This is a genomic window from Sphingomonas panacis, assembly GCF_001717955.1.
In the GTDB taxonomy this organism is placed as follows: Bacteria; Pseudomonadota; Alphaproteobacteria; order Sphingomonadales; family Sphingomonadaceae; genus Sphingomonas; species Sphingomonas panacis.
This window is the reverse complement of the sequence record NZ_CP014168.1, coordinates 3,685,172-3,740,426: the sequence shown is the minus strand read 5'-3', so window position 1 is coordinate 3,740,426 and position 55,255 is coordinate 3,685,172. Positions and strand designations below refer to the sequence as shown.

The 55,255-nt window shown below is 66.7% G+C and carries 54 protein-coding genes, 3 tRNA genes, 1 other RNA gene and 1 pseudogene (2 of these 59 cut by a window edge); 45 read left to right on the top strand and 14 right to left on the bottom strand.

The genetic code is table 11. The features are described from left to right. On the top strand, positions 1 to 508 hold the 3' portion of the coding sequence (locus J0A91_RS16960) for a hypothetical protein (protein ID WP_069207431.1). Its footprint begins 122 nt before the window's first position; the window shows 508 of its 630 coding nt (coding positions 123-630); its start codon lies beyond the left edge, outside the window; its stop codon occupies positions 506 to 508. A 273-nt stretch (positions 509 to 781) separates the two neighbouring features. Here J0A91_RS16960 and J0A91_RS16955 read toward each other — a convergent pair whose 3' ends face one another. Then, positions 782 to 988 (bottom strand): hypothetical protein, encoded by a 207-nt coding sequence (locus tag J0A91_RS16955; RefSeq protein ID WP_069205879.1) that lies wholly within the window; start codon positions 986 to 988, stop codon positions 782 to 784. Then, the gene (locus tag J0A91_RS16950) at positions 985 to 1,161 is read right to left on the bottom strand and encodes a hypothetical protein (RefSeq protein WP_169833158.1); all 177 of its coding nucleotides are present in this window, start codon (positions 1,159 to 1,161) and stop codon (positions 985 to 987) included. Before J0A91_RS16950 ends, J0A91_RS16955 begins: the two co-directional genes overlap by 4 nt. A gap of 136 nt (positions 1,162 to 1,297) precedes the next feature. Between J0A91_RS16950 and J0A91_RS16945 the strand changes: the two genes are divergently transcribed. From J0A91_RS16945 to clpX, 5 genes are all read left to right on the top strand, one after another. Next, positions 1,298 to 1,382, top strand: a tRNA-Leu gene (locus tag J0A91_RS16945). Between the two features lie 59 nt (positions 1,383 to 1,441). Continuing rightward, positions 1,442 to 3,085: a trigger factor gene (gene tig, locus J0A91_RS16940; RefSeq protein WP_069205878.1), complete on the top strand. Its 1,644-nt coding sequence runs from the start codon at positions 1,442 to 1,444 to the stop codon at positions 3,083 to 3,085. Between the two features lie 68 nt (positions 3,086 to 3,153). Then, on the top strand, positions 3,154 to 4,095 hold the full coding sequence (locus J0A91_RS16935; protein ID WP_069205877.1) for a glycosyltransferase family 2 protein: 942 nt from the start codon (positions 3,154 to 3,156) through the stop codon (positions 4,093 to 4,095). A gap of 181 nt (positions 4,096 to 4,276) precedes the next feature. Further along, entirely contained in the window at positions 4,277 to 4,996 is a 720-nt protein-coding gene (gene clpP, locus J0A91_RS16930; protein WP_069205876.1) for an ATP-dependent Clp endopeptidase proteolytic subunit ClpP, read from the top strand. A 243-nt stretch (positions 4,997 to 5,239) separates the two neighbouring features. Continuing rightward, positions 5,240 to 6,508 (top strand): ATP-dependent Clp protease ATP-binding subunit ClpX, encoded by a 1,269-nt coding sequence (gene clpX, locus J0A91_RS16925; protein ID WP_069205875.1) that lies wholly within the window; start codon positions 5,240 to 5,242, stop codon positions 6,506 to 6,508. A gap of 15 nt (positions 6,509 to 6,523) precedes the next feature. Here clpX and J0A91_RS16920 read toward each other — a convergent pair whose 3' ends face one another. Next, entirely contained in the window at positions 6,524 to 7,126 is a 603-nt protein-coding gene (locus J0A91_RS16920; protein WP_150126952.1) for a hypothetical protein, read from the bottom strand. A 28-nt stretch (positions 7,127 to 7,154) separates the two neighbouring features. Next, positions 7,155 to 8,861 (bottom strand): M1 family metallopeptidase, encoded by a 1,707-nt coding sequence (locus J0A91_RS16915; RefSeq protein WP_420852803.1) that lies wholly within the window; start codon positions 8,859 to 8,861, stop codon positions 7,155 to 7,157. 100 nt (positions 8,862 to 8,961) lie between these two features. Here J0A91_RS16915 and lon point away from each other — a divergent pair, with 100 nt between their 5' ends. The 16 genes from lon to J0A91_RS16835 all read left to right on the top strand — a co-directional run bounded on the left by lon (position 8,962) and on the right by J0A91_RS16835 (position 23,693). After that, complete coding sequence (lon, locus tag J0A91_RS16910) at positions 8,962 to 11,388, top strand: endopeptidase La (protein ID WP_069205872.1); 2,427 nt, start codon at positions 8,962 to 8,964, stop codon at positions 11,386 to 11,388. Between the two features lie 149 nt (positions 11,389 to 11,537). Continuing rightward, positions 11,538 to 11,810, top strand: a complete 273-nt coding sequence (locus tag J0A91_RS16905; RefSeq protein WP_069205871.1) for an HU family DNA-binding protein — start codon at positions 11,538 to 11,540, stop codon at positions 11,808 to 11,810. Positions 11,811 to 11,947: 137 nt separating this feature from the next. Then, positions 11,948 to 12,022 (top strand) — tRNA-Val (locus J0A91_RS16900). Positions 12,023 to 12,329: 307 nt separating this feature from the next. Beyond that, on the top strand, positions 12,330 to 13,160 hold the full coding sequence (locus J0A91_RS16895; protein ID WP_069205870.1) for a type II secretion system protein N: 831 nt from the start codon (positions 12,330 to 12,332) through the stop codon (positions 13,158 to 13,160). After that, positions 13,157 to 15,367, top strand: a complete 2,211-nt coding sequence (gene gspD / locus J0A91_RS16890; protein ID WP_069205869.1) for a type II secretion system secretin GspD — start codon at positions 13,157 to 13,159, stop codon at positions 15,365 to 15,367. The genes J0A91_RS16895 and gspD overlap by 4 nt, the downstream gene beginning before the upstream one ends. A gap of 2 nt (positions 15,368 to 15,369) precedes the next feature. Then, the gene (locus J0A91_RS16885) at positions 15,370 to 16,926 is read left to right on the top strand and encodes a GspE/PulE family protein (RefSeq protein ID WP_150126951.1); all 1,557 of its coding nucleotides are present in this window, start codon (positions 15,370 to 15,372) and stop codon (positions 16,924 to 16,926) included. A gap of 137 nt (positions 16,927 to 17,063) precedes the next feature. Next, the gene (gene gspF / locus J0A91_RS16880; RefSeq protein ID WP_069205867.1) at positions 17,064 to 18,290 is read left to right on the top strand and encodes a type II secretion system inner membrane protein GspF; all 1,227 of its coding nucleotides are present in this window, start codon (positions 17,064 to 17,066) and stop codon (positions 18,288 to 18,290) included. A gap of 16 nt (positions 18,291 to 18,306) precedes the next feature. Then, positions 18,307 to 18,750 (top strand): type II secretion system major pseudopilin GspG, encoded by a 444-nt coding sequence (gene gspG / locus J0A91_RS16875; RefSeq protein ID WP_169833157.1) that lies wholly within the window; start codon positions 18,307 to 18,309, stop codon positions 18,748 to 18,750. Then, on the top strand, positions 18,725 to 19,234 hold the full coding sequence (locus J0A91_RS16870) for a GspH/FimT family pseudopilin (protein ID WP_083224741.1): 510 nt from the start codon (positions 18,725 to 18,727) through the stop codon (positions 19,232 to 19,234). The genes gspG and J0A91_RS16870 overlap by 26 nt, the downstream gene beginning before the upstream one ends. After that, positions 19,227 to 19,604, top strand: coding sequence for a type II secretion system minor pseudopilin GspI (gspI, locus tag J0A91_RS16865; protein ID WP_069205865.1), 378 nt, complete (start codon positions 19,227 to 19,229; stop codon positions 19,602 to 19,604). Before J0A91_RS16870 ends, gspI begins: the two co-directional genes overlap by 8 nt. After that, entirely contained in the window at positions 19,601 to 20,302 is a 702-nt protein-coding gene (gene gspJ, locus J0A91_RS16860; protein WP_240502053.1) for a type II secretion system minor pseudopilin GspJ, read from the top strand. The genes gspI and gspJ overlap by 4 nt, the downstream gene beginning before the upstream one ends. Next, positions 20,295 to 21,281: a type II secretion system minor pseudopilin GspK gene (gspK, locus tag J0A91_RS16855; RefSeq protein ID WP_069205863.1), complete on the top strand. Its 987-nt coding sequence runs from the start codon at positions 20,295 to 20,297 to the stop codon at positions 21,279 to 21,281. Before gspJ ends, gspK begins: the two co-directional genes overlap by 8 nt. Beyond that, entirely contained in the window at positions 21,278 to 22,372 is a 1,095-nt protein-coding gene (gene gspL, locus J0A91_RS16850; protein ID WP_069205862.1) for a type II secretion system protein GspL, read from the top strand. The genes gspK and gspL overlap by 4 nt, the downstream gene beginning before the upstream one ends. Next, positions 22,369 to 22,845 carry a type II secretion system protein GspM gene (gene gspM / locus J0A91_RS16845; protein WP_069205861.1) on the top strand — a complete coding sequence of 159 codons (477 nt, stop codon included), beginning with the start codon at positions 22,369 to 22,371 and terminating at the stop codon, positions 22,843 to 22,845. Before gspL ends, gspM begins: the two co-directional genes overlap by 4 nt. Continuing rightward, on the top strand, positions 22,842 to 23,567 hold the full coding sequence (gene gspN, locus J0A91_RS16840; protein WP_069205860.1) for a type II secretion system protein N: 726 nt from the start codon (positions 22,842 to 22,844) through the stop codon (positions 23,565 to 23,567). Before gspM ends, gspN begins: the two co-directional genes overlap by 4 nt. 49 nt (positions 23,568 to 23,616) lie before the next feature. Further along, positions 23,617 to 23,693, top strand: a tRNA-His gene (locus J0A91_RS16835). 31 nt (positions 23,694 to 23,724) lie between these two features. On the opposite strand, the gene moaB is transcribed toward J0A91_RS16835, so the two are convergent. The 3 genes from moaB to J0A91_RS16820 all read right to left on the bottom strand — a co-directional run bounded on the left by moaB (position 23,725) and on the right by J0A91_RS16820 (position 26,760). Next, a complete protein-coding gene (gene moaB / locus J0A91_RS16830) occupies positions 23,725 to 24,252 on the bottom strand; it encodes a molybdenum cofactor biosynthesis protein B (RefSeq protein ID WP_069205859.1) in 528 nt (175 codons plus the stop codon). Continuing rightward, positions 24,242 to 25,945, bottom strand: a complete 1,704-nt coding sequence (locus J0A91_RS16825; RefSeq protein WP_083224975.1) for a lytic transglycosylase domain-containing protein — start codon at positions 25,943 to 25,945, stop codon at positions 24,242 to 24,244. Before J0A91_RS16825 ends, moaB begins: the two co-directional genes overlap by 11 nt. Positions 25,946 to 26,016: 71 nt before the next feature. Further along, complete coding sequence (locus J0A91_RS16820) at positions 26,017 to 26,760, bottom strand: uracil-DNA glycosylase family protein (RefSeq protein WP_069205857.1); 744 nt, start codon at positions 26,758 to 26,760, stop codon at positions 26,017 to 26,019. A gap of 114 nt (positions 26,761 to 26,874) precedes the next feature. Here J0A91_RS16820 and J0A91_RS16815 point away from each other — a divergent pair, with 114 nt between their 5' ends. The 6 genes from J0A91_RS16815 (at position 26,875) to J0A91_RS16790 (ending at position 34,464) form a co-directional block, all read left to right on the top strand. Then, positions 26,875 to 28,536, top strand: coding sequence for an electron transfer flavoprotein-ubiquinone oxidoreductase (locus J0A91_RS16815; protein ID WP_069207429.1), 1,662 nt, complete (start codon positions 26,875 to 26,877; stop codon positions 28,534 to 28,536). Between the two features lie 144 nt (positions 28,537 to 28,680). Next, positions 28,681 to 29,514 (top strand): 4-(cytidine 5'-diphospho)-2-C-methyl-D-erythritol kinase, encoded by an 834-nt coding sequence (locus J0A91_RS16810; protein WP_069205856.1) that lies wholly within the window; start codon positions 28,681 to 28,683, stop codon positions 29,512 to 29,514. Between the two features lie 265 nt (positions 29,515 to 29,779). Beyond that, entirely contained in the window at positions 29,780 to 31,501 is a 1,722-nt protein-coding gene (ilvD, locus tag J0A91_RS16805; RefSeq protein WP_069205855.1) for a dihydroxy-acid dehydratase, read from the top strand. Continuing rightward, on the top strand, positions 31,488 to 31,886 hold the full coding sequence (locus J0A91_RS16800) for a hypothetical protein (RefSeq protein WP_338056889.1): 399 nt from the start codon (positions 31,488 to 31,490) through the stop codon (positions 31,884 to 31,886). Before ilvD ends, J0A91_RS16800 begins: the two co-directional genes overlap by 14 nt. Next, on the top strand, positions 31,883 to 33,283 hold the full coding sequence (locus tag J0A91_RS16795) for an NAD(P)H-hydrate dehydratase (protein WP_069205853.1): 1,401 nt from the start codon (positions 31,883 to 31,885) through the stop codon (positions 33,281 to 33,283). Before J0A91_RS16800 ends, J0A91_RS16795 begins: the two co-directional genes overlap by 4 nt. Further along, positions 33,280 to 34,464: a class I SAM-dependent RNA methyltransferase gene (locus J0A91_RS16790; protein ID WP_069205852.1), complete on the top strand. Its 1,185-nt coding sequence runs from the start codon at positions 33,280 to 33,282 to the stop codon at positions 34,462 to 34,464. The genes J0A91_RS16795 and J0A91_RS16790 overlap by 4 nt, the downstream gene beginning before the upstream one ends. Positions 34,465 to 34,467: 3 nt before the next feature. On the opposite strand, the gene truA is transcribed toward J0A91_RS16790, so the two are convergent. Together truA and fmt are read right to left on the bottom strand one after the other, a co-directional pair. Beyond that, entirely contained in the window at positions 34,468 to 35,205 is a 738-nt protein-coding gene (gene truA, locus J0A91_RS16785; RefSeq protein ID WP_069205851.1) for a tRNA pseudouridine(38-40) synthase TruA, read from the bottom strand. Positions 35,206 to 35,233: 28 nt separating this feature from the next. Continuing rightward, positions 35,234 to 36,196 carry a methionyl-tRNA formyltransferase gene (gene fmt / locus J0A91_RS16780; protein WP_069205850.1) on the bottom strand — a complete coding sequence of 321 codons (963 nt, stop codon included), beginning with the start codon at positions 36,194 to 36,196 and terminating at the stop codon, positions 35,234 to 35,236. A 55-nt stretch (positions 36,197 to 36,251) separates the two neighbouring features. On the opposite strand from fmt, the gene recR reads away from it, so the two are divergent. Then, on the top strand, positions 36,252 to 36,848 hold the full coding sequence (gene recR, locus J0A91_RS16775) for a recombination mediator RecR (protein WP_069205849.1): 597 nt from the start codon (positions 36,252 to 36,254) through the stop codon (positions 36,846 to 36,848). A gap of 46 nt (positions 36,849 to 36,894) precedes the next feature. Here recR and J0A91_RS16770 read toward each other — a convergent pair whose 3' ends face one another. The 3 genes from J0A91_RS16770 to J0A91_RS16760 all read right to left on the bottom strand — a co-directional run bounded on the left by J0A91_RS16770 (position 36,895) and on the right by J0A91_RS16760 (position 39,684). Then, positions 36,895 to 37,191: a hypothetical protein gene (locus J0A91_RS16770; protein ID WP_069205848.1), complete on the bottom strand. Its 297-nt coding sequence runs from the start codon at positions 37,189 to 37,191 to the stop codon at positions 36,895 to 36,897. Positions 37,192 to 37,289: 98 nt separating this feature from the next. Beyond that, positions 37,290 to 38,339 carry a 1,9-bis(guanidino)-5-aza-nonane synthase gene (locus tag J0A91_RS16765; protein ID WP_069205847.1) on the bottom strand — a complete coding sequence of 350 codons (1,050 nt, stop codon included), beginning with the start codon at positions 38,337 to 38,339 and terminating at the stop codon, positions 37,290 to 37,292. Between the two features lie 124 nt (positions 38,340 to 38,463). Continuing rightward, positions 38,464 to 39,684 carry a type III PLP-dependent enzyme gene (locus J0A91_RS16760; protein WP_069205846.1) on the bottom strand — a complete coding sequence of 407 codons (1,221 nt, stop codon included), beginning with the start codon at positions 39,682 to 39,684 and terminating at the stop codon, positions 38,464 to 38,466. Between the two features lie 136 nt (positions 39,685 to 39,820). Here J0A91_RS16760 and J0A91_RS16755 point away from each other — a divergent pair, with 136 nt between their 5' ends. Next, positions 39,821 to 40,789 carry a threonine ammonia-lyase gene (locus tag J0A91_RS16755; protein WP_206364919.1) on the top strand — a complete coding sequence of 323 codons (969 nt, stop codon included), beginning with the start codon at positions 39,821 to 39,823 and terminating at the stop codon, positions 40,787 to 40,789. 109 nt (positions 40,790 to 40,898) lie between these two features. Here J0A91_RS16755 and J0A91_RS16750 read toward each other — a convergent pair whose 3' ends face one another. After that, on the bottom strand, positions 40,899 to 41,555 hold the full coding sequence (locus tag J0A91_RS16750; protein ID WP_069205844.1) for an alpha/beta hydrolase: 657 nt from the start codon (positions 41,553 to 41,555) through the stop codon (positions 40,899 to 40,901). 103 nt (positions 41,556 to 41,658) lie between these two features. Here J0A91_RS16750 and J0A91_RS16745 point away from each other — a divergent pair, with 103 nt between their 5' ends. From J0A91_RS16745 to J0A91_RS16695, 12 genes and pseudogenes are all read left to right on the top strand, one after another. Beyond that, positions 41,659 to 42,729: a cysteine desulfurase family protein gene (locus tag J0A91_RS16745; RefSeq protein WP_150126950.1), complete on the top strand. Its 1,071-nt coding sequence runs from the start codon at positions 41,659 to 41,661 to the stop codon at positions 42,727 to 42,729. Continuing rightward, positions 42,726 to 43,820: a cysteine desulfurase family protein gene (locus J0A91_RS16740; protein ID WP_069205843.1), complete on the top strand. Its 1,095-nt coding sequence runs from the start codon at positions 42,726 to 42,728 to the stop codon at positions 43,818 to 43,820. The genes J0A91_RS16745 and J0A91_RS16740 overlap by 4 nt, the downstream gene beginning before the upstream one ends. Next, positions 43,817 to 44,140, top strand: coding sequence for a 2Fe-2S iron-sulfur cluster-binding protein (locus J0A91_RS16735; protein ID WP_069205842.1), 324 nt, complete (start codon positions 43,817 to 43,819; stop codon positions 44,138 to 44,140). The genes J0A91_RS16740 and J0A91_RS16735 overlap by 4 nt, the downstream gene beginning before the upstream one ends. A 44-nt stretch (positions 44,141 to 44,184) precedes the next feature. Continuing rightward, the gene (locus J0A91_RS16730) at positions 44,185 to 44,412 is read left to right on the top strand and encodes a hypothetical protein (RefSeq protein WP_069205841.1); all 228 of its coding nucleotides are present in this window, start codon (positions 44,185 to 44,187) and stop codon (positions 44,410 to 44,412) included. A gap of 88 nt (positions 44,413 to 44,500) precedes the next feature. Further along, an RNA gene (ffs, locus tag J0A91_RS16725) (signal recognition particle sRNA small type) lies at positions 44,501 to 44,595 on the top strand. Between the two features lie 440 nt (positions 44,596 to 45,035). Further along, entirely contained in the window at positions 45,036 to 46,061 is a 1,026-nt protein-coding gene (locus J0A91_RS16720) for a sugar phosphate isomerase/epimerase family protein (protein ID WP_069207427.1), read from the top strand. Positions 46,062 to 46,075: 14 nt separating this feature from the next. Next, positions 46,076 to 46,468, top strand: a complete 393-nt coding sequence (locus J0A91_RS16715; RefSeq protein ID WP_069205840.1) for a C-glycoside deglycosidase beta subunit domain-containing protein — start codon at positions 46,076 to 46,078, stop codon at positions 46,466 to 46,468. A gap of 110 nt (positions 46,469 to 46,578) precedes the next feature. Continuing rightward, on the top strand, positions 46,579 to 47,250 hold the full coding sequence (locus tag J0A91_RS16710) for a TetR/AcrR family transcriptional regulator (RefSeq protein ID WP_069205839.1): 672 nt from the start codon (positions 46,579 to 46,581) through the stop codon (positions 47,248 to 47,250). Between the two features lie 130 nt (positions 47,251 to 47,380). Beyond that, positions 47,381 to 48,037: a 2OG-Fe dioxygenase family protein gene (locus J0A91_RS16705; RefSeq protein ID WP_069207426.1), complete on the top strand. Its 657-nt coding sequence runs from the start codon at positions 47,381 to 47,383 to the stop codon at positions 48,035 to 48,037. 83 nt (positions 48,038 to 48,120) lie between these two features. Then, positions 48,121 to 50,010 (top strand): YhjD/YihY/BrkB family envelope integrity protein, encoded by a 1,890-nt coding sequence (locus tag J0A91_RS16700; protein ID WP_069205838.1) that lies wholly within the window; start codon positions 48,121 to 48,123, stop codon positions 50,008 to 50,010. A 113-nt stretch (positions 50,011 to 50,123) separates the two neighbouring features. Then, positions 50,124 to 50,309, top strand: a pseudogene (locus tag J0A91_RS25245) (MaoC/PaaZ C-terminal domain-containing protein); the annotation flags it as partial. A 171-nt stretch (positions 50,310 to 50,480) separates the two neighbouring features. Further along, complete coding sequence (locus tag J0A91_RS16695) at positions 50,481 to 51,500, top strand: SDR family NAD(P)-dependent oxidoreductase (RefSeq protein ID WP_240502051.1); 1,020 nt, start codon at positions 50,481 to 50,483, stop codon at positions 51,498 to 51,500. Positions 51,501 to 51,504: 4 nt separating this feature from the next. Here the strand turns inward: J0A91_RS16695 and J0A91_RS16690 are convergent, their stop codons facing one another. Continuing rightward, the gene (locus J0A91_RS16690) at positions 51,505 to 52,335 is read right to left on the bottom strand and encodes a hypothetical protein (protein WP_069205836.1); all 831 of its coding nucleotides are present in this window, start codon (positions 52,333 to 52,335) and stop codon (positions 51,505 to 51,507) included. Between the two features lie 179 nt (positions 52,336 to 52,514). Between J0A91_RS16690 and J0A91_RS16685 the strand changes: the two genes are divergently transcribed. The 3 genes in view from J0A91_RS16685 to J0A91_RS16675 are tightly spaced (at most 32 nt apart) and all read left to right on the top strand, a layout consistent with a single transcriptional unit that may run on beyond the window. After that, a complete protein-coding gene (locus tag J0A91_RS16685) occupies positions 52,515 to 54,407 on the top strand; it encodes an HAD-IIIC family phosphatase (RefSeq protein ID WP_069205835.1) in 1,893 nt (630 codons plus the stop codon). Between the two features lie 19 nt (positions 54,408 to 54,426). Then, on the top strand, positions 54,427 to 55,017 hold the full coding sequence (locus J0A91_RS16680; protein ID WP_069205834.1) for an LbetaH domain-containing protein: 591 nt from the start codon (positions 54,427 to 54,429) through the stop codon (positions 55,015 to 55,017). 32 nt (positions 55,018 to 55,049) lie between these two features. Continuing rightward, on the top strand, positions 55,050 to 55,255 hold the 5' portion of the coding sequence (locus J0A91_RS16675) for an acyl carrier protein (RefSeq protein ID WP_069205833.1). It continues 40 nt past the right edge of the window; the window shows 206 of its 246 coding nt (coding positions 1-206); its start codon is at positions 55,050 to 55,052; its stop codon lies off the right edge, out of view.

Sequence of the window (55,255 nt, the reverse complement as noted above, 5' to 3'; positions counted from 1 at the left end):
GCTGACGATCACACCGACCCGCGAATGGAACAAGATGGGCGCGCGGCCGGGCCGCAATTCGGAGACGTGGACGCTCGACGGCGATGGCCTGAACGACGTCACCTTCTACGGCGGGATCGAGACCGACCGCACGCTGTTCCGCGAGGTGAGCAAACGGGCGAAGCCGCTGCCGCGTTTCAGCGCGACGATGCTACTCACCGATATTCCGGCGCTGCTCGAAAACAGCTACCGTATCGCGCTCGCCACGCCCTTGATGACGATCGAGAGCGTCGCGCCCGCCACCTTCGTCGGCGCGAAAGGTGTGACCTTCACCTACAGCTTCACGCGCCCGAACGAGGACGTGCGCCGCAAGGGCGAGGGCTATGCCGCGATCATCGCGGGCAAGCTCTACATGGCGACCTTCGAGGCGCCCGATATCTATTATTACGATCGCGATATCGCCGACTTCCGCGCGCTCGTCGCCGGCGCGCGGATCGGGGCGGTCGGCGCGGCAGTGGCGGCGAAGTAGTGCTCGGCTGGTCCGCGTCGCGTCGACGCATAACTCTTTGAATTCGTTCGTGCTGAGCTTGTCGAAGCACGTGTCGCAGGCGCTGGGTTTCGGGCACGTGCTTCGACAGGCTCAGCACGAACGGGGATGGGAAATGCTTATCCGGCCGCGCCGTGAAAAGTCCTGAACGTCATGCCGTATTCGGTCTGGCATCCACCGTTCCGCAAAAGCAGAGGCTGCGGATTCGCGGAACGGTGGACCCCGAAACGAGTCCGGGGTGACGGCTTTTGACCGTTACTGCGCGTCGTCGTCCTGGTTTTTCACCACGCCGCCGGTGCCGCCGACACCGTCGGCCTCGCCCTGACGCGCGAGTGGATCAGGCTCCGGCCCGCCTTCGCCGCGCTCGACCGCGTCCTTGCGCGCTTCGACGATCTGCTGGAGGTCGCTGCGATCGTCCTTGCGCGGCGGATACGCGTCGGGGGATTCGGGCGCGCCGCTCATGCGAAATCTCCGAGGTCGGTCGGCTGGCCGGGCGCGACCGCGGGGTCGCTGGTCGGCATCGGCGCGGGCACGTCGATGTCCGGCGTGGTCGGCGCGATCTCGGGCGGCGGGGTCTCGGGCGTGGCGGGCTGGCTCGGCTGCGGGGGCAGTTCGGTGGGGGGCGTGCTTGCCATCGGGTTTCTCCTCTGTCCGACACTCAACGAACCGGCCCCTCGCGAAGTTTCACGAAGATTTCACAGCCGTGACTCCGTGGCTTGCCCCGCCGCCGATCCTTGCTATAGACGCCCCCCACACCCGACGGTGTCCTATGCGGGCGTGGCGGAACTGGTAGACGCAGCAGGTTTAGGTCCTGCCATCGCAAGATGTGGGGGTTCGAGTCCCTTCGCCCGCACCAGTCGCCGCCGCGTGCAGGGGCGCCGCGATTCTGATTCGTGAAGAGGCCTGAGAAGACCCATGCAGACTGTCGAGACGCTCAACGAGGGGCTCAAGCGCGCCTACACCCTCACCATCACGGCCGCCGAGATCGATTCGAAGGTCGATGCCGAGCTGAAGCGCGTCGCACCGCAGATCAAAATGCCCGGCTTCCGCCCCGGCAAGGTGCCCGCCAACCTCGTTCGCAAGATGCATGGCCCGGCGCTGACTCAGGACGCGCTCAACTCGGCGATCCAGGAAGGCATCCAGACGCTGATCGCCGAACAGCGGCTGCGCCCGGCGATCCAGCCCTCCGTCGCGCTCGACGAGGGTTTCGAGATCGGCAACGATGCCGAGGTCAAGGTTTCGCTCGAAGTGCTCCCCGAGGTGCCGACGCCCGCGATCGACAGCCTCAAGCTCGAGCGCCTGACGGTTCCGGCCGGCGAAGCCGAAGTCGACGCGCAGGTCGCGAAGTTCGCCGAGCAGCAGAAGAAGTGGGACGACGCCGCCGAGGATCATGAAGCCGCGCAGGGCGATCTCGTCACGGTCGATTTCGTCGGCAAGACCGCCGATGGCGTCGCTTTCGATGGCGGCACCGGCACCGACATGGGCGTCGAGATCGGCGCGGGTCGCCTGATCCCCGGCTTCGAGGACCAGCTCGTCGGCGTGAAGCAGGGCGAGGAGCGCGTGCTCAACGTGACCTTCCCCGCGGACTATCCGGCCGAGAACCTCGCCGGCCAGCCCGCCACCTTCGAGATCACCGCCAAGAAGGTGCAGACCCCCGGCGAAACCGTGATCGACGACACGCTCGCGACGTCGCTCGGCCTCGAAAGCCTCGAACAGCTCAAGGGGCTGCTCAAGGGCCAGATCGAGCAGGAACTCAACGGCCTGACGCGTACCCACATGAAGCGCAAGCTGCTCGATCAGCTCGCCGAGGGTCATGATTTCGAAGTGCCGCCGACGATGGTCGAGGCCGAGTTCGACCAGATCTGGCAGCAGCTCCAGCACGAAGCGACTCATGAGGCCGATCCGGCCGCCGCGCTCGAAGAGATGGAGAAAGAGCGCGACGACTACCGCAAGATCGCCGAGCGGCGCGTCCGCCTCGGCCTGCTCCTGTCGGAGATCGGCCAGGCCAACGGCGTCGAGGTCACCCAGGTCGAGATGAACCGGCTGATCGCGCAGGCCGCGCAGCAGTACAATGCCGAGGATCGTCAGCGTTTCCTCCAGTACATCCAGCAAGAGCCGATGGCCGCAGCCCAGCTCCGCGCGCCGCTGTACGAGGACAAGGTCGTCGATTTCCTGTTCGAAAAGGCCGAGATCACCGATCGCGAAGTGACTCGCGAAGAGCTTCAGGAAGCGATCGAGAGCGAAGACGGCTTCGCCAGCGGCACGCATGTTCATGACCATCATGACCATGACCACGAAGGCCACGATCACGAAGGCCATGATCACGATCACGCCCACGGCGACGATCATGACCATGCCGCTGCGACCGAGCTGAAGGCCGACGATTCGGCCGAGCCGGCCCCCGCCGAAGCGACTGCCGAGGAGCCGGTCAAGAAGGCCGCGACCAAGAAGCCGGCCGCCAAGAAGGCTGCGCCCAAGGCCGAAGCCGAAGCGGGCGAAGCCGCTCCTGAGCCCAAGAAGCCGGCCAAGAAGGCCGCCGCGAAGAAGACCGAGGCCTGAGCCGCACGACCCCGCCGCGTGACCACGCGCGGCGGGGTTGAGCCGCTCTGAGCTATTAGGGGCGGGACTTGTCCGAACCACGCATCGCCGTCCTGCTCCCCTGCTATAACGAGGAAGCCGCGATCGCCGCGACGGTGGCGGGGTTCCGTGCCGCGCTGCCCGGCGCGGACATCTACGTCTACGACAACAACAGCCGCGACCGCACCGTCGAGGTCGCGCGCGCCGCCGGCGCGATCGTCCGCACCGAGCGTATCCAGGGCAAGGGCGCGGTCGTGCGGCGCATGTTCGCCGATGTCGATGCCGACGTCTATGTGATGGCCGACGGCGACGCGACCTACGACGCCGCCTCGGCGCCCGCGATGGTCGCCCGTGTGCTCGACGAGCAGCTCGACATGATCGTCGGTGCGCGCATCACCCAGATCGAGGCCGCCTACCGGCGCGGCCACCGCTTCGGCAACGCAGTGCTGACCGGCATGCTCGCGCGCCTGTTCGGGCGCAGCTTCACCGATATCCTGTCGGGCTACCGCGTCTTCTCGCGCCGCTTCGTCAAGAGCTTCCCGGTGCTGTCGGCGGGGTTCGAGATCGAGACCGAGATCAGCGTCCACGCGCTCGAATTGCGCATGCCCGTGGCCGAGGTGGCGACGCCCTATTACGAGCGCCCGGAAGGGTCCGCCTCCAAGCTCAGCACCTATCGCGACGGCTTCCGCATCCTGCGCACCATCCTCCAGCTCTACCGGATCGAGCGGCCCGTGCTGTTCTTCGGCGCGATCGGCGTGGCGCTGGCGCTGATCGGGGTGCTGCTCGCGGTGCCGCTGGTCATCACCTACATGCACACGCATCTCGTGCCGCGCCTGCCGACAGCGGTGATGGTGACCGGCCTGATGATCCTCGCCGCGCTGTGCCTGTTCGCCGGGCTGATCCTCGACACGGTGGTGCGCGGCCGCCGCGAAATGCGCCGGCTCGCCTATCTCTCGCACCGCGCGCCCGGCGTGGAGCGGCGCGAAGGTTAAAAGTCCACGTACCGTTCGCCCTGAGCGTGTCGAAGGGCGCGCCTGGTAGAGCTGCGTTCGGGACACCTGCTTCGCCAAGCTCGGCACGAACGAACAGGGGATGCGCCCGCCCACACTTGCCAAGTCCCGACGGAGTGCCGATGTAGGCGACCGCAAGGGCATAAAGGACGTACAGAACATCATGCGCAACCCGTTCGACACCGGCGATTTCATGGCTCCCCTCAGCGCGGCCGGACTCGTCGCCCCCGGATATCAGGGGCAGCCGACCCAGGCCGGCCTCGTTCCCATCGTCATCGAGCAGTCCAACCGCGGCGAGCGCAGCTTCGACATCTATTCGCGGCTGCTGCGCGAGCGGATCATCTTCGTGACCGGCGGGGTCGAGGATCACATGGCCTCGGTCATCACCGCCCAGCTTCTGTTCCTTGAGTCGGAAAATCCGAAGAAGGACATCTTCATGTACATCAACTCGCCGGGCGGTGTCGTCACGGCGGGCATGGCGATCCATGACACGATGCAGTACATCCGGCCGCGCGTCGGCACGGTCTGCATCGGTCAGGCGGCATCGATGGGCAGCTTCCTGCTCTCGGCGGGCGAGCCGGGCATGCGTGTCGCGCTCAGCAACTCGCGGATCATGATCCACCAGCCCTCGGGCGGTGCGCAGGGCATGGCCAGCGACATCGAGATCCAGGCGCGCGAAATCCTGCGGATGCGCCATTTCCTCAACTCGCTTTACGCCAAATACACCGGCAAGACGCTTGAGGAGATCGAGAAGTCGATGGACCGCGACAACTTCATGTCGGCGGAAGAGGCGAAGGCGTTCGGCCTGATCGATCAGGTGTTCGACAAGCGCCCGGCGATCTCGGAAGACGGCAGCACCCCGCCGGCGCTTCCCGCCGCCTGAGGCCGTGTTATGGGACGCGCCCCGTCGCCGGCTCGCGGCGGCGGGGCACGTCCTCACCCGGGATGTGAACCGCCCGGACAGGTGGTGCCGCGCCGCTTGTTCCGCCGCAAACTGTGCCCATATCACCTCTTATCAGGCCGTAACCGCCGGGCTAAAGCGATATTCGGCATTGCCCGATAGCCAGAAACGCGCCTAGTCTGTTATGCTTTCGTCCCCACAAGGGGCATTGGGACACGAGATTTTATGACCAAGCTGAGTGGCGGCGATTCGAAAAGCACGCTGTATTGCTCCTTCTGCGGCAAGTCGCAGCACGAAGTGCGCAAGCTGATCGCCGGGCCGACCGTGTTCATCTGCGATGAGTGCGTCGAGCTGTGCAACGATATCATCCGCGAAGAAACCAAGTCGGCTCTGGTCTCGAAGAAGGACGGCGGCGTGCCGACTCCGCAGGAAATCTGCGACGTCCTCGACGATTATGTGATCGGCCAGAAGCGCGCCAAGCGCGTGCTGTCGGTGGCGGTTCACAACCATTACAAGCGCCTCAACCACGGCCAGAAGGGCGCGGATGTCGAGCTTGCCAAGTCGAACATCCTGCTCGTCGGCCCGACCGGTTGCGGCAAGACCCTGCTCGCGCAGACGCTCGCCCGCATCCTCGACGTGCCGTTCACGATGGCTGACGCGACGACGCTGACCGAAGCCGGCTATGTCGGCGAGGATGTGGAGAACATCATCCTCAAGTTGCTCCAGGCGTCGGATTACAACGTCGAGCGCGCGCAGCGCGGCATCGTCTATATCGACGAGATCGACAAGATCAGCCGCAAGGCCGAGAACCCCTCGATCACGCGCGACGTGTCGGGTGAGGGCGTCCAGCAGGCGCTGCTCAAGCTGATGGAAGGCACCACCGCGTCGGTGCCGCCGCAGGGCGGCCGCAAGCATCCGCAGCAGGAGTTCCTCCAGGTCGACACGACCAACATCCTGTTCATCTGCGGCGGCGCGTTCAGCGGCCTCGAAAAGATCATCGGCGACCGCCTGCAGGGCAAGTCGATCGGTTTCGGCGCCTATGTCGCCTCGCCTGAGGAACGCCGCACCGGCGAGACGCTCAAGTCGGTCGAGCCCGAGGATCTGCTCAAGTTCGGCCTGATCCCCGAGTTCGTCGGCCGCCTGCCGGTGATCGCGACGCTCGAGGATCTCGACGTGCCGGCGCTGGTGACGATCCTGACCGAGCCCAAGAACGCTCTCGTCAAACAGTATCAGAAGCTGTTCGACATGGAGACGGTCAAGCTCGGCTTCACCGACGATGCGCTCACGCAGGTCGCCAAGAAGGCGATCGACCGTAAGACCGGCGCACGCGGGCTTCGCTCGATCCTCGAAGGCATCCTGCTCGACACGATGTTCGACCTGCCCGGCATGGACGGCGTCGATGAGGTGATGATCGACAAGGACGTGATCGAAGGCCGCAAAGAACCGATCCGCGTCTATGCGAAGAAGGACAAGGCGGGGGCGGGCGCAGCGTAAACAGCCTTCCCCCCGTCAGTGTGAAAGCGCCTCCGGCCAATGGAGCGCTTTCACCAGAGCCTCGACAGCGGCGGTAGGATTTTCACCTTCGGGCCACGTTACCCGGTAGGAAACAAGCCAGCGTTCTCCGACGTGGCAGAAGAGCGACGCTTGTTCGATTACCCGTTGCTCTCTTCCGTCGAACATTGCCGATCCGCCCGATAAAGTGGCGTGGAGTCCGCGTTTCCGGACGTGAGGCGAAGGTGCAGAAATGTCGCCTTCCGTTAGCACTTTCGCGTCGGGTTCGTGCTTTAGAATATCCTGTTTGATGCCAGCGAACAGATCGCGGCAAGCCTGCTGTCGCGATTGATCCTTACCAAGCGCCGGTTCGGGATAAACGAACATGCTGACATAGCCGATCTTGCGGCCGCTTTGGATCAGTTGATAGCCGACACCCGTGTCCGAACCATCGGTGTTGTACCGCACCACCTCATGACGCTCGAATGGTCCCACTTGAGCAGGAAAGCGCATGCCCGTCTGCGCGTGGATATAGGGATCTGGCGCGTCGGGAACTTCGGTCTGTGCGGTGGCAGAAACTGCGCTGGCGGCGAGGACACAAGCAAGTACCGTCTGTCGCATATCATAGCACTCCCAAGCTGGCGTAACGTCACCGCGCCTTCTGTGCGTCCCGCCACGCCTGATACGCCTCCACCGCCGCCGATCGCCGCAAAACGCGCGCGTTGGGGTCGATCACGACATGCGCGCCCGCCGGCACCGCGATGCGCCCGGTGCCGTCCGTCATCGCCAGCCGCACCGTCCGGCCGGCGATCCGCACCGCCACCGGCATCGGGAAGGCCCGCCCGCCCGGGGCCACCCAGTGCAGGTTCAGCATCCCGCCGCTCCGTTCGCTCAACAGGTCGGGCAGCACGGCCTGGCGCAGATAAACGTCGAAGAACCAGCCATAATCCTTGCCGGTCACGCGCGCGACGATCGCCTGATAATCCGCGCTCGTCAGGAAATGCGGAGTGAAATTGCCCGGCTTCGGATCGCTCCGCCCGTACACCGCCAGCCGCGTCACCTCGCCAAAGGCGCGGTCGCCGATCAGCCAGCGCAGGCTGTGGAGCATCCACGAACCCTTGTAATAAATGTCCTGCCCCGGCCCGCCGCGATCGATTCGGTAGACATCCTCCTCGGTGCGCGACGCGCCAGACACCATCGGGCGCAGATCGGTGATCTTGTTGCGCTCGTCGTCGAGCATCGTCGCATAGCGGGCGTCGCCTTCGCGCCACAGCCCGTAGAACGGCTGCATGTACGTGGCATAGCCTTCGTGCAGCCAGAAATCGTCCCAGTCGCGCGCGGATAGCTGGTTGCCGAACCATTCGTGCGCGAATTCGTGCTGGAACAGCCAGTCGAACCCCTCGGGCGCCTTGGTATAGCCATTGCCGTAGGCGTTGATGGTCTGGTGCTCCATGCCCTTGTGCGGCGTCTCGACCACGCCGAGCTTCTCGTCGCCGAACGGATAGGGGCCGATCTCGCTCTCGAAAAAGTCGAGCGTCGGCGCGAACTCGGCGAACAGTCTGCGCGCCTGCGCTTCCTCACCCGGCAGATACCAATAGAACAGCGGGATCGTGTTGCCGAACCGGCTTTTGTAGTCGCCCGACAGTTGCTCATACGGCCCGATGTTGAGCGCGATGCCGTAGGTGGTCGGGTGTTTGACTCGCCAGTTCCACGTCGTGCGCCCGTCGGCGAGCGTATCGACGCCGAGCAGCTTGCCGTTGGAGGGTGCCTTTAGCCCGGCCGGCACGGTGATGTGCAGTGTCGCCACGCCGGGCCGTCCGGTCGGGAAATCGAGGCACGGCCAGAACAGGTCGCAGCCATTGCCCTCGGCGGTGGTCGCCACCCATGGCCGGCCGTTGGGCGTCTTCGCCCAGACGAAACCATCATCCCACGGCGCCTTCACCGCGACATGCGGCGTGCCGCCGTAGGCGATGCGCGCGACGACACGCCCGCCCGCCGCGAGGCGGTTCGGCAGCGTGATGGTGAGCTTGCCGTCCGGGTTCGCCCATGCGCTTGCCGGCAGCACCGCGCCGTCGATCATGATGCTGCTAACCGGCAGGTTGCGGTCGAGATCGACCAGCAGCCGCGCGAGCGGCGCGCGCGCGGTGAAGGTCAGCGTCGCCACGCCGGCGATGCGCTCCTCTGCGGGGAACACTTCGAAGCGCAGATCGGCCGCGTCGAACGCGAGCTTGGCCTGCTCGGGATCGACCGGCCCGCCCGATCGCGCGGTCTGTGGGGTCAGCGCCGGCTCGCCCGGGCCGGGCAGATCGGCCGCGCCGAGCAGCAACGCGGCGAGCGGCATAAACAGTGCGTTCATCCTCATGCCGCGATGATCGATGGACGACGATTGATGGAAAGCGCCTCGCGCACCATATAAGGTAGAACAAGGCGCATCGCTTGCGCCCCTCGGAGTGTTCATGACCCAAATCTACCCTGTTCTGCCGCTACGTGATATCGTTGTGTTCCCGCATATGATCGTGCCGCTGTTCGTGGGTCGCGACAAGTCGGTCGCTGCGCTGGAAGCGGCGATGGCTGCCGACAAGGAGATTTTCCTCGTCGCGCAGCTCGATCCGGCCGAGGACGATCCCGACCGCGACGATCTCTACGACATCGGCGTCACCGCGACGGTCCTGCAATTGCTCAAGCTGCCCGACGGCACCGTCCGCGTGCTCGTCGAAGGCAAGAAGCGCGCGAAGTTCACCGATCTCGAAACGTCCGAGGGCCATCTGACCGCGTCGGTCGACCTGCTCGAAGGTGCGGAGGGTGCGGAGGATCTCGAAGCCGCCAGCAAGCAGGTCGCGCACGAAACCGCCGCGCTGATGCGCTCGGTGGTCGATCAGTTCGAGAATTACGCCAAGCTCAACCGCAAGTTGCCGGCCGAAACCGCCGTGCAGCTCGGCGAGATCGAGGAGCCGAGCCGGCTCGCGGATTCGGTCGCCGCCAACATTTCGGTCAAGGTGTCGGACAAGCAGGCGCTGTTGGTCGAGACCGATCCGACCAAGCGGCTCGAGATGGTCTACGCCTTCATGGAGGGCGAACTCGGCGTCTTGCAGGTCGAGAAGAAGATCAAGAGCCGGGTCAAGCGCCAGATGGAGAAGACCCAGCGCGAATATTACCTCAACGAGCAGTTGAAGGCGATTCAGCGCGAGCTCGGCAACGAGGGCGAGGAAGGCGAGGGCGACGAGATCGCCGAACTGACCCAGAAGATCGCCACGCTCAAGCTCTCCAAGGAAGCGCGCAGCAAGGCCACCACCGAGCTCAAGAAATTGAAGACGATGGCGCCGATGTCCGCCGAAGCGACCGTCGTGCGCAATTATCTCGACGTGCTGCTCGGCCTGCCGTGGGGCAAGAAATCGAAGATCAAGCGCGACATTTCGGCGGCGCAGGCGGTGCTCGACGAGGACCATTATGCGCTCGAGAAGGTCAAGGACCGGATCATCGAATATCTGGCCGTACAGGCGCGCACCAACAAGCTGAAGGGGCCGATCCTGTGCCTCGTCGGCCCGCCCGGCGTCGGCAAGACGAGCCTCGGCAAGTCGATCGCCAAGGCGACCGGACGCGAATTCATTCGTCAATCGCTTGGCGGTGTGCGTGATGAAGCGGAAATTCGCGGCCACCGGCGCACCTATATCGGCTCGCTGCCCGGCAAGATCGTCACCAATCTCAAGAAGGCCGGCACCAGCAACCCGCTGTTCCTGCTCGATGAGATCGACAAGCTCGGCCAGGATTTCCGCGGCGATCCGGCATCGGCGCTGCTGGAGGTGCTCGATCCCGAGCAGAACGCGAAGTTCCAGGACCATTATCTCGAGGTCGATATTGATCTGTCGGATGTGATGTTCGTCACCACGGCGAACACGCTCAACCTCCCGCAGCCGCTGCTCGACCGGATGGAGATCATCCGGCTGGAGGGCTATACCGAGGACGAGAAGGTCGAGATCGCCCAGCGGCATCTGATCGCCAAGCAGATCGAGGCGCATGGCCTCAAGCCCGGCGAGTTCACGCTCACCACCGAGGGGCTGCGCGCGCTGATCCAATATTACACGCGCGAGGCGGGCGTCCGCACGCTGGAACGCGAGATCGCCAGGCTTGCCCGCAAGGCGCTGCGCCGCATCCTCGAAGGCAAGGACGTGACGGTTACGATCACGCCCGACAACATCGCCGATTTCGCGGGCGTGAAGAAATATCGCCACGGCCTCGGAGAAGAGGAGAACCAGATCGGCGCCGTCACCGGCCTCGCCTGGACCGAAGTCGGCGGCGAGTTGCTGACCATCGAGAGCGTCACCGTGCCCGGCAAGGGCGCCGCCAAGGTGACCGGCAAGCTCGGCGACGTGATGAAGGAATCGATCGAGACCGCGTTCAGCTTCGTCAAGGCGCGCTCGCCCAGCTATGGCATCAAGCCGAGCCTGTTCGCGCGCAAGGACATCCACATCCATCTGCCCGAAGGCGCCGTGCCCAAGGATGGTCCGTCGGCGGGTGTGGGTATCGTCACCTCGATCGTCTCGACGCTGACCGGGGTTCCGGTCCGGCGCGAAGTGGCGATGACCGGCGAGGTGACGTTGCGCGGTCGCGTGCTGCCGATCGGCGGATTGAAGGAGAAGCTGCTCGCGGCGCTGCGCGGCGGCATCACCACGGTGTTGATCCCGCAGGAAAATGAGAAGGATCTCGCCGAGATTCCGGCCAACATCCGCGAGGGACTGAAGATCATCCCGGTCAGCCATGTCGACGAGGTGCTGCGCCTCGCGCTCACCGCGCCGATCGAGCCGATCTCCTGGACCGAGGAGGATGATCTCGCCGCGCAGCCGCCGGCGGGTGTCGCCCCGATCGGCGGCGAGCGCCGCCACTGACACGCGAACGCGGCGGAAGGGCGCAATTCCGCCGCGTTTTAGCGAGGTTTATCGCATTTTGCTTTGACAGCCCCGGCCCGCCTGTCGTTACTGGAACACCGGCTTTCAAGCCGAGAATCAGTTTCCATTGTAACGGGGGTTCCGCGGGCATGAACAAGCAGGAGTTGATCGGCACGGTCGCCGACGCATCGGGTCTCAGCAAGGGCGATGCGAGCAAGGCGGTCGAGTCGGTGTTCGACGCGATCTCCGAGGCACTCAAGAAAGGCGACGAGGTTCGTCTGGTCGGTTTCGGGACGTTTTCGGTGAGCAAGCGCAAGGCCTCGACCGGCCGCAACCCGCGCACCGGCGAGCCGATGACGATCAAGGCATCGTCACAGCCCAAGTTCAAGGCGGGCAAGGGCCTCAAGGATTCGGTGAACTGACCATCCGAATCGGCTGGAGGGGCTGGACAAGCCCCGATGGCCTGTCTTAAGAGGCACGGAACAGGGCGGCGACGAGCCGCCCTATTTCGTTGGCCAAGGCCGGCGAAGCATCGCGACCCCATCGGGGCCAAGGCGATGGGCGCGTAGCTCAGCGGTAGAGCACACCCTTCACACGGGTGGGGTCACAGGTTCAATCCCTGTCGCGCCCACCATGCCCGACGGCATGGACCCGCTCGCCCCGGTGAAGGCCGGGGCCGGTAGGTTTTTGACCACTCGCTTCACCGATATCCGGCGACATCATCACCACCGCCGCTCGTGAACCCCCTTTGCGATCACGTATTTGTAGCCCCCGCGCGCACCGTTATGCCGTGGGATAGTCTGCATAGCCGGGGCGCTTAACCAAAAGGCGATGGCGATCGCCAGTGTGCGCAGCACGCGCGGAAAAGGTTCACACGATCGTCCCGGGCCTGTAACACGCTGTTCCTAGCGGTGCGGCGGGTGCCGGGGTGGATTTTTGGAATGCGACTGGTTCTCGATCCGCGCGCCCGGGCGCTGTTGCGCCGATTGCCGAAGGTCACGGTCTATTCGGCCGCAGAACTCGTGCTGATCGCGGTGCTGGCGGTGCAATGCGCCCGACTGATGTGGACGGTGGTGACGCCGGTTGCGCCGCTCGGCGCCTGGCGCCCGGTCGGGGTTTCCGTGCCCGGCGCGCCGGGTGACCTGCTTCGCGGCTTCGATCCGTTCTTCCGCCTCTCGGGCGGCGAAGCGCAGCCATCGACCGTCACCTCGCTCCAGTTGACGTTGTTCGGCACCCGGATCGACGGCGCGATGGGTGGCGGCTCGGCGATCATCGCCGGGCCGGACGGCGTCCAGAAGAGCATCGCGATCGGGCAGGAGGTCGCCCCCGGCGCGACTCTCAAGGCGGTCGCGTTCGATCATGTCACGATCGACCGTGGCGGCGCCACCGAAGAGCTGTTCCTCGCGCAAGGCGACACCGGCACCGCGCCGCCACCCGCACCCACGCCGCCGTCCGAACCGCTGCTTACGCCGGCCGCCGCTCCGAGCGGCCTCACGCTCTCGCAGCTTCGCGCCGAAACCGGCATCATCCCGCGTGTCGATGGCGGCCGCGTCAGCGGCCTCGTCGTGCGGCCGCAGGGCGGCGGCACCGCGTTCCGCCAGTCGGGCCTGCGCGATGGCGACGTCGTCACCGCGATCAACGGCCGGCCGGTCGGCGGCGCGGGCGATTTCGAACGTCTCGGCGGCCAACTCGCCGGCGGCGGTACCCTCTCGATTACGGTCGAACGCGGCAGCCAGACGCTGCCGCTCGCCATCACGATAGCAGGCCCATGAACAAACTGATTCTCGCCCCGTTGCTCGCGCTCGCCTGCGTCGGCCCGATCGCCGCGCAGACGACGATGAACGTGCGTGACGCCGATGTCCGCGCCTTCATCGCCGATGCCGCGCGCGTGACCGGGCGGACCTTCATCATCGACGCGCGTGTGCAAGGCAAAGTGACCGTCGTTACCGACCGGCCACTGTCGCGCTCCGAATATTTCGAGGTGTTCCTCTCGACGTTGCGCGCCAACGGCCTCGTCGCGGTGCCGACCTCGAATGGCGCGTTCCGAATCCAGCCGATCGACAATGCCGCGTCGCAGCCCAGCCGCGTCGGCACCAACGGCGCGGCGCGCAACAGCTTCGTCACCGAGATCGTGCGGCTGCGCGCGATCGATGCCGCATCGGCGGTCGATACGGTGCGCGGTCTCGTCAGCACACAAGGCTCGGTGACGGCGAATCGCGGCGGCAATTCAGTGGTGATCGTCGATTTCGCCGACAACGTGCGCCGCGTGCGTGAGGTGCTGCGCCGGATCGACACCGATAATGCGTCCACCCGCGTGATCGCGCTCAAGAACGCGGGCGCGCGCGAGATCGCCACCGCACTGCAGGCGCTGGCCGGGCAGGGCAGCGGCGGCGGCCCGGCGCAACCCGGCAGCCCGGCGGCGGTGAGCGTCGTCGCCGTCACCAGCTCCAACGCCGTCGCGCTGCGCGGCGACGCGGCGAGCGTGGCACGGCTGGCGGCGGTCGCGCAGGATCTCGATGCGCGCGCCAAGAACGGCACCGAGATCAAGGTGATCTTCCTCGAAAACGCCGATGCCGAGCAATTGATGCCGGTGCTCCAGCAGCTCGTCGGGCAGGCGCCGACGCCGGTGCAGAGTCAGCAGCTTTCACAATCGACCTTCGGCGGCACCAGCGGCAGCGGATCAAGCGGGTTCGGCGCGGGATCGCCCAACACCAACATCGTCCAGCCGCAGAACCAGCCCGTGCAGGCTGGCGCCGCGCCGACGCAAGCCGCCGTCACCGCCGAGGGCGGCAAGACCGCCGCCGTCGTCACGCGCTTCGCCGGCGCCAACGCGATCGTCATCGCTGCCCCCGCCGAGGTGCAGCGGCAATTGTCCGAAGTGGTCCGCCAGCTCGATACGCGGCGCGAACAGGTGCTGGTCGAGGCGATCGTCGCCGAAGTCTCGGACGCGACCGCGAGCAAGCTCGGCGTCCAGTTCCTGCTCGCGGGGCTGCCCGGCAGCGGCGTGCCGACCTTCGCGACCAGTTACGGCAATTCCGCGCCCAATCTGCTGACCATCGCCGGAGCGGTCGGCGCGCGCTCGCTCAACACCACCACGACCACGGTCAACGGCAACACCACCGTCACCACCACCAACAATGCGGTGAGCGATACGCTCGCCCAGTCCGCGCTCAGCTCGATCCTCGGCGCGACCGGCGGATTCGGCGGCGGCGCGTTCAACATCGGCAAGAACGCGATCTTCGGCGCGATCATCAACGCGGTGAAGTCCGACACCACCTCGAACCTGTTGCAAGCGCCGTCGCTGACCACGCTCGACAATCAGGAGGCGCGCATCCTTGTCGGGCAGGAGATCCCGATCACGACCGGCCAGGCGCTGAGCCAGAATTTCGACAAAGCCTTCCGCACCGTCCAGCGCGAGAATGTCGGCATCCAGTTGCAGGTCCGTCCGCAAGTCAATTCGAGCGGATCGATCAAGCTGATCCTGCACCAGCAGGTCAGCTCGATCGCGGGGCCGGTCGCCAGCGACAACAGCGACCTGATCCTCAACAAGCGCGAGGTCGAGACGACCATGACGGTCGATGACGGCCAGATCGCGATCATCGGCGGGCTGCTCAGCGATGACGAGCGCCGCACGATCGAGAAGGTGCCTTTGCTAGGCGACATCCCCGCGCTCGGCCAGTTGTTCCGCTCCAAGGCGAAGCAGCGCACCAAGACCAATCTGATGATCTTCATCCGGCCGACCGTGCTGCGCACCCCCGAGGACACGCAGCGCCTCACGGCACAGCGCTACGGCTATCTGCGGCTCCAGCAGGGCCAGCAGAATCCGGTCGATGAGCCGTCGATCGACCAACTGGTGCGCGATTACATGGGCGCCGCCCCGCCGATCCCGAGCGCGCCGGTGCCCGGCAATATCGAAGACCCGCGAATCGGCGTGCCGGTGGTGCGCAACTCGACTCAGATTGTCCGGCCGGAGAAATGACGATGGACTCGGTGCTCGACCTTGCCGACCCCGCACCGCTGCCCGCCGGCATCGTCACCATCCCTTATGCGTTCGCGCGGCGGTTCGGGGTGGTGCTTGGTGATGGCGCGGACGGGCATCTCTCGGTCGCGATGCGCGAGGGCGGCGATCCCCGGGTGCTGCTTGAGCTTCGCCGGCATCTCGCCCAGCCGTTCGACATCGGCATCGTGCCAGCCGATGCGTTCGATCGCCTGCTGTCCGATCGCTATGCGATGGACGGGCAGGCGGCGGCGATGGCGGCGGGCGGGATCGGCATGGCGGGCGAACTCGACATCCTCGCCGGTGATCTGCCGACCGCCGACGATCTGCTCGACACCGCCGACGATGCGCCCGCGATCCGGCTCATCAACGGCATCATCGCCGATGCGGCGCGCAACGGCGTGTCGGATATCCATATCGAGCCGTACGAGACTGGTCTCGTCGTGCGGATGCGGATCGATGGCGTGTTGCGTGAGACGCTGCGCATGCCGCCGCACGTCGCGCCGGTGGTGGTCAGCCGGGTCAAGGTGATGGCGCGGCTCGACATCGCCGAGCGGCGAATCCCGCAGGACGGCCGCATCGGGCTGACTTTGGGCGGCAAGCTGCTCGACGTGCGCGTCTCGACATTGCCGAGCCGCGCGGGTGAGCGCGTCGTGCTGCGTATCCTCGACAAGGAGAATGCCGGCATCACGCTCGACGTGCTCGGCATGACCGAGGCGATGAACGCGATGCTCAAGGCCACGCTGACCGAGCCGAACGGCATCGTCCTCGTCACCGGACCGACCGGATCGGGCAAGACCACGACGCTCTACGCCGCCCTGCGCCTGCTCAATGACGGCAGCCGCAACATTCTGACGGTGGAAGACCCGGTCGAATATGCGGTCGATGGCGTCGGCCAGACTCAGGTCAATCCCAAGGTCGGGCTGACCTTCGCGGCGGGTTTGCGCGCGATCCTGCGGCAAGACCCGGACGTGGTGATGGTCGGCGAAATCCGCGACCGCGAGACCGCCGAGATCGCCGTGCAGGCGTCGCTGACCGGGCATCTGGTGCTCTCGACCGTTCACACCAACGACGCGGTCGGCGCGATCACGCGGATGCGCGACATGAAGATCGAGCCGTTCCTGCTCGCCTCGACGCTCCGCGCGGTGATCGCGCAGCGGCTGGTGCGGCGGTTGTGCGAGCATTGCCGGCGGCCGGTGCAGGCGTCTGGGTCGGTCTCGGCGCTGCTCGGCTTCGACGCTGGCACGGTCGTCTATGAGGCGGTCGGCTGCGACGAGTGCGCGCACACCGGCTTCAAGGGCCGGATCGGCGTGTTCGAGGCGGTGCGGATCGACGAGACGCTGCGCCGCCTCATCAACGACGGCGGCGACGAATCGCTGATCGCGCGCCATGCCTTCCTCCACGCGCAGAACCTCGGCGCGGCGGCGCGGCAACTGGTCCGCGAGGGCAAGACCACGCCCGAGGAAGCGGTCCGTGTGTCGCGGCGCGACATGGCCGATGTGGAGGCACCGCTGGTTGTTGAAGCTGCGGATAATGGGTGATTTCATCGGCCGTTCGTCCCGAGCGAAGTCGAGGGACCAGCGCGTGTCCCTCGACTTCGCTCGGGACGAACGGAGGTTTCAATCACCTGTTCGTGTCGAGCGAAGTCGAGACACATTGCGCGTCGCGGGTACGGCCCGTGCCTGACTTCGACTATCTCGTCATCGACACAAAGGGCCGGGAGGTGCGCGGTCACGTCGCGGCGCCCTCGATCGACGCCGCGCGCGCGACGCTCGATCGCAAGGGCCTGTACGTCCTGAAGCTCGACGCCGGCGCGCCGCCGCCGCCACGCGGCAAGGCGTTGTTCTCCAACGTCCGAATCGGCCGGCGGCGGATGAACACCAAGCAGCTCACCTTGTTCACGCGCCAGCTCGCCACGCTCAACCGAGTCTCGCCGCTCGAAGAGGCGTTGCGCACGATCACGCGGCAGACCGAGCAGGATCATGTCCGCGACATCGTCCATTCGGTCCATGCCGGCGTGGTGGAGGGGCGCCGCCTCGCCGATTCGATGGCGCGCGAGCCGAAGAGCTTCCCGCCGCTGTACCGCGCGATGGTCGCGGCGGGCGAGCGGTCCGGCGCGTTGCCCGAAATCCTCGAACGGCTCTCGGCCTTGCTGGAGCGGCAGGCCGAGATCAACGGCAGGATCCTAACGACGCTCGCCTATCCGGCCGTGCTCGCGCTGGTCGCGACGGCTGTCGTCACCGCGCTGATGATGTTCGTCGTGCCGCAGGTGGTCGAACAGTTCGACACCGTCGGCCAGCAATTGCCGCTGCTGACGCGCCTCGTCATCGGCGTCTCGCACGTCCTGGTCGGCTGGTGGTGGCTGATCGTGCTGGTGATGGTGCTGGCCGGCGTCGGCTTCTGGCAGGGCATGAAGCGCCCCGCGATCAAATATGGCTTCGATACATGGCTGCTGCGCTTGCCCTTGCTCGGCCGGCTGCTGCGCGATCTCCACGCCGCGCGGATGGCGCGCACGCTCGCGACGATGGTGGCGAGCCGGTTGCCGCTGCTCGACGGGCTGGTGCTGACCTCGGGCACGATCCACAACGCCCGGCTGCGGCGCGCGACCGATGACATCGTCGAGGCGATTCGCGGCGGCGGCAGCCTCTCGGCGGCGATGCTGCGCGCGGGCGTGTTCCCGCCGCTGCTCACCTATCTGGTCGCTTCGGGCGAGGCGGCGGGGCAGCTCGACGAGATGCTCGCGCGCGCCGCCGATTATCTGGAGCGCGAGTTCGACCGCTTCACCGCGACCGCTTTGTCACTGCTCGAACCGCTCATCATCGTCGTGATGGGAGGCGTCGTCGCGGCGATCGTGCTATCGATCCTACTGCCGATCCTCCAGCTCAACACGCTGGCGGGCCAGTGATCTCATGAGGACCGTCATGACCCGACCCCGCACCGTCAAGCGCCGCCGCAAGGACGAAGGATTTACCCTCGTCGAACTGATGGTGGTGATCGTCATCATCGGGCTGCTCGCCGCGATCGTCGTCATCAACGTCTTCCCGAGCGGCGACAAGGCCCGTATCACCCGCGCCAAGGCCGACATCGCGACGATCGAGCAGGCGCTCGAACTCTACAAGCTCTCGAACGGCGCGTTTCCGTCGACGTCCGATGGCCTCAACGCGCTCGTCAACGCGCCGGCGGGCGGCGATCCGTCCAAATACCAGAAGGGCGGCTATCTCAAGAAATTGCCGCTCGATCCGTGGAACCACCCCTATCTCTATGCCTCTCCCGGCCAGCATGGCGAGGCGGACGTCTGGACGCTCGGCGCCGACGGCAAGGATGGCGGTGAGGGCGTCGATGCCGATATTGGTAGCTGGGAGTAAACCCCGGCCACACGCCGAACACGGCTTCACGCCCGTTCGGCGTTCCGCCGAACACGGCTTCACGCTTGTCGAGCTGATGATCGTCGTCACCATCATCGGCCTCGCCTCGGCGGCGGTGGCGTTGAGCCTGCCGGATCCGCGCGGCCGGCTCGGCGACGAGGCGGCGCGCTTCGCGCTCCGCGCCCGCGCCGCGCATGATCTCGCCATCGTCGAGGCGCGCCCGGTCAGCCTGTGGGTGACGCCGGCAGGCTATGGTTTCGAGGTACGGCGCGACGGGACGTGGCAGGCGATATCCGACAAGCCGCTTCAGGTCACCAAATGGAGCGCGGGCACGCAGGCCGCGACGAGCGTGACCGGCCGCGACCGCGTGGTGTTCGATTCGACCGGCATCGCCGACCGCCCCTTCGATGTGCGCCTGTTGCGCGACGGCGAGGCCCGCGACGTGCATGTCGGCGCCGACGGGGCGGTGCGGGTCGATGGCTGATCGCGCAATCCGTTCGCGGGGATTCACCCTCATCGAAATGATGGTCGCGCTCGCCGTGTTCGCGCTCGCCGCGCTCGCGCTGATCCGGCTCGAAGGGGCGACGATCCGGGGGGCGGGCATCCTCGATTCGACGCTGACCGGGCAGATCGTCGCGCGCAACGTCGCGATCGAGGCGGTGACCGACGCCAAGCCGCCCACGCTCGGCCTCGCCAGCGGCACCGAACAGAACGGCGGCAAGGCGTGGACCTGGACGCGCACCGTCGCCGCGACGGGGGACTCGCGGATCCTCAAGATCGACGTGACTGTCTCCGACAGCGATGGCCGCCCGGCGGGCAGGCTGACGATGATCCGGTCAGGGAGCGGATCGTGAGCAGACTCCACCGTTCCCCCGCGAACGCGGGGGGCCAGAGCCACGGGCGGAACGCTGCCTGGGCCTCCGACTCCGCAGCGGCCGCTTCGCGGGGCGGCGAACGTGGCTTCACCCTCGTCGAAGTGATGATCTCGCTCCTCATCTTCGGCATGCTGGCCGCCGCCGGAGTCGCATTGCTGTCGTTCAGCGTGCGCGCGCAGGGCGTGATGGCGGGCAAGCTCGATGACACCTCCGCGCTCAACCGCCTCGCCTCGATGATGCAGGCCGATCTTGCGCAGGCTTCGCTTCGGCAGACGCGCAACGATCGCGGTGACCTGCTGCCCGCGTTCACCGGCGAAACCGGCTCCGGGGCAAGCCCGATGCTGCGGCTGGTGCGCGGCGGCTGGAGCAACCTCGATGGTGCGCGCCGCGCCGGCTTGCAGAAGGTCGAATACCGGCTCGACGGCAATACGCTCACGCGCATCGCCTATACGATGCTCGACGGCGCCGCGCCCTATCCGGCGACGGCGATGCTCGCGAAGGTGCGGCAGGTCGGCTTGCGCTACCGTGTCAACGGCGCGTGGAGCGACCATTGGGAAGGCTCGCCGCAGAGCCCGCTGCCGCAGGCGCTGGAGATGCGGCTGGTACGCGACGACGGCACCGAATTTCGCGAACTGTTCCTCGTCGGCACCGGCTACGGCGAGCGCAAAGGTGGCTGAGCATAAGCCTTCGGAGACCGGCGCCGCGCTGCTCACGGTGCTGCTGCTCGTCGCGGTGATCGCGGTGCTGGCGGCGACCGCGCTCGAGCGGCTGCGGATCGCCACCAAGCTGGGCGGCAATGCCATCGCGCTTGATCAGGCGCGCGCCTTCGCGGAAGCCGGCGAGGCGCTTGCGATCAACCGGATCAGCGATCTCCTCGGGCAAGACGCCACGCGCGTGACGTTGGCGGGCGGCTGGAGCGACACGCCGATCCCGCTGCCGGTGACGGGCGGTATCGCCACGCTGCGCATCACCGACGGCGGCAACTGCTTCAACCTCAACGGCCTCGTTCTCAAACAGTCCGACGGCAGCTATGTCGCCAATCCGGCCACGGCAGCGCAGTTCGCCAGCCTGATCCGCCTCGTCGGCGCGCCCGCGCGCTCGCCCGAAGGGATTGCGGCGGCGGCGACCGACTGGATCGACAGCGACACGCAGCCGCTGAGCGGCGGCGCGGAGGACGGCGACTATGCCGGGCTCGAAACGCCGTACCGCACCGCCAACACGTTGATGACCGACCCGAGCGAACTCCGCGCGGTGATGGGCGTCACCCCCGAAATCTACGCTGCACTGCGCCCGTGGGTATGTGCATTGCCGATAGCCCAGCCCGCGCAACCCAACGTCAACACCATGCTGCCCGAACAGGCGCCACTGCTCGCGGTGCTGACGCCCGGCGCCCCCAACGTCGCGGCGGTGCGGCGCGCTCTGCTCGGCAGACCCGCGACCGGCTATGACAGCACGACGAAATTCTGGCAGTCGTCAGCCTTCGGCGCGGCGGGGAACACGGGCGATGCGCCGTCGCTAAGCGCCGTGACCACCAAATGGTTCGCGTTGCGCATGGACGTGCGCGTGAACGGCACCGATCTTCAACAAAACAGCCTGATCGACGCATCGACCCTTCCCGCACGGCTCGTCTCGCGGCAATGGGGTGAGCTGTCATGAGCGAAACCCTCGTCCTGTTCCTGCCGGGTGCGATCGCGCCGTGGCGCTGGCTTCGCGTCAAGGATGGCGTGGTCGCGGCGCGGGGCGCGGGGCTGCCGACGCTCTCGCCCGAAGGTGCGCCGCCGGTGGTGGTGACGCCAGCCGATGCGGTGACGCTGCACTGGGCCGACTTGCCCGATCGCTCGGCCGCGCAGGCGGTGACGGCGGCACGAATCCTCGCCGCTGATGCGAGCGCGGCGCCGCTCAGCGAGGTGCATGTCGCGGTCGGCCGCGAGGCGAGCGGCAGCGAGCGCCCGATCGGCGTCGTGGCGCTGGCGCAGATGCGCGGCTGGTTGGACGTGCTGGCCGCGAACGGCATCGAGGCAGGGGTGTTGTTGCCCGCGCCGATGCTGTTGCCGCGCCCGGAAAGCGGTTTCATCGCGGCCGATCTGGACGGCGAAACCGTCGTGCGCGGCGTGACCACGGGATTTGCCGACGAAGCCGGACTGACCGCGCTCATCACCGGGGGCACCGCACCCGATCGGCTGGAAGGCGCGCAGCTCGACGCGGCGATTGTCGCCGCGGTGGCGGCGCCCACGCTCGATCTGCGGCAGGGCCTGTTCGCACGCCGCACGCGCTTCACGGTCGATTGGGCGCTGGTGCGGCGGCTCGGCTGGCTTGGGCTGGGAATCCTCGGGGTGAGTCTGGCGATCTCGATCGTGCAGATCGTCAAGTACAACGTCGCCGCCGCCGATCTCGAACAGCGTGCCGATCTTGCCGCGCGTGCCGGGCTGCCGCAGGGCGAAACCGTTAACGATGCCGATCGTCAGCTCGACGCGCGTCTCGCGCGGCTGCGCGGGCCGGGGCTGGGGTTCAGCCGCACCGCCGCGACCGTGTTCAGCGCGGTGCGCGCGGTGCGCGGCGTGGAGGTGACGAACCTCACCTTCGCGTCCGACGGCACGCTTCGCGTCGGTATCGCGGCGGACGGCGAGGGCGCGGCGACCGACCTCCAGCAACGGCTTCGCGCCGCCGCGCTGGCGGTCGATCCCGGTGCCGCGCTCACCGCATCGGGCGGACGGATCACGGGAACGCTGACGGTGAAGCCGCAATGATCGCGACGTTCAAGCTCTGGTTCGACGGACGTTCGCCGCGTGAGAAGCACCTTCTCATCGTCATGGCGGCGCTGTTCGTCGTCACCGTGGTCTGGGTGCTGTATCTGCCGATCGGCGATGCGCTGGCCTCGGCAAAGACGCGGCATACCGATGCGGTGATCCGCCTCGGCGAAACGCAGACGCGGGTGCGCGCCGTCCAGGTGCTGCGCCGCGGCGGCGGGGCACAGCTTTCCGGCCCGCTCGACACCGTGATTCGCGACCGCGCCAACGAAGCCGGGTTCGATCTCGCCAGCGTCGGCCCGGCGCCCGGCGGTGGCGTTCAGATCGCCATCGCCAAGGCGAAGCCCGCCGCGCTGCTCGGCTGGGTCGCGATGCTCGAAGGCAGCGGCATCCTCGTCGATTCGCTGTCTGCGACCGACAATGGCGACAGGACCGTGGCGGTGCAGATGACGGTCAAGGCGCAAGGCCAGTGAAGCGGATTCGCCTGACCACCGGCCCGGTCGCGATGTTCGGCGCGGTGTTCGTGGTCGCTCTGGTCGCCTTGCTGCCGATGCGAGTCGCGCTCGGCGTGATCGGCGTGGGCGAACAGGGTCTGACCGCGCGTGCGGTCGAGGGCAGCGTCTGGGGCGGCGCGCTGCGCGAGGCGCAGGTCGGGCGGATCGCGCTCGGCGATTTGCATGTCGCGGTGTCGCCGCTCGCGCTGCTGGTCGGGCGGGCGCGCGTTTCGCTGACCGGCAAGGCGAGCGATCTCGGCCGCAGCATCGATGGTGCGATCGAAATCAGCCGGCACAGCTTCGGCCTGTCCGGCATGACCGCGAGCGTTCCGACCGGCAACATCTTCGCGCCCGCGCCGATTTCCACGCTCGATCTCGATTCGGTCGATGTCCGCTTCGAAGGTGGCGATTGCGTGCGCGCAAGCGGCCGCGTGAAGGCGTCGCTGAGCGGCGATATCGGCGGCATCGCGCTGGGGCAGGGCATGGCGGGCGAGGCGCGCTGTGACGCGGGTGCGCTGCTGCTGCCGCTCGCCAGCCCGGCCGGCGCCGAAAGCGCCGTGCTGCGGCTGTGGCAGGACGGGCGCTACCACGCCGACCTGACGATCCGCTCGGACGACCCCGCAGCGGCGGACCGGCTCGCGCGCGCCGGATTCCAGCGCGGCGACACGGGATATGTGCTTTCGATCGAAGGGAAGCTTTGATGGCCTTGACGGGCGGCCCCCCCGCCCGCTAGGAGCGCGCCTTCTAACGGCGATCGTAGTTCAATTGGTTAGAGCGTCGGCTTGTGATGCCGGATGTTGCGGGTTCAAGTCCCGTCGGTCGCCCCATTTTCCCCGCACCGCTTTTGAGCGGGTGCGGTCAGCGCTCCAGCAGGCGCGGCATCAGTTCGACGAAGTTGCAGGGCTTGTGGCGGCTGTCGAGCTGGTCCTTGAGGATGCCGTCCCATCCGTCCTTCACCGCGCCGGTCGAGCCCGGCAGCGCGAAGATATAGGTGCCGCGAGTCACGCACGCGCACGCGCGCGATTGCACGGTCGATGTGCCGATCGTCTTGAAGCTCAGCCAGCGGAACAGCTCGCCGAACCCGGGAATCATCTTGTCGGCAACGCGCTCGATCGCTTCCGGGGTCACGTCGCGGCCGGTCACGCCGGTGCCGCCGGTGGTGATGATGCAATCCACCTCGGGATCGTCGATCAGCGCGTGCAGCCGCGCGACGATCGTGTCGGCATCGTCCTTAACGATCCGGCGGTCGGCGAGGATATGCCCCGCCTCGGTCAGCCGCGCGATCAGCGTGTCGCCCGATCGGTCATCGGCAAGCGTGCGTGTGTCGGAGATGGTGAGCACCGCGATCCTGACCGGCAGGAACGCGGCGTTCAGGTCAATTGGCACTGGCGATCGATATCGGCTTGATGCCCGTAGCGGTCATCCGAACCGCGCTCGCGCCCGGCATCCCGGGGAAGCGCGGCCACAGCCCCTGCGCCAGTGCGGCACGGCTTGGCGAGGCCTTCTTGCCGGTCTGCCCCTCATAGACCCAATAATTGCGCAGCACCGTCGTCACGTAGCCGCGCGTTTCCCAATAGGGGATCGATTCGATATAGAGCAACGGATCGCCGCCATCGCGCGCCTGCGCGTTCCAGAGCGAGACCGGCAGCGGGCCGGCGTTGTACGCCGCGATCACCTTGGGCAGCAGCCCGCCGGTGCAGGACTGATCGCGCAACTGTTCGAGATAGGACTGGCCGACTTCCATGTTGGCGCCCGGCCGCGACAGCGCGGCGCGGTCGTAGCTGCGGCCATGTTTGCGCGCGATGTCACTGGCGGCGGCGGGCATCACCTGCATCAGCCCGAACGCGCCTGCCGGGCTGGTGACGGTGGTGCGGAAGCGCGATTCCTGGAGCGTGTGCGCGAACACCAAAGCCTTGTCGACGCGCCAGCCGCCATCGGGCGTCCAGTTGGGCGAGGGGAAGCGCGCCTCGACCGGCGGCGTCGCGCCGACCGGGCCATTGTGCGACAGCCACACCAGAGTAGCCGGCAGGTTGAGCGCCTCGGTGAAGCGCACCAGCGCGGGGAATTCGGACGGATCGCCGATTCGCGCCTGCTGGCGGATCACCTCGTCGGCGAGATCGCTCTCGCCGATTTCGGCGAGCGCGGCGGCGACGTGGATATTGGGGCGGCGCGACAGCAGATCCCAGTCGCGCGCGAAGGCCGCGGCGCCGGCGTGCGGCAGCGGATCGCGGATACCTAGCGCCTGCCGTGATAGCAGCCCGTAGAAGGTCTCGCGATATTGCGCGGCGCTCTTCAGCCGCGCCTCGATCCGGTCGGGCCGTGCGCAGACCATGTCGGCGCGTGCCGCCCAATACAGGCCGGCGGCGCGAAGTTCGACGTCGGAAGCGCGCGCCGCGACGGTTTCGAAGCCGGTGCTGGCGGCGGTGCAGTCGTGCTGCCGCCATGCCGCGAGCGCGCCGACCCAATTGCCCTGCACTGCCCAGTCGCCATAGCCCGAGGACGCCTTGGCCGCCATCGTGCGCGCGTTCACGTCGTCGCCGGAGAGATAATACATCCACGCCACGCGCTGCTGCCACTCTGTCGTCGCGTCGCTCGACAGGCCGGGCATCGATTCGAGCAGGGCCTGCGCCGAAGCGCCGTCATCGGCCTTCACGAACGGCTGCATGCGGATCGCGAGCTCGCCGGCAACCATGTCGCTCTTGATCGCCTTGGCGCGCTGGCGCTGCGGCGCGCCGTCGATCCACGCGAGCTTGCGCGCGAACGGCAGCGCGGGCAGCCCGACGCCGCCGCGCGAAGAGGCGAGCGTATAGATCTGCTGCGCCTGCGGCAGTTCGGGCGCATCGGCGAGCAGTTTCATCAGCGGATCGAGATCGGCCTTGGGCGATCCCTTCGACGTGACGAGTTCGGCGCGCGCGATGGCGTGGAGCGGGCCGGGCTTCATCGCGTCGAGCTGGAGCCGCGCGTCCTGCCATTTCTGCGCGCGGATGCTGGCGAAGACCGCGCTGTAGCCGGCGCGTTGCTCGGCATCGAGCTGGGTGGGGATGGCGGCGAGTTGGGAGGAGACGGAACCCGTCGTCATCGGAACCGCCGGTTCGGCGAAGGCGGCGACGGGCAGCAGGCTAAGCGTACAAGCGAGAATGAACTTCGCGGTCACGATCCGGTTCCCCCGATCAACATCTGTAAATCTCTCCAGGCTTCCGCTTTCTGCGCTGGCCGTTCGAGCAAGAGGCGGGGGTGGAAGCTCGCCACCGCCTCGGTCGTGTGCTCGTGTATGGCAGGCAATTGGTTAACGCGGCGTAAACTACCGCGTGCGTGCGTCACGTCCATCGCAAGCAGCGCCCGACTCGCCGCATTGCCGAGGATCAGCAGCCGCTTGGGCGCAACCAAGGCCACGTAATGGCGTGCGATCTCGCCGAGCCGCTCCTCGACCTCCGGCGCGATCCGGCCGGCAAGAGGGCGCACGGTACAGAGCGACGCGAGATACACCGTCTCGCGGGCATGGCCGACCGCGGCGAGCATCCGGTCGAACAGCCGCCCGGCCGCACCATCGAGCAGCCGCGCGCCGTCATCGCGTTCGGGCGTGTCGACCAACACCATCAACTCGGCGGCGGGCGACCCCTGCGCGGCGAGCGGCGTGCCGCCATTCCATCCCGCCTCGGGGGCATCCGGGCCCGTCCGCCACGCCAGGAAGGCATCGAGCGTGGCCGGCAGCGGAACAACGATCGGAGCGGCGGGTTGATTGGCGACGACTCGCTTCGGGGCGGGCGGCGGCGTGGGGGTGGCGAACCAGTCGCGCGGGGTTTCGTCGGCGAGCGAGTCGATGCCGGCGTCGCGCCACCATTCCAGCGCGCTCGCAACCGCATCCTGCCACACGATATTTTGGTCAGCCCCCATGCCCCCTTAGACTAGCATGTTGACGTAAAGGTCAATTCGCTGGCACGCGCAATTGGATAAGGCGTTGCGGTGGCGCGACGAGCAAGCCGATCGGCGCCACATGAGGAGATGATGATGAGCGAACGGGAGTCGATGCCATATGACGTCGTGATCGTCGGTGCGGGGCCAGCCGGCCTGTCCGCCGCGATCCGGCTGAAGCAACGTGCGGCCGAACAGGGCGCCGATCTGTCGGTCTGCGTGCTCGAAAAAGGCTCCGAGGTCGGCGCGCACATCCTGTCAGGCGCGGTGATCGACCCGCGTTCGCTCGACGAGTTGATCCCCGACTGGAAGGAAAAGGGCTGCCCGCTCGCCGAGGTGCCCGTCACCGACAACCAGCACTGGATCTTGTCGAAGACCGGCAAGTTCGCGGTGCCGCATTTCATCACCCCCGGCTTCATGCACAACAAGGGCACCTACACCGGCAGCCTCGGCAACCTGTGCCGCTGGCTGGCGGGGCAGGCGGAGGAACTCGGCGTCGAGATTTTCCCCGGGTTCGCGGCGGCGGAAATCCTGTTTGACGAGTCCGGCGCGGTGAAGGGCGTCGCGACCGGTGATATGGGCGTCGCGCGCGACGGCACGCACAAGCCCGATTACACGCCCGGCCTCGAACTCCACGCCAAATACACCTTCTTTTCCGAAGGTGTTCGCGGGCATCTCTCCAAGGAGATCATCCGCCTGTTCGATCTGGCGAAGGATTCGCAGCCGCAGGTCTATGGCCTCGGTATCAAGGAATTGTGGGATATCGCGCCCGAACAGCATGTGCCCGGCCGCGTCATCCACACGCAGGGCTGGCCGCTCAACCAGACGGCCGGTTCGAACGGCGGCGGCTTCCTGTATCATCAGGCGGGCGGGCAGGTCGCGCTCGGTTTCGTGACGTGGCTGAGCTACACCAATCCCTATCTCTCGCCTTTCCAGGAAATGCAGCGCTGGAAGACGCATCCCGAGATCGCGGCGATCCTCAAGGGCGGCAAGCGCGTCTCTTATGGTGCGCGCGCGATCAGCGACGGCGGGTTGCAGTCGCTGCCCAAGCTGACCTTCCCCGGCGGCGTTCTGGTCGGCGACAGCGCCGGCTTCCTCAACGTGCCGCGCATCAAGGGCACGCACACCGCGATGAAATCCGGCATGATGGCCGCCGAAGCGGCGGTCGAGGCGATCCTGTCGCAGCGGCAGAACGATGAGTTGACGGCCTACCCCGAAGCGTTCGACCGGAGCTGGGTCAAGGCCGAGCTCTCGACCGTCCGCAACGTCGTGCCGCTGGTCGAGAAGTTCGGCGAGATGTTCGGCGCCGGCCTCGCCAACGCGACGATGTGGCTGGAAAGCTGGGGCATCAAGATGCCCTTCACGATGAAGCACCACGCCAACCACAAGACCCTTTGGCGCAAGGATCAGGTCAAGCCGATCGATTATCCCAAGCCCGACGGCGTGCTGACCTTCGACCGGCTCTCTTCGGTGTTCCTGTCGAACACCAATCACGAGGAGGACCAGCCGGTCCACCTGACGCTCAAAGACCCCAACGTGCCGGTCGAATATGATCTGCCGCTGTATGACGAGCCGGCGCAGCGTTATTGCCCGGCGGGCGTCTACGAGATCGTCGGGGTCGAGGAAGGCGATCCCAAGTTCGTCATCAACGCCCAGAACTGCGTCCACTGCAAGACGTGCGACATCAAAGACCCCACGCAGAACATCAACTGGGTGGTGCCCGAAGGCGGCGGCGGGCCGAACTATCCGAATATGTGACGCGCCGCGCCTCAAGGCGCGTCCGGCCGGCGGCGCTCCAGCGCCGGCCGACGGCGTGGCTTCGCCACGCCACACCACTCGCCGCTTCTATCCGCCCGAAAGCGCGGCTAGGGACGCAGCCGATATCGACATGAAAACGGCAGCATGACCCAGACGATCGTCGAAACCGCGCCTGCGAAGATCAACCTCGCGCTCCACGTCCGCGCGCGCCGGGCGGACGGCTATCACGAGCTCGAAACCCTGTTCGCCTTCCTTCAGGACGGCGACGAACTGCGCTTCACACCTGGTACGCCCGCGTTCGACATCGAAGGCCCGTTCGCCGCCGCGCTGAGCGGCGAGGGCGACAATCTCGTCCTGCGCGCCGCGCGCGGCTTCGCCGAGGCGTTCGGCCTCGCGAGCGAAGGCGCGTGGGTGCTGGAGAAGAACCTCCCCGTCGCCTCGGGCATCGGCGGCGGATCGGCCGATGCCGCCGCCGCACTTCGCCTGCTCGCGCGCCAGCACGGCGTCGCGCTCGACGACCCGCGCCTGTTCGCCGTCGCCGATTCGCTCGGCTCGGACGTTCCCGCGTGTTTGCTCGGCCGCGCGGCGCTCGGCACCGGGCGCGGCGAGAAACTCGATCCGCTGGGCGATCTCGGCGAGATTCCGGTGCTGCTGGTAAACCCGGGCATCGCCGTCTCGACGGGTCCGGTGTTCAAGGCGTGGGACGGCGTGGATCGCGGGCCGATCCCGGCGGGCACGACGATCAACCGCGCGCGCGCCGGTCGCAACGATCTCGAAGCGCCCGCGCGCATGATCGCGCCCGGTATCGGCGCCGTGATCGACCGGCTCGCCGCGACCGCGCCGATCCTCGCGCGCATGTCCGGTTCGGGCGCGACCTGCTTCGCACTCTACGAAACCGAGGCGCAGCGTAGCGCCGCCGCCGAGACCCTTCGAGCGGCCCAACCGGGCTGGTGGTGTCTCGAATCGCGACTCGCGTGACACTTTTTCGTGCCAACGCGGCACGGCACACGGTTAACGCGCGGACTGATCGACGCTAATCCGCCATTGGCACCGGACTTGCTAAGCAAGCTTCGAACGGGTCCGCCGCCAAGCGCGTCGCGCCCGCCGATGGTCCTCGGTTCATCCGCGCGCCATTGTGTGAGGGGCGGTGAACCTGTTTCACCGCCCCTTACTACCCCCATTTCATCATCGGCGCGCAACAGACTTGCGTCCAAGGCCCTTCCCGCGACATAGGGCGCGCATCATGACCAATGTTTTCGACAAATCCCGTCTGCCGAGTCGTCACGTCTCGGTCGGTCCCGAGCGCGCGCCGCATCGCAGCTATTATTATGCGATGGGCATTCCCGAAGAGGATATCGCCAAGCCGTTCGTGGCCCTGGCGAGCGCCGGCAACAACAGCGCGCCGTGCAACACCACACTCGACGCCCAGGCCGATGCCGCCCAGCGCGGCGTGATCGCGGGCGGCGGCTTGCCGCGCCGGTTCAACACCATCACCGTCACCGACGGCATCGCGATGGGCCACCAGGGCATGAAGTCCTCGCTGGTCAGCCGTGAGGTCATCGCCGATTCGGTCGAACTGTCGGTGCGCGGCCATTGCTATGATGCGCTGGTCGGCTTCGCCGGTTGCGACAAGTCGCTGCCGGGCATGATGATGTCGATGCTGCGGCTCAACGTGCCGTCGATCTTCGTCTATGGCGGCTCGATCCTGCCGGGCCGCTTCCACGATCGCGACGTGACCGTGGTCGACGTGTTCGAAGTCGTCGGCAAATATGCCGCCGGCGCATGCCCCTTGAGTGAAGTCCACGAACTCGAAAAGGTCGCCTGTCCCGGCCACGGCGCCTGCGGCGGCCAGTTCACCGCTAATACGATGGCGTGTGTCGGTGAGGCGATCGGTTTATCCTTGCCAAACAGCAACATGACGCCGGCTCCGTACAGCACGCGTGAACAGATCGCGGTTGCTGCCGGTGCTCAGGTAATGGAACTGATCGCTCGCAACCTGCGCCCGCGCGACATCTGCACGCGCGAGGCGTTCATCAACGCCGCCCGCGTTGTCGCCGCGACCGGCGGCTCGACCAACGCCGCGCTGCACCTGCCGGCGATGGCGCATGAAGCCGGCATCGATTTCGACCTTTTCGATGTCGCAGAGGCTTTCAAGACAACGCCTTACATCGCGGACCTCAAGCCGGGTGGTAAGTATGTCGCCAAGGATATGTATGAGGCGGGCGGCGTTTACATGCTGATGAAGACGATGCTTTCGGGCGGCTTCCTCGACGGTAATTGCATCACTGTCACGGGCAAGACCCTCGGCGAGAACATTGATCAGGTGACGTGGAACCCCGATCAGAAGGTCATCTACGACATCAAGACGCCAATCACCCCGACCGGCGGTGTGGTCGGCCTGCGCGGCAGCCTCGCGCCCGACGGCGCGATCGTGAAGGTGGCGGGTATGCACCGGCTCGTGTTCGAAGGGCCTGCGCGCTGCTTCGATTGCGAGGAGGATGCCTTTGCCGCTGTCGAGGCGCGCGAGATCAACGAAGGCGAGGTCATCGTCATCCGCTATGAAGGCCCCAAAGGTGGCCCCGGCATGCGCGAGATGCTCTCCACCACGGCGGCGCTGTACGGCCTCGGCATGGGCGAGAAGGTCGCGCTGATCACCGACGGACGCTTCTCGGGCGGCACGCGCGGCTTCTGCATCGGCCATGTTGGCCCCGAGGCCGCCGAGGGTGGCCCGATCGCCCTGGTCGAGGACGGTGACAGCATCCGCATCGACGCCGAGATCGGCACGATCGACCTGCTCGTCGCTGACGACGTGCTGGCGGCGCGTAAGGCGGCGTGGCGGCCGCGCACCAACGATTATCAGGCGGGCGTGCTGTGGCGCTATGCGCGCAATGTCGGTCCGGCCTATCAGGGTGCGGTGACGCACCCCGGCGCGAAGGCCGAAACGCATGTCTATGCGGATATCTAGCGCGCTCCTGCTGCCGCTCGCGCTCGCTGCTTGCGGCGAGCGCAACGCCGATACGGACACGCTCGCCAATGCCGAGGCGCAGCAGCGCGCCGCCGCCGACGACGATGGCCTGATCGAGTGCTCGGCGAAGGGCGCCAGCGCCTTCACGCGCAGTTGCACGGTCGATCGCACCGACAGCGATCAGGGGCTGGTGCTGACCGTGCGGCACAGGGACGGCGCGTTCCACCGTTTGCTGGTCACCAAGGACGGGCGCGGCGTGATCGCCGCCGACGGCGCCGAGAAGGCGGTGGTGACGATCCTCGGCCCTGCGCGGATCGAGGTCGCGCTGAGCGGGGATCGCTATCGCCTGCCGGCAACGGTGAAGGGCGCGGCCAAACCGTCATGATCCGACCCGAAGGCCAGCCGATCCTAACCGCCGCCGCGATGCGCGCGGCGGAGGACCGGGCGATCGCTGCCGGCTCCAGTGTCGGTGCATTGATGGAGCGCGCCGGGGCAGCCGTCGCCGAGGCGGTCCGCCGGCTCGCCAGTGGCGCGCCGGTGCTGATCCTGTGCGGGCCGGGCAACAACGGCGGCGACGGCTATGTCGCCGCGCGCGTGCTCAAGGCAAACGGCGCGGACGTGCGCATCGCGGCGCTCGCCGACCCAAGAACCGAAGCGGCCACCGCCGCGCGGGCCGGCTGGGACGGCCCGGTAGCGCCGCTTGCTGAGGCTGGCGAAGCGCCGGTCGTCGTCGACGCGCTGTTCGGCACTGGCCTCACGCGCGCGCTCGATGATGCGGTGGCGCGGGTGCTCGGCGAAACCGTGCGCGCCGCACGGCTCTCAATCGCGGTCGATCTGCCCAGCGGCATCGCAACCGACACCGGTGCCGAACTCAGCGCGGTCCCCGATTTCTCCCTGACGCTCACGCTCGGCGCGCTCAAGCCGGCGCATCTGTTGCAGCCAGCCGCCGCGCGCTGCGGCACCGTGCGGATCATCGATATCGGCCTCGATCGATCGAGCCGCGACTGGTCGATGACCAAGCCCGTGATCGCCGCGCCGACCGCCGCCGATCACAAATATTCGCGCGGGCTGGTCGTCGTGATCGGCGGTGACATGCCCGGCGCCGCGGCGCTCGCGTCGGAAGCGGCGATGCACGCGGGCGCTGGCTATGTGATGCTGTTCGAGGATCACGCGGCATCCACGCCGCACGCGCTGGTGCGCCGCGCATGGTCGGCGGAGGCCTTCGCGCAAGCGCTCGACGGCAAGCGCCTGGACAAGACCGCGATCGTCGTCGGCCCGGGGCTGGGCAAAGGCGACATCGCCGCCGCCAAGTTCGCCGCCGCGCTCGACAGCGCGTACAAGCTCGTCATCGATGGCGACGCGCTGCACCTGCTCGACGATGCCGCGTTCGCCCGCATCAAGGCGCGCCCTACGCCTGTCGTGCTCACCCCCCACGCTGGCGAGTTCAACGCGCTGTTCGGTGCGGTCTCCGGCAGCAAGATCGATGCCGCGCGCGACGCCGCCGCGCGCTCGGGTGCGATCGTCGTGTTCAAGGGGCCGGACACCGTCGTCGCGCACCCGGACGGGCGTACCCGAGTCGCGCTCGGCGCAAGCCCGTGGCTGTCGACCGCAGGCACGGGCGACGTCCTCGCCGGCACGATCGCCACCATGCTCGCGGCAAACACGTTCGCACCCGCCGAGGCGGGCGTGTGGATGCACAGCGAGGCCGCGCGCCGTCTCGGTGGCGCGTTCATCGCCGACGATCTCGCGCGCATGCTCTCCGCTGTAAGGACATCTGTATGAGCGAGCCGATCGTCCGCGTCGCGGCACGCGGCGAAGGGGTGACGGCAAGCGGCCGCCACGCCGCCTTCGCCGCACCAGGTGATACGCTGACCGACACCGACGAGATCATCGCCGGTCCGCATCACCAGACTCCGCCCTGCCGCTACTTCCCGGCGTGCGGCGGCTGCCAGCTCCAGCATCTCGACGACACCGCCTATGCGCAATTCGTGATCGACCGCATCGCCGGCGCGCTCGCCGCGCAGGGGCTGGACGCACCGATCCGCGCGCCGCTGCTGTCGCCACCGAGAAGCCGCCGCCGCGCCGCGCTTCAGGCGGAGATGCGCGAGGGGCGGGTGAAAATCGGCTTCAGCGAGAACGCCAGCCACGCGATCGTCGATCTCGCCGAATGTCACGTCCTGACGCCGGAATTGTTCGCGATTCTAGCGCCTTTGCGGAAATTGCTCGCACCGTGGCTGAAGAAAGGTCGCCGCGCGCGGCTGCATCTCACCGAGGCCGATCAGGGGATCGACCTGCTGATCGAGGGCGTCGAGGCCGAGGGTCTCGACGCCGCCGAAGCGATCACCGCCTTCGCGCAAGCGAATGGCGTGGCGCGGCTGTCGATCGACTCCGGGCTGGGGCCGGAAACGCGCTGGGAACCCGAACCCGTCACCATTACGCTTGGCGGCGTGCCGGTGCCGATGCCGCCCGGCGCCTTCCTGCAAGCCACGCGCGAAGGCGAGGCGGCGCTGGTCGCGGCGGTCCGCGAGGGTGTCGGCGATGCCGGCACGCTCGCCGATCTGTTCGCCGGGCTCGGCACGTTCGCTCTGTCGCTGCCCGGCAAAGTCTATGCCGGCGAGGCGGCGCGCGATGCGATCCTGTCGCTCAAAGCCGCTGCGGCCCGCGCCCGCCGCACCCTGTTCGCCGATCACCGCGACCTGTTCCGCCGCCCGCTCACCAGCGCCGAATGCGATCGCTTCGCCTGCATCGTGCTCGATCCACCCCGTGCCGGCGCACGCGAACAGGTGCTGCAACTGGCCGAGTCAAAGGTGCCAGTTATTGTTTATGTTTCGTGCAATCCCAGCAGTTTCGCGCGCGATGCCGAGATTCTGTGCAAAGCCGGCTACCGGATCGACTGGATACAGCCGGTCGGGCAGTTCCGCTGGTCCACCCATGTGGAACTCGCCGCGCGGCTGAGCCGCTGACGCTCAGTAATCCGCGCGCAGGAAATACAGCCCGTCCGACGGCGCGTTGAACCCCAGCGCGGCGCGGTCGCGTGCCTCCAGCGCCGCGGTGATATCGTCCGCGCTCCATTTGCCTTGCCCGACCAGCGCGAGACAGCCGACCATCGATCGCACCTGATGATGCAGGAACGACCGCGCCGACGCTGATACCATGATCCGGTCACCGCTCGCGCTCACGTCAAGCCGGTCGAGAGTCCGCAACGGGCTGTCCGCCTGGCAATGCGCCGATCGGAACGTGGTGAAATCGTGCCGGCCGATCAGCCGCCGCGCACCCTCCGCCATCGCCGCGACGTCGAGTTCCTGGGGTACGCGCCACGCCAGCCCGGTCTCGAACGTCAGCGGTGCGCGGCGCGTGACGATGCGATACGCATAATGGCGCGCCACGCACGAGAAGCGCGCGTGCCAGTCATCGGCGACCGCCTCGCAGGCGAGGATCGCGACCGGATTGGGCCGCAGCTTGGCGTTGAGCGCCTCCATCAACCGGAACGGCCCGATGTCGCGGGTGACATCAAGGTGCGCGCGCATCCCCGTCGCATGCACGCCGGCATCGGTGCGCCCGGCGGCATGGACCGCGATCGTCTCGCCGGTGATGGCGTGCGCGGCGGTCTCGATCGCCGCCTGAACGCTCGGGCCATGAGTCTGCCGCTGCCAGCCCATGAACGGGCGGCCGTCATATTCGACGGTGAGCGCGAACCGCGTCATGCCGTGTCGCCCCGGCGACGAATACGGCTCATACCTGTGTCCCCGCCGGAATCGGGAAGCCGCGCAACAGCTCTTCCGCCGTCACTACGCCGCGCCCGGCGCGCTGAAGCAGGGTAGGGCGGATTTCGCCCGAGCCGCAGGCGATGGTGAGGGCGGTATCGATCACCATGCCGTCACCCCAGCGAAAGCTGGGGTCTCTCGCGGCTGCCGCTTCGCCCGCTCCAGGAAGATCCCAGCTTTCGCTGGGATGACGTGTGAGGCACGCCAGCACCTTGATCCGCTCACCAGCCACCTCGAACCACGCACCCGGCACCGGATTGAACGCGCGCACCTGCCGCTCGACCTGTTCGGCGCTCTGCGACCAGTCGATCCGAGTCTCGGCCTTGTCGATCTTGGCGGCATAGGTGACGCCGTCCTCCGGCTGCGGCAGGGGCGGATGTGCCGCCATATCGCCCAGCACCGTCACCATCAGCCGCGCACCCATCGCGCTCAGTTCGTCGGTCAGCACGCCCGCCGTCTTGCCGGCGATTCCCGTGCGCGCTTCCAGTCGCACCGGCCCGGTATCGAGTCCCGCTTCCATCTGCATGATGCAGACCCCCGTCTCGGCATCGCCGGCGAGGATCGCACGTTGGATCGGCGCGGCGCCGCGCCAGCGCGGCAGCAGCGAGGCATGGACGTTGAGGCACCCCAGACGCGGCGCATCCAGCACCGCGCGCGGCAGGATCAACCCATAGGCCGCCACGACCGCGATATCGGCATCCAGCGCCGCGAACGCCGCCTGCGACTCGGCATCGCGCAAGCTCACCGGCGTCCGCACCTCGATCCCCAACGCCTCGGCCGCGCGCGCGACCGGGGTCGGCGTCAGCGCCTTGCCGCGACCGGCGCGGCGCGGCGGCTGGCTGTACACCGCCACCACCTGATGCCCGGCCTCGACCAGCGCGTGCAGCACCGGCACCGAGAAATCGGGGGTTCCCATGAAAATGATCCGCATGGCCGATGCTCTGGCCGCTTGTCGGGGGGCACTGCAACCCCCTATCTGTTCCGCAATGGCTTCTCCCGAAATCGACGCGCTCACCCAGGCGCTTTCCCGTTTGCCGGGGCTCGGCCCCCGCTCGGCGCGACGTGCGGTGTTGCATCTGCTCAAGAAGCGCGAAGGCGCGCTCGGCCCGCTGCTCGCCGCGTTGACGGCGGTCGAAGCGCGGCTGACCGACTGCCACATCTGCGGCAACGTCGACACAACCGATCCGTGCGCAGTCTGCGCCGATCCGCGCCGCGATGCGCGCGCGCTATGCGTGGTGGAGGAAGTGGCGGACCTGTGGGCGCTCGATCGCGCGCGGCTGTTCCCGGGCCGGTATCACGTCCTCGGCGGACGGCTCTCGGCGCTCGAAGGCGTTCGCCCCGAGGATCTCGCCATCGATTCTCTGGTGCGCCGTATCGAGGCAGGCGGCATCGACGAGGTCGTGCTGGCGATGAACGCGACGCTGGAGGGGCAGACGACCGCACATTACATCGCCGAGCGGATCGAACGCTTCCCGGTGCGAGTGACGCAACTGGCGCATGGCCTGCCGGTCGGCGGTGAACTCGATTATCTCGATGAAGGCACGCTTGCGCAGGCGCTGCGCGCGCGGCGGCCGGTCGCTTAGGCGTTACAGGAAGCGGAGCGAGCCTTGCGGCTCGCCCCGAGACGGATCAGCAGCCGTTGCGACGGTTCTGCGCGGCGTCATGCTTCTTGTCGAGGTGACGGCCGAGCAGCGCACCGCCGACACCACCGGCGACCGTGCCGAGCACGCCGCCACCGAGCACGTTGCCCAGCACCGCGCCGCCAGCGCCGCCAGCGATCGCGCCGGTGGTGCCCGACGAACGACGGCAATCCTGATAATAGGTACGATGATGGCGCTTGTAGCGGCGCGCGTCGGCGGCCGAGGGCATCGCGATGCCGGAAGCAACCAACGACAGCGCGCTCAGCGACATAAGGATCTTACGCATTCTATATACTCCCATGATACCTCGGTACGGCTGCGAAACGTTTGCGGCCGACCAAGGTTTCATGGCTTAGCCAAGATTAATCGAAGCTGGCACTTCCGTTAATCGAAGCTTGCGCCCCAGCGACGCTTGGTGCGGGTCTTCCACAGGCCGCGATGATACGCGTCCGACGCCAGCAGCGGCATTACCGAGCCAGCTTCGGCGAACACCATCTGCTCGATGCCGGTGTTGACCTTGCCCCACGATGCCGCTTCCTGCAGCGTCGAGGACGAGCAGGCGCCGTCGCGCACGTCCGCCACGGTGATCTGCACCGCGTATTTGTGGACCTGCACGTCGTCATGGCCGAGGATCTCGGCACACACCACGGTATCCTGGATGAAGTTCTTCGGCACGCCGCCGCCGATCATCAGCAGGCCGGTGGTGCCCGCCTTGATCTTGATGTCGGTCAGTTCGCGGAAGTCGGCGATCGCGTCGAGCACCATGTACGGCTTGCCTGCCTTGGCGCGGTCGACCTGATGCTTGACCAGACCGAAGCCCGCCGACGAATCGACGAACGCCGGGCAGAAGATCGGCACGTCATGCTCATAGGCGAGCTTGACGAGGCTGTTCTCCTTCTTGCCATTCTCGACGAGGTACTTGCCCATCTCGCGGATGAACTCGCGGCTCGAATACGGGCGCGGCTCAAGGCTGTTGGCGATCTCGAGAATTGTGTGGTCGCAGTCCTGGAGCTGCTCTTCGTCGATATACGTGTCGTAGATGCGGTCGATCAGCAGCGAGCGCAGCGTGTCGTCGTCCGGCACTTCGAGCGCCTGATAATGTTTGTGGCCCAGGCCCTCGAAGAAATCCATGTCGACGATCGACGCGCCGGTCGCGACCACGCCGTCGATCATGTTGTTGCGCAGCAGCTCGGCATAGAGATCCATGCAGCCGCCCGCCGAGGTCGACCCGGCAATGACGAGGAAGATCGAGCAATCGGGATCGGCGAGCATCTGGTTGTAGATGTCGGTCGCGCGCCCGAGATCGCGGCTGGTGAAGCTCATCTTCTTCATCGCATCGACGATCGGCCGCGCGTCGAACTTGGTGATGTCGATATGCTCGACGGTGGTCGAGAGCAGCTCGGCCTTACGATTGGTGTTGAGCGGTTCGGTCATGTCAGATCCTCAGCAAACTACCGTCACCCCAGCGTAAGCTGGGGTCTCGATGGGGCGGGCGTGTCGCTCAGCCGCACGAGACCCCAGCTTGCGCTGGGGTGACGGACAATGTGGTGGTCGGGTGTTACAGCTTGACGACGTTCGAAGCGACCGTCTCGGGCGCCTCATCGTACAAAGACACCATCGGCTCGTCCCCGACGATCACCGTCTCGTCCGATCCGAACCCGTTGAACGCGGTCCGCATCGCCGAGCCGTATGCGCCGAGCATGCCGATCTCGAAATAATCGCCGGCCTTGGTATCGGCGGGAAGGTAGAACGGCCCCGCCATATAATCCATGTCGTCGCAGGTCGGGCCGTAGAAGCTGAACGGCATCAGCTTGGCATGGCTGTCCGGCTCGCGAAGCAGCTCGACCGGGAAACGCCAGTCGATATGCGCCGCGTCGAACAGCGCGCCATAGGCGCCGTCGTTGATGTACAGTTCCTCACCACGGCGCTTTTCCACGCGCACCAGGATCGAACTGTATTCCGCGCACAACGCCCGGCCCGGCTCGGCCCACAGTTCTGCCGAATAGCTGACCGGCAGCGATTCGAACGCACGGTGGATCGTCTCGAAATAATGTTCGAGCGGGGGCGGCTCCATGCCCGGATATGACGAGGGGAACCCGCCGCCGACATCGATCACGTCAACCGTGACCGCTGCATCGACGATCGCCGCACGCACGCGCTCCATCGCGTTCGAATAGGCTTCCGGGGTCATCGCCTGCGAACCGACGTGGAAGCAGATGCCCAGCGCATCCGCCACCTGGCGGGTGCGGAACAGCAGTTCCTTGGTTTCGCCGGGCGCCGCGCCGAATTTCGAGGCGAGGCTGAGCTTCGAATGCTCGGACGACACGCGCAACCGGACGCAGAGCGTCAGGTCTTCCGCTGCGCGGGTCGCACGGACGATCTTGTCCAGTTCCTCGGTCGAATCGAGCGAGAACGTGCGCACGCCGTAGGTGAAATACGCCTCGTGGATCGCTTCCTCGGCCTTGACCGGGTGCATGAAGCACAGGGTCGCTTCCGGGAGCGTGCGCGCGACAAGCCGAACCTCGGCGATCGAGGCGACGTCGTAATGCGTGATGCCGCTATCCCACAGAATCTGCAGGAGTTCGGGCGAAGGGTTCGCCTTCACGGCATACATCGAGCGACCCGGGAACTTCTCGATGAAGAAGCGGGCGGCACGCGATGCGGCGTGCGGACGAACGAGCGTGACCGGCTGGACCGGCCCGTGCTTAGCGATATCGACTCCGGTGACGGTGGTCGAAATGGTGGTCGCTAACCCCAGCGCGCGATGATGCTTGTGCAACTCAAGGGACCTCCAATGTCGTGAGACAAGACGAAAAAAGCTGCCTTGCGGTTGGAAGTCCCATGGGGCAGCGGAAGCGCGAGATAGGGTCGGCGTTTTCCTATGTAAAGCGGTTTTAGACGCTCGGAGACAATGTGTGACGATTTTACGACAGCCGACCCGCGCAGGGGTGCGCGATGCCGCCGCGAAAGTGGCCTCGGTGGTGCCGCCGACACCGCTGTTCGTCGCGGAGATTCAAGGCGTTACGGTCGCGTTCAAAGCCGAATCGCTGCAGCCGATGGGCGCGTTCAAGCTGCGTGGCGCGTGGCACCGGCTCACCGCGATTGATGCTGAATCGCGATCGCGCGGTGTCGTCGCCTTTTCATCGGGCAACCACGCGCAGGGCGTGGCGTGGGCGGCGAAGCGGCTCGGCATGCCCGCGCTGATCGTGATGCCCGCCGACGCGCCCCGCTCGAAACGGGAAGGCACGCTCGCGCTTGGCGCCGAGATCGTCTCGTACGACCGCGCCACCGAAAGCCGCGAGACGATCGCCGCCCGACTCGCCGAGGCGCGCGGCGCGGTGCTGGTGCCGAGCTTCGACGATCCGTGGATCATCGAGGGGCAGGGCAGCGCCGGCATCGAGGCCGCACAGCAGATGGTGGAACAGGGGCTCGGCCCGGTCACGCACGCGCTGGTGCCCTGCGGCGGCGGCGGGCTGGCGGCGGGGATCACGCTCGCGCTGCCCGAGGCGAAGATCACCGTCGTCGAGCCGGAAGGCTGGGACGACATGCGCCGCAGCCTGGAGGCCGGCTGGATCGAACCGGTCGGCGAGGGCGCACCCTCGACCGCGTGCGACGCGCTCCAGACGACGCGTGTATCGCCGCTCACGTTCGATGTCCTGTCGCGGCGCGGCGTCGAGGGCGTGGCGGTGAGCGAGGGGGAGATCCGCACCGCGCAACGCTGGGCAGCGGAACGGTTGCGGCTGGTGGTGGAGCCGGGCGGCGCCGTCGGGCTGGCGGCGCTGCTCGCGGGCAAGGTCAGACCGCTGGCGGGGATGCTGGTGGTGCTGTCGGGCGGGAATGTCGATCTCGCCGCCTATGGGCGCGTGTTGGCCGCGAGCAACTGACTCGGTGCGCGGCATGGGCGAAGCCCATGCCGTCGGTCGGCGCTGGTGCGCCGCCGGCCGGCTCGACGTCGCGGACGCGCATTAGCTGCGCTAATCCGCTGCTCCGAGCTCACCTGATAGGTGAGTTCGGGTCGAGCCGCATATCGAGATACTTGTCCACGGACCCCATCAACTCCGGCATCTCATGCTCGAAGAAGTGGTTCGCCTTGGGGATCGTGTCGTGGTGGATGGTGATGTGCTTCTGCGTGCGCAGCTTGTCGACCAGCTTCTGAGTCGCGGCGGGCGGGGAGACCTCATCATTCTCGCCCTGGATGATGATGCCGCTCGCCGGGCACGGCGCGAGGAAGGTGAAGTCGTACATGTTCGCCGGTGGCGCCACCGAGATGAAGCCGCGAATCTCCGGTCGGCGCATCAGCAATTGCATGCCGATCCACGCACCGAAGCTGAACCCGGCGATCCACGTGGTCGAGGCCTCCGGGTGGAAGCTCTGCACCCAGTCGAGCGCGCTCGCCGCATCGGAAAGCTCGCCGACGCCGTTGTCGAAGGTGCCCTGGCTCTTGCCGACGCCGCGGAAATTGAACCGCAACGTCGCGAAGCCGCGCCGCTGGAAGGTCTTGTAGAGCTCCTGCACAATGCGGTTGTTCATCGTGCCGCCTGCAGTGGGATGCGGGTGCAGGATCATCGCGACCGGGGCGCGCGGGCGCGGTGCGGGGGAGAAGCGGCCTTCGAGACGGCCGTCGGGGCCGGGAAAAATGACTTCTGGCATCGAACCTGCTGACAAAAAATGGGGGCGCGTGCGGACACGCGGAAGTTGCGCGCTATATAGGCATGCCGCGCCGAGGCGCAATCATTGTGAACCGGAACCCGATTTGGCCGACCGCCTCTATCTCGATCACGCCGCGACGACGCCGATGCTGGACGCGGCGCGGGTCGCGGTGGCGGACGGCATGGCGCGCTGGGCCAACCCCTCCTCGCCGCACGCCGAGGGCCGCGCCGCGCGCGCCGCGCTGGAACGGGCGCGGGCCGAGATCGCGGCGGCCTATGGCTGGCGGGGCGAAACGCTGCTGACCAGCGGCGCCAGCGAATCGCTGGCGATCGCGCTCACGCGGTCGACACGCGCACGCCTGCTGATCGGCGCGACCGAGCATGACGCTGCGATCCGCGCCGCGCCCGACGCGACGATCATCCCGGTGACGCCGGACGGGCTGATCGACCAGACCGCACTCGCCGAACGGCTGGCCACGCCCGCGCTGGTGGCGGTGCAATGGGCGAATAGCGAAACCGGCGTGCGTCAGCCGATCGCCGCACTCGCGGCCATCGTCCATGCGGCCGGCGGACTGTTGCTCGTGGATGCGGCGCAGATGCCCGCCGGTGCCGATCCGGCGCTCGCCGAAACCGCAGACTTCATCGCGATCTCCGCGCACAAGCGCGGCGCCCCGCCCGGCACCGGCGCGCTGCTGGTTCGCGATCTCGCCACGCTGACCCCGGTCGGCGGGCAGGAGCGCGGCTATCGCGCCGGCACCGAGAATTTGCCCGGTGCGCTGGGCCATGCGGCGGCGCTCGCCGTGGCCGAGCCGGTCTCGCACTATGCGGGTCTGCGCGAAAAGCTCGACGATGCGATCGCGCGCTCGGGCGGCGAGGTGGTCGGGGCAGGCGCCTCCCGCCACCCGGCGATCGGATCATACCGGATGCGCGGTCTCGCCGCCGCGACGCAATTGGTGCGCTTCGACATGGCCGGAATCGCGGTGTCGGCGGGGAGCGCCTGTTCGTCGGGTAGCATGAAGCCGAGCCATGTGCTCACCGCGATGGGCTGGAGCGGGGAGGCTACGCGCGAGGTGATCCGCGTCAGCTTCGGCCGCGCCACCACCGAGGCGGATATCGACCGTTTCGTCGCCGCGTGGCGCAGCATCGCCCGCAGCGTACAGGCGTTCGCGGCATGATCTATCTCGATTATCAGGCGACCACGCCGCTCGCGCCGGAAGCCTATGAAGCCATGCTGCCGTGGCTGCGCGACGATTTCGCCAATCCGCATTCGTCCCACGCCGCCGGCCGCAAGGCGAAAGCCGCGGTCGAGGCGGCGCGCGCGCAGGTCGCGGCGCTCTTGCCGCCGGGTGGCACCGTCAGTTTCACCAGCGGCGCGACCGAGGCGCTCAACTGGGCGATCAAGGGCACGCGCGGCGACATCGTCACGCTCGCCACCGAACATGCGGCGGTGCTCGATACCGTCGCACACGCGCGGGCGCAGGGGCGCAAGGTCACGGTGCTGCCGGTCGGTGGCGACGGTCTGGTCGATCTCGACCGCGCCGCCGAGGCGATCGTGCCCGGCACCGGCCTCGTCGCGGCGATGCTCGTCAACAACGAGATCGGCGTAATCCAGCCGGTCGCGGCGCTCGCCGATCTCGCGCACGCGGCGGGGGCGACGATGCTGTGTGACGCGGTGCAGGGCTTTGGCCGGGTTCCGATCCCGACGACATGCGACCTGATCGCCGTGTCGGCGCACAAGATTCACGGGCCGAAGGGCGTCGGCGCGCTGTGGAGGCGCGACGGCGCCGCATTGGAGCCGCTGTTGCACGGCGGCGGACAGGAGGCGGGCGGACGATCGGGCACGCTGTCGCCGGCCCTTTGCGCGGGCTTCGGCGTCGCTGCACGGCTGGCGCGCAGCGGCGAATCCGAAGATGGCGCACACGTCGCGCGGCTGTTCGCCGCCGCGCTGGCGCGGTTCGAAGGCGCGGGCTGGTCGCTCAATGGCGCTCTCGATCCGCGCTACAAGGGCAATCTCAACGTGCGGCGCGGGGGCGTCGATGTCGCCCGGCTGATGTCGGAGTTGCGGGATATCGCGTTCTCCGCCGGCTCCGCCTGCGCGAGCGGCTCGGGCCGGTCGAGCCATGTGCTGCGCGCGATCGGGCTTAACGAGGTGCAGGCACGGTCGAGCATCCGGCTCGGCTTCGGTCGCTATACACAGGAGGACGAACTGATCGCAGCCACAAATCGGATCATCGCCGCCGCGCACGCGCAGCGGATCGCGGCATGATCCCCGTTACCTTCATCGCCGCGAACGGGACGCGCAGCACGGCGCAGGCGTCCGCCGGCGACAGGCTGCTCGAAGTCGCGCAGAACGCGGGCCAGCCGCTCGAAGGCACGTGCGAGGGGCAGATGGCGTGCTCGACCTGCCACGTCATCGTCGACGCGGCGGATTTCGCGCTGTTGCCGCCGGCCAGCGAGGCGGAGGAAGACCTGCTCGATCTCGCCAGCGGGGCGACGCGACACAGCCGGCTCGCCTGTCAGATCCAGGTCGAACGTGCGCTAACGGTCACAATTCCGGGCGAATCACGGAACATGCAGGGCCGCTGATCATTACGCTCCCGTGCCCTCAAGGCATAAAAGGAGCGAATGCCATGAAGTTGAAGCTGATCCTGTCGGCGTGCCTCGCCGTAGCCACGCTTGCCCCGGTCGCCGCCACCGCGCAGAGCCATGAGCGAGTCGTGCGTGAGCGCACCGTCGTGCGGCATAGCGTGCGCCACAACGAACGCCGCCCCGGCTGGCGCAACCACAACCGCCGCGTCTGCAAGATGGAATGGCGTCATCATCGCAAGGTCCGCATCTGCCGCACCGTGCGCTGGTAAACCCGCGATATCAACGGGCGCGCCGCAAGGCGGCGCGCCCAACCACGATCCTCTCTTGATCCGCGGGCCTTACCCCGCCATATGCGCAGCGGGAGTCGGGCGGGCGTGGTCGTCGCCAACTTGGTCAGGGCCGGAAGGCAGCAGCCACAACGATTTCGCCACGGGTCGCCCGGCTCCTACCGCACGCTGCACAAGACGCAGCAAAGCTGCGCAGCGTGCGCGGCCGGCGGCGCCAAAGCGCCGTCCGACGACGCGGACTTTGCCCGCGGCGCGCTATCTCCCCAACCCAGCCTCTGTCGTAGCGCCCATCCGGTCACATTCCGGCTTGCGCGTCTTCGGCAGCTCCGTTCGTCCTGACCAACCGCCGAATCGCCCGCAGAGCGTATCGAGGTGTGTCGAAGGACCCGCGCGTCAGCCAGAACAAAACCATAATTCCACTTTCGGCGAAGCCGCCACCTTGACGTCACCATACAAAAGTGGAATGAAAATTCCAATCGAGGCGTAGACCTCAGGAGAGGGCGTATCCGCACAGCCGGTACGCCGTGAGCACGCCCGAAGGGCGCGCCACCGTCACTCTCCGCACTCAAACTACCCGGCGTTTCGGACGCAGAAAGCGGAGAGGTATCGTGACTTCGATCAAGCGCGGCGTAAGCCTGTACAGTTTCCAGAACGAGACCTTCCAGGGCAAGATGAACCTGGAAGATTGCATCCGCACCTGCGCCGAACTCGGCGCGGACGGAATCGAGATCATCGGCGAGCAGACCTTCTGGGGCTGGCCCGAGATCGGCATCGACGACGCAAAGGTCGCCGAATGGCATCAGTTGATCGCCAAGTACGATTGTACCCCGGTCAGCCATGACTTCATGCTTGATTACAAGCGCTACAAGGACCGGCCGATGCCGTTCGACGAGCAGGTCGCGAGCGTGAAGAAAGACATCGATTTCGGCGCCGTGCTCGGCATGAAGTACATCCGCGCGCTCGTCTCGATCGCGCCCGAGGTGCTGGTCGCCGCCGCGCCCTATGCCGAGGAAAAGGGAATCAAGATCCTCATCGAAGTGCATGCGCCGCTGCATTTCGATCATCCGTGGATCATCCGCCATGCCGAAGCTTTCGAGAAGTCCGGATCGGACGCGCTCGGCTTCCTCCCCGACATGGGAATGTTCCTGTTCAACTTCCCGCCGGTCTGGGCCGAGAAGTTCAAGCGGGTCGGCGTGCCGGCCAACATCGCCGACTATATCATCAAGGCTTACGAAGACCGGGTTCTTTCCGAATACGTCATCCTCAACGTCCGCGAGATGGGCGGCGTCGGCCCGGCGATCGCGATGGCCGAGACGCTGCGCCACAATGCCGCTTTCGAGCCCAAGCGGATGCTTGAGTACATGCACCGCATCCACAACGTCCACGGCAAGTTCTACGAAATGACGCCGGAATATATCGAGCCGTCGATCCCCTATGACGAGATCGTCCGCGTGCTCCAGCAGGGCGGCTACACCGGCTACATCTGCTCGGAATATGAAGGCAATCGCTGGATCGAGGACTTCCGGGAGCCCGATTCGGTCGAGCAGGTCCGCCGCCAGCAGGTGATGCTCGCCAAATTGCTCGGCGAGACGACCGTGCCCAGCCTCGCCACCCAATCCGTCGCCGCATAAGGGAGAACAGCATCATGATGGACAACAAGATGATCTGCACCGAGCTGTTCGAAAACGTCGTCGAGAACGGCGAGACGATCGGCTTCGCCTTTCTCGGCCGGCTGCCGTATTATCGCGGCCTCGGCCTTTCGATGATCGAGGACATCGCCGTCAGCGTCGACGGCGTGCCGGCCGCGCGCGAGGACGTGCGCTTCTCGGTGCGCGGCAAGACCTACACGCTCGACGAGATGGAAACCGTCTATGACGATCGTTGGAATTTCAGCGAGAAGGCGAAGATCACCGTGCTGCGCGCCGGCGGCCTGACTCCCGGCAACCACCGCATCGAATTCGCGGTGCGGATGCGCGTCTCCTATTTGCCCTTCGTGCCGACCACCAAGGACACCAAGGACCTCGCGCTCGCCGCCTGATCCTCTTTCCTGTATCTCTCTTCCGGGCCGGTCGCATCATGCGGCCGGCCTTTTTTGCGCGCTGTTTGGAACGAATTGACGTTATCGTTCTAGAACGCGATAGGTCGGTCATGCCACGCAGTACCAAAGCCGCCGAGCCGATGCTCGTTCCCGAATCGGTCAGTCGCCAGCCGCAGCAGGGCCGAAGCAAGGCGTCGCTTGGGCGGATGCTCGCCGCCGCCGAGAAATTGATGCTCGAACGCGGTAACGAGGAGTTCACGCTCCAGGAAGTCAGCAAGGGGGGCAAGGTTTCGATCGGCTCGATCTATCTGCGTTTCGAGAGCAAGGACAATCTCGTCCGCGCGGTGATCGCCAATGAACTCGAACGCATCGCCGCCGACGAAGCGACGATGATGGCCGAGGTCGTCGCCGCTTCGGCCGATCTGGCCGCGTTCATGCCGCGCTACGTCGAATCCTATGCCGAGGTACTTCGCCAGCACGCACCGCTGCTGCGCCTGTCGATGCAGCGCGCCTCGTTCGATCCGCTCGTCTCCGAACCCGGCAAGCAGCGCGCGTTCCGCTCGGAAGAAGCCGCCGTCGCCGCGATGCTCGGCTACCGCGCCGAATTTTGCGGCAATCGTCACGAACAGAAGGCGAAGGCGGCATTCCACATCATCTTCGCAACCTTGGCGCGCCAGCTCAGTCTCGGCTCGACCGGCGAATCGGCCAGCCTGCGTGACTGGGCCGAACTCAAGGCGGAACTCGGGCGGATGTGTTTGACCTATCTCAAACAGGCCGAATAGCGCCCTTCCGGGCGCGGGGCGGCGGGCCTATGGCCGGGCACGCATCTTTCCCGAAGGACAAGCCGTGGCGATCACCGAACCCGACACCCAGCCGATCGTCGACGCTCTTGCCGAACACGCGTTCCTGCATATGCCCGCACCGGCGGCGCGTGGTCTGCTCGGCTGGTCCGAGTCCGAATGGGCGCTGTTCGCCGGATCTTGGGATCGTCTCGGCCCTGATCGCTACATGGCCGACGGCGGCCGCTACCGCCGCCGCCGTCATGCCACGTTCGAAGCCAGCGCCGGCGCGCTTCACCGCAAGCCGCACCAGCCGCATTTCCAGAGCCGCGACTACAACCCGCTCAACGGCGACGTGCAGCGCTGGTTCGATCCGATCGAACCCGAAGTCGCTGACGGCGCGATCCTGCGCGCGATCTTCGACCGCTTCACGCCACTGTTCGACACGCTCGATCACCGCGATGCGGGCGCGCCGTGGCACAGCGAGGTCCACCAGTTCCGCATCGAAACCTCGCCCGCCGAACTCGGCCGCCCGACGCCCGAAGGCCTCCACCGCGACGGCGTCGATTGGGTTCTCGTCATGCTGATCGCGCGCGAGAACGTCGCCGAAGGCGTGACCGAGATCGGCGCCGACGACGGCACACCGCTCGGCCGCTTCACGCTCGGAACGCCCGGCGAAACGGTTGTGCTCGACGATCGTCGCATCCGCCACGGCGTCACACCGATCATCACGCGCGATGGCGCGCCCGCGCACCGCGATGCGCTCGTCGTCACCTGGCGCGCGGACTGAGCGAGAGCGGCAGGAACGGAGCCCGCATCCGGCGGTTGTGCTGATGCCCCTCGCGACTGGGTGGCGGACAAACGGGGCAACAGGTGGACAAGCAAGGGCATGATGCCGTCAATCCGTGGCATATGCCGTTGGCGGCGTGGCGCGCGGTCTTACAGCGGACCTGGGCGGAGACCGGCTCGGATAATATCGGGCTGATTGCCGCTGGCGTCGCGTTCTACGGATTTCTCGCGCTCGTCCCGCTGCTCGGCGCGACCGTGCTCGTCTACGGCATCGTCGCCGATCCGCCGACCGTGATGCGCGACATGACCAAACTCACCTCGGTGATGCCGGCGGACGTCGCGACGCTGATCGGCGAGCAATTGATGAACGTCGTCAAGACTTCGGACGGCAAGAAGGGCCTGGGCCTGCTCATCGCGCTGGCACTCGCTCTGTTCGGCGCGCGCAATGGCGCGGGCGCGATCATCACCGCGCTCAACGTCGCGTATGAGGAGCAGGAGACGCGCAGCTTCGTCCAGGTCAACGTGCTGGCGCTGACAATGACGACAATGGCCGTCATCGTCGCAATGCTGGCGCTGACGGCGATCACCACGCTCGGCTATCTCGAAACGCTTGTCCCAAACGCGCCTGACATCCTGATCGCGGTCGGGAAGATCGCCGTTTACGGCCTGCTGATGCTCGCGGGCGCAGCCGGTGCGGCGACCTTGTACCGCTATGGCCCGTCGCGCCGGCGCGCACGGTGGATCTGGCTCACGCCGGGGTCGCTGTTCGCGGCGTTGATGTGGTTGGCGTTGACGATCGGCTTCGGCATCTACGTCGCCAATTTCGGCAATTACAATGCGACCTATGGCTCGCTCGGCACGGTCGTGATCACGCTGACGTGGCTGTATCTGTCGAGCTATATCCTGTTGTTCGGGGCGGAGTTGAACGCCGAACTCGAACACCAGACCGCGCGGGACACGACGAACTCCCACGCGCCGATCGGCGAGCGCGGCGCATGGGTGGCGGATCACGTCGCGGAGGGCGCGCAAACCGCCGATGACATCCATCCGATCGGGAGCGTCAAAGCGGCCACGCCCGCGCCAAAGCCGTCGCGGAACGCATCCTCGGTGCCAAGCGCTATCGTCACAGGCCGGATCGTCGCGCGGGCGGGCGGCTTCGCCGGGCTGCCGAAGGGCGGCCTTACCGCGACGGTGGCGGCAACCGTCGGCTTGTCCCTGCTCCGCAAAGGACGGGGATGGCCGGGTCTCGCGTTGCTTGGCGGAACCGCCGCATTCGTCTGGTTGCGCCGCGACCGATCCGAGGAAAATACTATGATCAAGGCAATATTCTTCGACGTCGATGGAACGCTCGTCGACAGCAACGAACAGCACGTAACCGCCTGGCATGATGCGTTCGAGGAGCGGGGGCTGCATGTCGAGCGCGATGCGATCCGTGGGCAGATCGGCAAGGGCGGAGATCTCCTGGTCCCGGCGTTGCTGCCGGACGCCAGCAAGGATCTGCGCGAAGCCCTCTCGGCGCGACACGGCGCGCTGTTCAAGGGCGAGCACCTCGACGGCGTGGAGCCGTTTCCCGCCGCGGCGGCGCTGGTCCGGCGCGTTCACGAAAGCGGACGGAAGGTCGTGCTCGCCTCCTCGGCCGACGCGAAGGAGGTCGAGCATTACATCGGACAACTGGACATCAAGAACGCATTGCACGCGATGACGACGATCGACGATGCCGAGACGTCAAAGCCGGCCGGCGACATCTTCGCGGCGGCGCTGGCGAAGGTGAAGCCGCTGACCCCGGACGAGGTGATCGTGGTCGGCGACACCCCCTATGACGTCGAGGCGGCGAGCAAATGCGGCATCCGCACGGTCGCGGTGCGATCGGGTGGCTTTTCGGACGATGTGCTGCGCGATGCCGGCGCCATCGCGCTGTACGATGATGTGGCGACGTTGCTCGCGCGGTTCGATGAATCCCCGCTGAGCCAATAGGGTCATGCGATCCGACGCTCGATTGTCGGACAGGCGCAGCGTAGAGCCACTGCCGGGCAGTCGAGGAGGCGAAGGTGTCGGACGCATGGTGTATCGGTCGCAAGCGCTTCGAAATGTCGGATCAGGAAGTGTTCGCGCGAATTTCGGGCGATCGAAACCCGCTCCACCTCGATCGGTTGGCGGCGCGACGCACGCAGGCTGGCGTCGTGGTGGTGCATGGCGTCCATGCCATGCTCTGGGCGCTCGAATGCTGGCTAAACGCTGGCGGCGTCGAGACCGTCTCCGCGATCAGCGCGCGCTTCGATAAGTTCGTCGAGGTCGGCGATCTGGTCGAAGCTCGCGCGAGCACGACGCGCAACGGCACGCGTCTGGAGGTATATTCGGCACGGTCGCGTCTGGCCGTCTTCAACCTTCGCCACGAAGAGCGGCCGAGGTCGGCTCGTGAGGACGATGTCGGAGTCTCGTCGGACATGATCGACATTCCGTCGGAACCAAGCTCGCTCGACTTCGAAGAGGCTGCCAAAGCCGCGGGCACCATGCGGGTACTGGCGATCGCCTCGGGCTTTCCCGCCTTGCGGCGTACGATCGGCGACGCTGCCGTCAGTGGCCTGGCCGGACTATCGACCATCGTCGGCATGATAACACCCGGATTGCACTCGATTCTCGCTGGTCTCGATGTCACGTTTGACGAGCTTGCGACGCCTGCCTACGGCATGGCCTTCAAGGTCGAGCGCGCGCGGCCGGATGTCCGGCTTCTGGACATCGCCGTCCGTGGTTGCGGTCTTCGGGGTACGGTCAGGACGTTCGTGCGCTCGCCGCCGGTGACGCAGCCGACGACGCAAGACATGCGCGCCTTCGTCGGCATGGCGGATTTCGAAGGGCGGAATGTTCTCATCATCGGCGGATCGCGCGGCCTAGGCGAACTCGCCGCCAAAGCTCTCGCCGCAGGTGGCGCCAACGTGACGATCACCTATCGAGTCGGGCAAGCCGAAGCAGAAGCGGTGCAGGCTGATATCGTCGGAAGCGGCGGCCGATGTGAAATCCTGCACTACGACGCGCTTCAAGATCCGGCATCGCAGCTTCGAGACGCGCAAGACTTCGATCAACTCTATTATTTCGCAACCAACAAGATCTTTGTTCGTACCGAAGAGGCGTTCGACACTGCAATCTTTCAGCGCTTTTATGAAGTGTACGTGGAGGGTTTTGCGCGCATCTGCACCTATCTGTCAGGGCGAGGGCAGGGTGTGCGCGTTTTCTACCCGTCATCGGTCGCGGTCACTGACCGCCCGCAGTCTATGACCGAATATGCCATGGCCAAAGCCGCCGGCGAGATCCTGTGCGCGGATATCGGCCGCTTCCTTCCGCATGTCGACACGGTTATGCGGCGTCTTCCCCGCCTGCTGACCGATCAGACTGCCGGCACGCCGTGGATCGAAACGCCGTCAGGCATGGACGCGATCCTCGATATCGTGCGCGAGATGAGCCGCTAGCGTATCACTGTCGTGCGACGCTCCAGCGATCCACGCTGAGGTGGCCGACGCCCTTCACCGGCTCGACCCCGAGCGAGATGCCCCATAGCCACTCGTCACCGGTGATCGTCTTGTTGGCGCGGAGCCAAGCGAGCGCAGCCAGCATGTCGAGCGTGCCGGTGCGAATGTCCTGCGCACGCTCGGGTCCGAACATGCAGAACTTGTCCTCGATCCGCACCGCCCAGCGCATCCCCTTGGGGTCGACGAACACGCCGATCGGCCGCGCATTCTCGAACCAGGTCCGCGAGGACTGGGGCATATGCAGGAACCAGCCGATCTCGAGCACCTTCGCGTCCGGGTCGGTGTCGCTCGAGCGCAGATACACTTCGGACAGCACGTTGCCGTCGCCGTTGCCGTTCTCGATGGTCCACGCGAACGCCTGGCTGAACGCGCGCATGTCGCGCACGCGCTTGGGCGGCACCGCGACATCGGGTTCGCCCCCGTCGTAATTGCCGTGCATCACGGCGCTATACGCCCACACGCCGGGGCCATTGGTCGGCCCGAACGGTGGCCAGCGCCAGTAGAATTGTGTGTCGTTGGGAAATTTCTTGAGATCGACGATGATGTGGTCGGCACGCGGCGCCCACAGCTTGGTCAACGCCGTCATTTCGCCGCCCCACGGTTGCGAATAGGCGAAATACGGGCCGCTCGTGAACGGCGTCTTCGCCGGCACCCGGATATGTCCCTCCGGGGCGGATGGTACAGTCGCCCAGACGACCGCAGCGAGACCCGCCACAACGACGACGACGACGCCCAGCACGATCCGCAGGACCGCCCATATGTTAAACTTACGCATATCCGGGCCTCGTTGCAGTCTGGCGAACCGTTCGACCCGTATAGTCTACGAAACTGCGGGTCACCCTATTTATCAATATCATGGCCGCCGCGCCGGCTTCGGCCGCTTGCTTTGCCGCGCCCGGTGGATAAAGCGCAGGACACATGGGTGACGAACCGAACACGAGGCGCGGAACCAGAATGCGGACACGGCTCGATTGGCTTCTGACCAGCGCGGATATTCCGTATCTGACATCGGACGAATCCGCGTCCGACGCAGTGCTGGCCGAGCAGGTCCGGCATTTGGGCCAATATGAGCTCGGCTTCTCACAAGTTTTCAAGCTGGACCGCCGTCTGCGTAAGATCGCCGATCCCACCCGCTATGCGGGCGTGTTAGCGCCGCTCCGGCTCGCCGTGCTCGGCGCCTCGACGCTCGATCATCTGTTGCCGGCGCTGCGCGCCGTCGGCGCGCGTCACGGTTTCCTGATCGACTGTTATCTCGCAGATTATGGCCAATATCTCCGCGAGATCGCCGATCCCGCCTCCGGCCTGCACGCCTTCGCGCCCGAGGTCGTGCTGATCGCGCTCGATGCGACTCACCTCGTCGGCGAACAGATCAGCGATACGCCGGAGGCAGCGCTCGACCTGACGATGGATCGTCTTCGCTCGGCATGGCGCGCCTTGATCGCGCAGTTCGGGGCGCAGGTGATTCAGCAAACCGTTCTGCCACGAATGCGGACCTTGATGGGGTCGAACGAGCATGCTCTTCCGGGATCACCGGCGCGCATGGTCGCCGCGTTGAACGCGCGTCTGCGTTCGGCGGCTGGAGAAGAGGGCATCGACCTGCTTGCGATCGACGACGCGGTCGCGATCGACGGTCTCGACGCCTGGCACGATCCGGTCCTGTGGCTGAAGGGCAAGCAGGAAGTTTCGCCGGCCGCCGCCCAACACTATGCGGAACTCGCGCTGCGACTGGTGGCGGCGCGGCGCGGACGCGCCGCGAAATGCCTGGTGCTGGACCTCGACAACACATTGTGGGGCGGCGTCATCGGCGATGATGGACTGACCGGAATCGTGCTCGGGCAGGGCAGCGCGGAAGGCGAAGCCTATCTCTCGCTGCAACGCTATGCGCTCGATCTGATGAAGCGCGGGGTACTGCTCGCGGTCTGTTCGAAGAACGACGAGGCCATCGCACGCGAGGCGTTCGAGCGTCACCCAGACATGATCCTGCGTCTCGAGCACATCACCAGCTTCGTCGCGAATTGGGACGACAAGCCGACCAACCTGCGCCGCATCGCCGACGAGATCGGCATCGGTCTGGACGCTCTGGTGTTCGTCGATGACAATCCGTTCGAGCGTAATCTCGTCCGTCGCGCGCTGCCGATGGTGCGCGTGCCCGAGCTGCCCGACGATGCAGCGCTCTACGCGAGGACCGTGGCGCGCGCCGGCTATTTCGAGGCGCTCGCGCTGACCGAAGAGGACCGCGAGCGCACCACGCTGTACGCGGCCAACGCCGCCCGCGCGAAAACACGCGGCAGCGGACTCGATATTACGAGCTATCTGGAAAGCCTCCAGATGGTGCTGGAGTGGAAACGCTTCGATACGGCAGGCCAGCAGCGGATCGTCCAGTTGGTCAACAAGACCAATCAGTTCAATCTCACCACCCGCCGTTACTCCGACGCGGAGATCGCCGCGCTTATTGCCGACCCGAACGTTCTCGCCTTGCAGTTCCGGCTGCGGGACACATTCGGGGACAATGGTGTCATCGCGGTTGTGATCGGCCGGCTCAAGCCCGGCGGCGAGGTCGATCTGGAGACATGGCTGATGAGTTGCCGCGTGCTTGGTCGGGGCGTCGAGACCGCTTGCCTAACCATAGTTGCCGCCGAGGCGAAGCATATGGGCGCGACCGCATTACTCGGTCGCTACGTGCCGACGGACCGGAACGACATGGTACGCGAACATTACCCGCGCTTGGGATTCGTGCAGACCAGCATGGCAACCGATGGCGAAACGCGCTGGCGCTTCGATCTTGACCACCCGATACCCAACGAGTCTAATATCCGCGTAGTTGATGTTCAAGGGAACTCGGCGTGAGCGACGGGCAGACGCGCCGATGAAAGCGGCGGCAAAGCAGGTTGTTCTTCTGCTCAATCTCATTCGACTATGGCCCACGCTTCTGATCGTCGCCTTCAGCGCGTCCGATGCGCCGATCCGCGCCGATATCCGCCGCTGGTGCGCGATCCTGTTTCATGAGGAGCCGATCGGCTTCGCGTTGCTCCATCGGCACATACATCTGATGGTATTCTTCCGGGAGTATCGCAACCTCGTGTATCTGCGACTGCCGTTCTCGCGCGCCTATCGTTGGATGATGCCGCCGCTGGCCAGCCTTCATCTCGACATCCCCGATCTCGGCCCGGGCTGTTTCATCCAGCACGGCTTTTCCACGATGGTCGCGGTCGAGCGGATCGGCGCCAACTTCTGGCTCAACCAGCAGGTCAGCATCGGCTATTCGAACGACGATGACTGCCCGACGATCGGAAACGACGTCACGGTGCGGCCCGGCGCAAAGATTGTCGGCAAGCTCAGGATCGGCGATGGCGCGACGATCGGGCTCAACACGGTGGTGACCGGGAACGTGCCAGCCGGCGCCACCGTGTTCGGCGTTCCCGGTCGCATCATCTGGCGCAATCGCGTTGATGCCTGATATTTTCACCGAAGATTCCAAAGGATGGACCGATGCAGCACGACGAGATCGTTGAGGAACTCACCGGAATCTTTCGCGACATCTTCGATGAAGACGATCTGGTGCTGCGCGACGACATGACCGCCGCCGATGTGGCGCGTTGGACCTCGCTCAGCCACATCAACCTCATCCTCGCGGTCGAGGATACCTTCGACGTCAAGATCGGTTCGGGCGATATCGAGAAGCTCACCAATGTTCG

What these genes read in the sequence shown, in the direction of transcription:
- J0A91_RS16715 (WP_069205840.1), top strand. Translation starts at nt 46,076, where the DNA reads ATGATGGACAACAAGATGATCTGCACCGAGCTGTTCGAAAACGTCGTC.
- fmt (WP_069205850.1), bottom strand. Translation starts at nt 36,196, where the DNA reads ATGCGGATCATTTTCATGGGAACCCCCGATTTCTCGGTGCCGGTGCTG.
- J0A91_RS16695 (WP_240502051.1), top strand. Translation starts at nt 50,481, where the DNA reads ATGATCGACATTCCGTCGGAACCAAGCTCGCTCGACTTCGAAGAGGCT.
- J0A91_RS16680 (WP_069205834.1), top strand. Translation starts at nt 54,427, where the DNA reads ATGAAAGCGGCGGCAAAGCAGGTTGTTCTTCTGCTCAATCTCATTCGA.
- gspM (WP_069205861.1), top strand. Translation starts at nt 22,369, where the DNA reads ATGATCGCGACGTTCAAGCTCTGGTTCGACGGACGTTCGCCGCGTGAG.
- J0A91_RS16815 (WP_069207429.1), top strand. Translation starts at nt 26,875, where the DNA reads ATGAGCGAACGGGAGTCGATGCCATATGACGTCGTGATCGTCGGTGCG.
- lon (WP_069205872.1), top strand. Translation starts at nt 8,962, where the DNA reads ATGACCCAAATCTACCCTGTTCTGCCGCTACGTGATATCGTTGTGTTC.
- J0A91_RS16920 (WP_150126952.1), bottom strand. Translation starts at nt 7,126, where the DNA reads ATGCGACAGACGGTACTTGCTTGTGTCCTCGCCGCCAGCGCAGTTTCT.
- clpX (WP_069205875.1), top strand. Translation starts at nt 5,240, where the DNA reads ATGACCAAGCTGAGTGGCGGCGATTCGAAAAGCACGCTGTATTGCTCC.
- clpP (WP_069205876.1), top strand. Translation starts at nt 4,277, where the DNA reads ATGCGCAACCCGTTCGACACCGGCGATTTCATGGCTCCCCTCAGCGCG.
- J0A91_RS16795 (WP_069205853.1), top strand. Translation starts at nt 31,883, where the DNA reads ATGATCCGACCCGAAGGCCAGCCGATCCTAACCGCCGCCGCGATGCGC.
- recR (WP_069205849.1), top strand. Translation starts at nt 36,252, where the DNA reads ATGGCTTCTCCCGAAATCGACGCGCTCACCCAGGCGCTTTCCCGTTTG.
- gspL (WP_069205862.1), top strand. Translation starts at nt 21,278, where the DNA reads ATGAGCGAAACCCTCGTCCTGTTCCTGCCGGGTGCGATCGCGCCGTGG.
- J0A91_RS16685 (WP_069205835.1), top strand. Translation starts at nt 52,515, where the DNA reads ATGCGGACACGGCTCGATTGGCTTCTGACCAGCGCGGATATTCCGTAT.
- truA (WP_069205851.1), bottom strand. Translation starts at nt 35,205, where the DNA reads ATGACGCGGTTCGCGCTCACCGTCGAATATGACGGCCGCCCGTTCATG.
- J0A91_RS16750 (WP_069205844.1), bottom strand. Translation starts at nt 41,555, where the DNA reads ATGCCAGAAGTCATTTTTCCCGGCCCCGACGGCCGTCTCGAAGGCCGC.
- J0A91_RS16955 (WP_069205879.1), bottom strand. Translation starts at nt 988, where the DNA reads ATGAGCGGCGCGCCCGAATCCCCCGACGCGTATCCGCCGCGCAAGGAC.
- J0A91_RS16790 (WP_069205852.1), top strand. Translation starts at nt 33,280, where the DNA reads ATGAGCGAGCCGATCGTCCGCGTCGCGGCACGCGGCGAAGGGGTGACG.
- J0A91_RS16895 (WP_069205870.1), top strand. Translation starts at nt 12,330, where the DNA reads ATGCGACTGGTTCTCGATCCGCGCGCCCGGGCGCTGTTGCGCCGATTG.
- J0A91_RS16950 (WP_169833158.1), bottom strand. Translation starts at nt 1,161, where the DNA reads ATGGCAAGCACGCCCCCCACCGAACTGCCCCCGCAGCCGAGCCAGCCC.
- J0A91_RS16915 (WP_420852803.1), bottom strand. Translation starts at nt 8,861, where the DNA reads ATGAACGCACTGTTTATGCCGCTCGCCGCGTTGCTGCTCGGCGCGGCC.
- J0A91_RS16735 (WP_069205842.1), top strand. Translation starts at nt 43,817, where the DNA reads ATGATCCCCGTTACCTTCATCGCCGCGAACGGGACGCGCAGCACGGCG.
- gspI (WP_069205865.1), top strand. Translation starts at nt 19,227, where the DNA reads ATGGCTGATCGCGCAATCCGTTCGCGGGGATTCACCCTCATCGAAATG.
- gspG (WP_169833157.1), top strand. Translation starts at nt 18,307, where the DNA reads ATGACCCGACCCCGCACCGTCAAGCGCCGCCGCAAGGACGAAGGATTT.
- J0A91_RS16800 (WP_338056889.1), top strand. Translation starts at nt 31,488, where the DNA reads ATGCGGATATCTAGCGCGCTCCTGCTGCCGCTCGCGCTCGCTGCTTGC.
- J0A91_RS16885 (WP_150126951.1), top strand. Translation starts at nt 15,370, where the DNA reads ATGGACTCGGTGCTCGACCTTGCCGACCCCGCACCGCTGCCCGCCGGC.
- J0A91_RS16810 (WP_069205856.1), top strand. Translation starts at nt 28,681, where the DNA reads ATGACCCAGACGATCGTCGAAACCGCGCCTGCGAAGATCAACCTCGCG.
- J0A91_RS16710 (WP_069205839.1), top strand. Translation starts at nt 46,579, where the DNA reads ATGCCACGCAGTACCAAAGCCGCCGAGCCGATGCTCGTTCCCGAATCG.
- tig (WP_069205878.1), top strand. Translation starts at nt 1,442, where the DNA reads ATGCAGACTGTCGAGACGCTCAACGAGGGGCTCAAGCGCGCCTACACC.
- J0A91_RS16820 (WP_069205857.1), bottom strand. Translation starts at nt 26,760, where the DNA reads ATGGGGGCTGACCAAAATATCGTGTGGCAGGATGCGGTTGCGAGCGCG.
- ilvD (WP_069205855.1), top strand. Translation starts at nt 29,780, where the DNA reads ATGACCAATGTTTTCGACAAATCCCGTCTGCCGAGTCGTCACGTCTCG.
- J0A91_RS16870 (WP_083224741.1), top strand. Translation starts at nt 18,725, where the DNA reads ATGCCGATATTGGTAGCTGGGAGTAAACCCCGGCCACACGCCGAACAC.
- J0A91_RS16825 (WP_083224975.1), bottom strand. Translation starts at nt 25,945, where the DNA reads ATGACGACGGGTTCCGTCTCCTCCCAACTCGCCGCCATCCCCACCCAG.
- J0A91_RS16690 (WP_069205836.1), bottom strand. Translation starts at nt 52,335, where the DNA reads ATGCGTAAGTTTAACATATGGGCGGTCCTGCGGATCGTGCTGGGCGTC.
- J0A91_RS16740 (WP_069205843.1), top strand. Translation starts at nt 42,726, where the DNA reads ATGATCTATCTCGATTATCAGGCGACCACGCCGCTCGCGCCGGAAGCC.
- J0A91_RS16765 (WP_069205847.1), bottom strand. Translation starts at nt 38,339, where the DNA reads ATGACCGAACCGCTCAACACCAATCGTAAGGCCGAGCTGCTCTCGACC.
- gspD (WP_069205869.1), top strand. Translation starts at nt 13,157, where the DNA reads ATGAACAAACTGATTCTCGCCCCGTTGCTCGCGCTCGCCTGCGTCGGC.
- J0A91_RS16905 (WP_069205871.1), top strand. Translation starts at nt 11,538, where the DNA reads ATGAACAAGCAGGAGTTGATCGGCACGGTCGCCGACGCATCGGGTCTC.
- J0A91_RS16730 (WP_069205841.1), top strand. Translation starts at nt 44,185, where the DNA reads ATGAAGTTGAAGCTGATCCTGTCGGCGTGCCTCGCCGTAGCCACGCTT.
- J0A91_RS16705 (WP_069207426.1), top strand. Translation starts at nt 47,381, where the DNA reads ATGCCCGCACCGGCGGCGCGTGGTCTGCTCGGCTGGTCCGAGTCCGAA.
- J0A91_RS16770 (WP_069205848.1), bottom strand. Translation starts at nt 37,191, where the DNA reads ATGCGTAAGATCCTTATGTCGCTGAGCGCGCTGTCGTTGGTTGCTTCC.